General features: G+C 32.5%; 51 protein-coding genes and 1 pseudogene (1 of these 52 running past the window's edge). 19 read left to right on the forward strand and 33 right to left on the reverse strand.

Going from position 1 to position 57,671, the window contains the following annotated elements:
• Together JNUCC25_RS28765 and JNUCC25_RS28770 are read left to right on the forward strand one after the other, a co-directional pair.
• Positions 1–426, forward strand: a complete 426-nt coding sequence (locus tag JNUCC25_RS28765) for a hypothetical protein (protein WP_180896779.1) — start codon at positions 1–3, stop codon at positions 424–426.
• Between the two features lie 72 nt (positions 427–498).
• Positions 499–768, forward strand: a complete 270-nt coding sequence (locus JNUCC25_RS28770; protein WP_454223579.1) for a hypothetical protein — start codon at positions 499–501, stop codon at positions 766–768.
• A 1,079-nt stretch (positions 769–1,847) separates the two neighbouring features.
• Here the strand turns inward: JNUCC25_RS28770 and JNUCC25_RS28775 are convergent.
• The 13 genes from JNUCC25_RS28775 to asnB all read right to left on the reverse strand — a co-directional run bounded on the left by JNUCC25_RS28775 (position 1,848) and on the right by asnB (position 15,669).
• On the reverse strand, positions 1,848–2,939 hold the full coding sequence (locus JNUCC25_RS28775; protein WP_454223580.1) for a quinone-dependent dihydroorotate dehydrogenase: 1,092 nt from the start codon (positions 2,937–2,939) through the stop codon (positions 1,848–1,850).
• Between the two features lie 66 nt (positions 2,940–3,005).
• Complete coding sequence (gene epsC, locus JNUCC25_RS28780; RefSeq protein WP_454223581.1) at positions 3,006–3,929, reverse strand: serine O-acetyltransferase EpsC; 924 nt, start codon at positions 3,927–3,929, stop codon at positions 3,006–3,008.
• A gap of 107 nt (positions 3,930–4,036) precedes the next feature.
• Positions 4,037–5,299, reverse strand: a complete 1,263-nt coding sequence (locus JNUCC25_RS28785) for an MFS transporter (protein WP_454223582.1) — start codon at positions 5,297–5,299, stop codon at positions 4,037–4,039.
• A gap of 24 nt (positions 5,300–5,323) precedes the next feature.
• Positions 5,324–5,467, reverse strand: a complete 144-nt coding sequence (locus JNUCC25_RS28790) for a BH0509 family protein (RefSeq protein WP_394530840.1) — start codon at positions 5,465–5,467, stop codon at positions 5,324–5,326.
• A gap of 30 nt (positions 5,468–5,497) precedes the next feature.
• Positions 5,498–6,451 (reverse strand): cysteine synthase A, encoded by a 954-nt coding sequence (gene cysK / locus JNUCC25_RS28795; RefSeq protein WP_454223583.1) that lies wholly within the window; start codon positions 6,449–6,451, stop codon positions 5,498–5,500.
• A gap of 25 nt (positions 6,452–6,476) precedes the next feature.
• Positions 6,477–7,724 carry an ATP-grasp domain-containing protein gene (locus JNUCC25_RS28800; RefSeq protein ID WP_454223584.1) on the reverse strand — a complete coding sequence of 416 codons (1,248 nt, stop codon included), beginning with the start codon at positions 7,722–7,724 and terminating at the stop codon, positions 6,477–6,479.
• A 70-nt stretch (positions 7,725–7,794) separates the two neighbouring features.
• A complete protein-coding gene (locus JNUCC25_RS28805; protein ID WP_454223585.1) occupies positions 7,795–8,340 on the reverse strand; it encodes an NADPH-dependent FMN reductase in 546 nt (181 codons plus the stop codon).
• A gap of 16 nt (positions 8,341–8,356) precedes the next feature.
• Positions 8,357–9,301: a pseudouridine-5'-phosphate glycosidase gene (locus JNUCC25_RS28810; protein WP_454223586.1), complete on the reverse strand. Its 945-nt coding sequence runs from the start codon at positions 9,299–9,301 to the stop codon at positions 8,357–8,359.
• Positions 9,302–9,322: 21 nt separating this feature from the next.
• Entirely contained in the window at positions 9,323–10,123 is an 801-nt protein-coding gene (locus tag JNUCC25_RS28815) for a cupin domain-containing protein (protein WP_454223587.1), read from the reverse strand.
• Between the two features lie 149 nt (positions 10,124–10,272).
• Positions 10,273–11,718 carry a dihydroorotase gene (locus JNUCC25_RS28820; RefSeq protein WP_454223602.1) on the reverse strand — a complete coding sequence of 482 codons (1,446 nt, stop codon included), beginning with the start codon at positions 11,716–11,718 and terminating at the stop codon, positions 10,273–10,275.
• A gap of 2 nt (positions 11,719–11,720) precedes the next feature.
• A complete protein-coding gene (locus JNUCC25_RS28825) occupies positions 11,721–12,851 on the reverse strand; it encodes an acyl-CoA dehydrogenase family protein (RefSeq protein ID WP_454223588.1) in 1,131 nt (376 codons plus the stop codon).
• Entirely contained in the window at positions 12,812–13,855 is a 1,044-nt protein-coding gene (locus JNUCC25_RS28830) for a PrpF domain-containing protein (RefSeq protein ID WP_454223589.1), read from the reverse strand. The genes JNUCC25_RS28825 and JNUCC25_RS28830 overlap by 40 nt, the downstream gene beginning before the upstream one ends.
• Positions 13,855–15,669: an asparagine synthase (glutamine-hydrolyzing) gene (gene asnB / locus JNUCC25_RS28835; protein WP_454223590.1), complete on the reverse strand. Its 1,815-nt coding sequence runs from the start codon at positions 15,667–15,669 to the stop codon at positions 13,855–13,857. The genes JNUCC25_RS28830 and asnB overlap by 1 nt, the downstream gene beginning before the upstream one ends.
• A gap of 216 nt (positions 15,670–15,885) precedes the next feature.
• Between asnB and JNUCC25_RS28840 the strand changes: the two genes are divergently transcribed.
• A complete protein-coding gene (locus JNUCC25_RS28840; protein ID WP_454223591.1) occupies positions 15,886–17,127 on the forward strand; it encodes a helix-turn-helix domain-containing protein in 1,242 nt (413 codons plus the stop codon).
• A 678-nt stretch (positions 17,128–17,805) separates the two neighbouring features.
• On the opposite strand, the gene JNUCC25_RS28845 is transcribed toward JNUCC25_RS28840, so the two are convergent.
• The gene (locus tag JNUCC25_RS28845; RefSeq protein WP_454223592.1) at positions 17,806–17,982 is read right to left on the reverse strand and encodes a hypothetical protein; all 177 of its coding nucleotides are present in this window, start codon (positions 17,980–17,982) and stop codon (positions 17,806–17,808) included.
• Between the two features lie 1,026 nt (positions 17,983–19,008).
• On the opposite strand from JNUCC25_RS28845, the gene JNUCC25_RS28850 reads away from it, so the two are divergent.
• Positions 19,009–19,425, forward strand: coding sequence for a MarR family winged helix-turn-helix transcriptional regulator (locus JNUCC25_RS28850; protein ID WP_454223593.1), 417 nt, complete (start codon positions 19,009–19,011; stop codon positions 19,423–19,425).
• Between the two features lie 338 nt (positions 19,426–19,763).
• On the opposite strand, the gene JNUCC25_RS28855 is transcribed toward JNUCC25_RS28850, so the two are convergent.
• From JNUCC25_RS28855 to JNUCC25_RS28875, 5 genes are all read right to left on the reverse strand, one after another.
• Positions 19,764–20,684 (reverse strand): proline dehydrogenase family protein, encoded by a 921-nt coding sequence (locus JNUCC25_RS28855; protein WP_454223594.1) that lies wholly within the window; start codon positions 20,682–20,684, stop codon positions 19,764–19,766.
• A 54-nt stretch (positions 20,685–20,738) separates the two neighbouring features.
• Positions 20,739–21,968: an ATP-grasp domain-containing protein gene (locus tag JNUCC25_RS28860; RefSeq protein ID WP_454223595.1), complete on the reverse strand. Its 1,230-nt coding sequence runs from the start codon at positions 21,966–21,968 to the stop codon at positions 20,739–20,741.
• A 38-nt stretch (positions 21,969–22,006) separates the two neighbouring features.
• Positions 22,007–23,077 carry a threonine aldolase family protein gene (locus JNUCC25_RS28865; protein ID WP_454223596.1) on the reverse strand — a complete coding sequence of 357 codons (1,071 nt, stop codon included), beginning with the start codon at positions 23,075–23,077 and terminating at the stop codon, positions 22,007–22,009.
• 110 nt (positions 23,078–23,187) lie between these two features.
• Complete coding sequence (locus JNUCC25_RS28870; protein WP_454223597.1) at positions 23,188–24,429, reverse strand: MFS transporter; 1,242 nt, start codon at positions 24,427–24,429, stop codon at positions 23,188–23,190.
• Between the two features lie 1,002 nt (positions 24,430–25,431).
• Entirely contained in the window at positions 25,432–25,620 is a 189-nt protein-coding gene (locus JNUCC25_RS28875) for a hypothetical protein (protein ID WP_454223598.1), read from the reverse strand.
• A 1,609-nt stretch (positions 25,621–27,229) separates the two neighbouring features.
• Between JNUCC25_RS28875 and JNUCC25_RS28880 the strand changes: the two genes are divergently transcribed.
• The 5 genes from JNUCC25_RS28880 to JNUCC25_RS28900 all read left to right on the forward strand — a co-directional run bounded on the left by JNUCC25_RS28880 (position 27,230) and on the right by JNUCC25_RS28900 (position 31,695).
• A complete protein-coding gene (locus JNUCC25_RS28880; protein ID WP_454223599.1) occupies positions 27,230–28,516 on the forward strand; it encodes a replication protein in 1,287 nt (428 codons plus the stop codon).
• Between the two features lie 107 nt (positions 28,517–28,623).
• Complete coding sequence (locus tag JNUCC25_RS28885) at positions 28,624–29,370, forward strand: plasmid stabilization protein (protein ID WP_454223600.1); 747 nt, start codon at positions 28,624–28,626, stop codon at positions 29,368–29,370.
• 1,153 nt (positions 29,371–30,523) lie between these two features.
• Positions 30,524–30,892, forward strand: a complete 369-nt coding sequence (locus JNUCC25_RS28890) for a winged helix-turn-helix domain-containing protein (protein WP_454223601.1) — start codon at positions 30,524–30,526, stop codon at positions 30,890–30,892.
• Between the two features lie 28 nt (positions 30,893–30,920).
• Positions 30,921–31,130, forward strand: a complete 210-nt coding sequence (locus tag JNUCC25_RS28895) for a hypothetical protein (RefSeq protein ID WP_454223556.1) — start codon at positions 30,921–30,923, stop codon at positions 31,128–31,130.
• A gap of 343 nt (positions 31,131–31,473) precedes the next feature.
• Entirely contained in the window at positions 31,474–31,695 is a 222-nt protein-coding gene (locus JNUCC25_RS28900; RefSeq protein ID WP_057243309.1) for a helix-turn-helix domain-containing protein, read from the forward strand.
• 25 nt (positions 31,696–31,720) lie between these two features.
• On the opposite strand, the gene JNUCC25_RS28905 is transcribed toward JNUCC25_RS28900, so the two are convergent.
• The 8 genes from JNUCC25_RS28905 to JNUCC25_RS28940 all read right to left on the reverse strand — a co-directional run bounded on the left by JNUCC25_RS28905 (position 31,721) and on the right by JNUCC25_RS28940 (position 39,120).
• On the reverse strand, positions 31,721–33,274 hold the full coding sequence (locus tag JNUCC25_RS28905) for a hypothetical protein (protein WP_454223557.1): 1,554 nt from the start codon (positions 33,272–33,274) through the stop codon (positions 31,721–31,723).
• 239 nt (positions 33,275–33,513) lie between these two features.
• Positions 33,514–34,209 (reverse strand): hypothetical protein, encoded by a 696-nt coding sequence (locus JNUCC25_RS28910; protein WP_454223558.1) that lies wholly within the window; start codon positions 34,207–34,209, stop codon positions 33,514–33,516.
• On the reverse strand, positions 34,206–35,003 hold the full coding sequence (locus tag JNUCC25_RS28915; protein WP_454223559.1) for an FtsK/SpoIIIE domain-containing protein: 798 nt from the start codon (positions 35,001–35,003) through the stop codon (positions 34,206–34,208). The genes JNUCC25_RS28910 and JNUCC25_RS28915 overlap by 4 nt, the downstream gene beginning before the upstream one ends.
• A complete protein-coding gene (locus JNUCC25_RS28920; RefSeq protein ID WP_454223560.1) occupies positions 34,906–35,340 on the reverse strand; it encodes a hypothetical protein in 435 nt (144 codons plus the stop codon). Before JNUCC25_RS28920 ends, JNUCC25_RS28915 begins: the two co-directional genes overlap by 98 nt.
• Before the next feature lie 12 nt (positions 35,341–35,352).
• A complete protein-coding gene (locus tag JNUCC25_RS28925; RefSeq protein WP_454223561.1) occupies positions 35,353–35,652 on the reverse strand; it encodes a hypothetical protein in 300 nt (99 codons plus the stop codon).
• 370 nt (positions 35,653–36,022) lie between these two features.
• Positions 36,023–36,649 carry a cell wall hydrolase gene (locus JNUCC25_RS28930; protein WP_454223562.1) on the reverse strand — a complete coding sequence of 209 codons (627 nt, stop codon included), beginning with the start codon at positions 36,647–36,649 and terminating at the stop codon, positions 36,023–36,025.
• A gap of 611 nt (positions 36,650–37,260) precedes the next feature.
• Positions 37,261–37,758, reverse strand: coding sequence for a hypothetical protein (locus JNUCC25_RS28935; RefSeq protein ID WP_454223563.1), 498 nt, complete (start codon positions 37,756–37,758; stop codon positions 37,261–37,263).
• Between the two features lie 156 nt (positions 37,759–37,914).
• A complete protein-coding gene (locus JNUCC25_RS28940) occupies positions 37,915–39,120 on the reverse strand; it encodes a hypothetical protein (RefSeq protein WP_454223564.1) in 1,206 nt (401 codons plus the stop codon).
• 460 nt (positions 39,121–39,580) lie between these two features.
• On the opposite strand from JNUCC25_RS28940, the gene JNUCC25_RS28945 reads away from it, so the two are divergent.
• From JNUCC25_RS28945 to JNUCC25_RS28955, 3 genes are read left to right on the forward strand one after another with little or no spacing between them, the layout of a single operon-like run.
• Positions 39,581–41,590: a family 10 glycosylhydrolase gene (locus JNUCC25_RS28945; RefSeq protein ID WP_454223565.1), complete on the forward strand. Its 2,010-nt coding sequence runs from the start codon at positions 39,581–39,583 to the stop codon at positions 41,588–41,590.
• A gap of 15 nt (positions 41,591–41,605) precedes the next feature.
• A complete protein-coding gene (locus JNUCC25_RS28950) occupies positions 41,606–47,239 on the forward strand; it encodes a DNRLRE domain-containing protein (protein ID WP_454223566.1) in 5,634 nt (1,877 codons plus the stop codon).
• 48 nt (positions 47,240–47,287) lie between these two features.
• Positions 47,288–47,947 carry a hypothetical protein gene (locus JNUCC25_RS28955; protein ID WP_454223567.1) on the forward strand — a complete coding sequence of 220 codons (660 nt, stop codon included), beginning with the start codon at positions 47,288–47,290 and terminating at the stop codon, positions 47,945–47,947.
• Positions 47,948–48,769: 822 nt separating this feature from the next.
• On the opposite strand, the gene JNUCC25_RS28960 is transcribed toward JNUCC25_RS28955, so the two are convergent.
• The gene (locus JNUCC25_RS28960) at positions 48,770–50,101 is read right to left on the reverse strand and encodes a DUF4179 domain-containing protein (RefSeq protein ID WP_454223568.1); all 1,332 of its coding nucleotides are present in this window, start codon (positions 50,099–50,101) and stop codon (positions 48,770–48,772) included.
• The gene (locus tag JNUCC25_RS28965; protein ID WP_454223603.1) at positions 50,091–50,618 is read right to left on the reverse strand and encodes an RNA polymerase sigma factor; all 528 of its coding nucleotides are present in this window, start codon (positions 50,616–50,618) and stop codon (positions 50,091–50,093) included. Before JNUCC25_RS28965 ends, JNUCC25_RS28960 begins: the two co-directional genes overlap by 11 nt.
• Positions 50,619–50,870: 252 nt before the next feature.
• Here JNUCC25_RS28965 and JNUCC25_RS28970 point away from each other — a divergent pair, with 252 nt between their 5' ends.
• On the forward strand, positions 50,871–51,332 hold the full coding sequence (locus JNUCC25_RS28970) for an AraC family transcriptional regulator (protein WP_454223569.1): 462 nt from the start codon (positions 50,871–50,873) through the stop codon (positions 51,330–51,332).
• A 116-nt stretch (positions 51,333–51,448) separates the two neighbouring features.
• Here JNUCC25_RS28970 and JNUCC25_RS28975 read toward each other — a convergent pair whose 3' ends face one another.
• Entirely contained in the window at positions 51,449–51,799 is a 351-nt protein-coding gene (locus JNUCC25_RS28975) for a DUF2178 domain-containing protein (RefSeq protein WP_454223570.1), read from the reverse strand.
• Position 51,800: 1 nt separating this feature from the next.
• Entirely contained in the window at positions 51,801–52,028 is a 228-nt protein-coding gene (locus JNUCC25_RS28980; RefSeq protein ID WP_035336035.1) for a helix-turn-helix transcriptional regulator, read from the reverse strand.
• 328 nt (positions 52,029–52,356) lie between these two features.
• Between JNUCC25_RS28980 and JNUCC25_RS28985 the strand changes: the two genes are divergently transcribed.
• A complete protein-coding gene (locus JNUCC25_RS28985; RefSeq protein ID WP_228307849.1) occupies positions 52,357–52,563 on the forward strand; it encodes a helix-turn-helix transcriptional regulator in 207 nt (68 codons plus the stop codon).
• The gene (locus JNUCC25_RS28990; protein WP_454223571.1) at positions 52,563–52,964 is read left to right on the forward strand and encodes a hypothetical protein; all 402 of its coding nucleotides are present in this window, start codon (positions 52,563–52,565) and stop codon (positions 52,962–52,964) included. Before JNUCC25_RS28985 ends, JNUCC25_RS28990 begins: the two co-directional genes overlap by 1 nt.
• Positions 52,965–53,071: 107 nt before the next feature.
• Here the strand turns inward: JNUCC25_RS28990 and JNUCC25_RS28995 are convergent, their stop codons facing one another.
• Positions 53,072–53,263 carry a hypothetical protein gene (locus JNUCC25_RS28995; protein ID WP_057240453.1) on the reverse strand — a complete coding sequence of 64 codons (192 nt, stop codon included), beginning with the start codon at positions 53,261–53,263 and terminating at the stop codon, positions 53,072–53,074.
• Positions 53,264–53,443: 180 nt separating this feature from the next.
• On the opposite strand from JNUCC25_RS28995, the gene JNUCC25_RS29000 reads away from it, so the two are divergent.
• The 4 genes and pseudogenes from JNUCC25_RS29000 to JNUCC25_RS29015 form a co-directional block, all read left to right on the forward strand.
• Entirely contained in the window at positions 53,444–53,674 is a 231-nt protein-coding gene (locus JNUCC25_RS29000) for a hypothetical protein (RefSeq protein ID WP_454223572.1), read from the forward strand.
• 78 nt (positions 53,675–53,752) lie between these two features.
• Complete coding sequence (locus tag JNUCC25_RS29005; protein WP_454223573.1) at positions 53,753–55,072, forward strand: hemolysin family protein; 1,320 nt, start codon at positions 53,753–53,755, stop codon at positions 55,070–55,072.
• A 1,148-nt stretch (positions 55,073–56,220) separates the two neighbouring features.
• Entirely contained in the window at positions 56,221–57,045 is an 825-nt protein-coding gene (locus JNUCC25_RS29010; protein WP_454223574.1) for an MBL fold metallo-hydrolase, read from the forward strand.
• Positions 57,046–57,072: 27 nt separating this feature from the next.
• A pseudogene (locus tag JNUCC25_RS29015) lies at positions 57,073–57,273 on the forward strand (hypothetical protein); the annotation flags it as partial.
• A 381-nt stretch (positions 57,274–57,654) separates the two neighbouring features.
• Here the strand turns inward: JNUCC25_RS29015 and JNUCC25_RS29020 are convergent.
• A protein-coding gene (locus JNUCC25_RS29020; RefSeq protein ID WP_454223575.1) for a hypothetical protein crosses the window boundary here: on the reverse strand, positions 57,655–57,671 show its 3' end. 277 nt of this gene lie beyond the right edge of the window; the window shows 17 of its 294 coding nt (coding positions 278–294); its start codon lies off the right edge, out of view; the stop codon is at positions 57,655–57,657.

Genomic DNA, 57,671 nt, shown 5'->3' on the forward strand with positions numbered 1-57,671 from the left:
ATGAAATATAAATCTATCATCTTACTGTTCTTATGTACTGTATTTCTTCTAGTATCATGTCAACAAAAGCAAGAGAATATTAAAGATATTTCTGTCAAAAAGATTTCTTCTTTCAATACAGAAGATTGGAAAATAAATATCGTACCTAAGAAAGATCACAATAAATGGGTATACGATGTGAAAGCCACGTACTTAAAAAACAAGAGCATTGATGTAACAATAAAACCATACTCAGATAATTCTAAGTATGGATACAAAGGTTATTTAAAAGAACCTATAGTTATCCCTGGAAATTATGAATCTAAAGAGTCTGTTTATTCTAAGGAAAACAACAAGGTAAAAATAAAGTTAGAATGGACTGAAGAGAAAGAGAATGAATTGAAACAAGCAGAGGCTGAATATGAACTGGTACCGAGAACGAAGTAAAGATATTTTATGTAAATTGACAGATAAATAAATCTTATCCTTGACCATATATCTAATTCTTGGAGGAACAAATTGAAAAAACGTTTTAGTCTATACTCATTATGTTTATCAATACTTGGAATCTTTATTGGATTAGGGCAATATTTCACATCCACATATAGCTCAAATATTCTTTATGTAGGAGTAGTTATTTATCTTGTAGGCTTTACATGTGGAGTAATAGCTTTTGGAAAAAATGAAAAAGGTCTAATGAAATATTTTAGTTTGGCCTCTTTTGTTGTAATTCCACTACTTATCATGTTGAGTATGCTGCTTTTTGCAATAAACTTTGGTGAAAATTAAAAAACAGACATAGAAGCCTGTATCTTAAAAAAGATTTACATAAAAAAGAAACCTTTGCCGATACAGGCAAAGGTTTTTCAAGTTTATTGGAATAGGGGGAATACTTTATTAGTCTGGCCAGATTTATAGATTCATATACCCATATCTTCAAAAATAAATCTCATAACCCGATATACTTTAACTAAATAAATTATCTAATTATTATAATCTGTTATGTAAATAATAAAGTATTTCATATATTATTAATGTTTTACTATTTACTCCAAGTGACGACAAATACGCTGTTTTTCCACAAGATGTGTAATAGTTAACACTATTTTTAAATAAATAAATTAATCATTACTTTTATACGTTGCTTTAATGTTATTTTATATAACCGGAGTATTAATTTTGGTGTTTGGATTACATTCAATTAAATAATATATCTTATACATATAAATTGATAACTATTTATTCGGTTTTATTTAAGGCGAATCATAATTGTTTGCTTTTCGCTATGTTTTAACATTGAATAAGAATACATTAAAGCACTCTTTTTTATAATTTCTAGGCACCTGAAAAGATATTCCTTTTGTTATTTTAAACCTCATCCTTTAGTCGTAAGAATCTATTAAAAAGTTACTCTTACAGTTGGATAACAATTTCATGTTAATAAAATACAATAAAGGTAACAAACATAAGTTGTTTGAACGGATAAAATAACTAAAGGAGTGTTGAAAATGTCTGAGAAAAAACATGATTTTAAACATTACTGGAACGAAATTATTAAAGCATTAATTGCAACAAAATAAAAAAGTTTAACTTAACACAATGAGCATTTTAGAAAAAAAGAGAGAACACTAAAATATCGTATTCTCTCTTTTTTATTGATGCGCTTCTTCACTGTAGGCACCATACCAATCATATGGTTAAATTTCCATTAAAGTTTTAACAGTCTGTTTTCAGCAGTATAAATACTAGCTTTAACACGCGACTCCCAATAAAATAAACGCTCTTGGCATACGCCACAAGGAGTTAACACTTTAAAATTCGAATTTTCCAAACACAGGTACTATGAGTAACTTATATTTTATTAGCAGTTATTCTTGATGTGCTGAACCGATTACTTCTTCTACTGAATTGAACCCTCTTTGATCCATAATTTTAATCAGCTCATTATTAATATGTTTAGCGATAGAAGGTCCACGATAAATCATTCCAGTATAGACTTGAACAAGATTAGCACCAGCTGCTAATTTCTCAAAAGCATCCATACCTGTAAATATCCCCCCACTACCAATTATAGGTATTTTACCTTGTGTTTGTTTATAAACTTTATAAATTAGTTCAGTTGATTTTTGAACTAATGGCCTCCCACTTAATCCTCCTTCTTCTTTTTTATAAACCGAATGTAATCCCTCCCTTTCTATTGTTGTATTACTAACAATTAAACCTTCTATACCGGCCGATAACGCCGTTTCGACAACTTGTTCAATTTGGTTGGGTGTTAAATCTGGCGCTACTTTTAAGATAATGGGTCTATAAAGTTTTAATTCTTTTAGCAGATTATTTCTTTTATTAATAATCTGGGTCAATAGAGCATATAAATTTGTAATATGCTGTAAATCCCTTAAATTCTTAGTATTTGGAGAGCTGATATTGATAACAAAATAATCGCCATGTTTATATAATACTTCTAGTCCTTTTATGTAATCTAAAGCTGCTTCCGCATTAGGTGTAATCTTATTTTTCCCCAGATTAATACCTATTGGGAGAGGCGTTTTAGCTGTTGTAACAAAATTTTTTTCAACCTCATAAACCCCTTTACTATTAAATCCCATACGATTAATAAGACCATTATCCTCTTTAAGACGATAAAGTCGAGGCTTAGGGTTTCCTTCTTGAGGCAAAGGAGTTACTGATCCTACCTCAATTGTTCCAAATCCTAAGGCATATAGACCAGAATATACTTCACCATTCTTATCAAAACCAGCAGCTAACCCTACGGGGTTATCAAAATCCACTCCCCAATATGAGGATTTTAATCGAGGGTTTTTAACATTCATTTTTTTATAGTATTGATTTATTAGAAACGGGTTTGTTTGTAACAACTTTAAAGCACTAATACTTAAGTTATGAGCTTTTTCTGGATCTACACTAAATAGCATAGGTCTCAGAGTAGAATAGACCATGATATAATCTCTCTTTCAACTTTTTTATGAAATTTCTTTAATAATTTGTATTTAACCTCTATAGATTTAAAGAAAAGAAGCTTCCTCTTTAATCATTGCTGAATTTTTAGTATTGTAAACTTTTGAATGTGGAGGTACGGAATGCGTCAGCCATACGTTTCCTCCTATCACTGAATTTTTACCTATAGTAGTATCTCCTCCTAAAATGGTTGCTCCTGCATAGACTACTACATCATCTTCAATGTTAGGATGACGCTTAACATTTTTTATTAAGGTTCCTTCTTCATCAGCTGAAAAACTTTTTGCTCCTAATGTTACTCCTTGATATAATTTAACTCTATTACCTATAATACAAGTTTCACCTATCACAACCCCAGTCCCATGATCAATAAAAAAAGACTCACCTATTTTTGCTCCTGGATGAATATCGATTCCTGTAGACTGATGAGCATACTCAGACATAACCCTTGGAATTATTGGCACATCCATTTTATACAACTCATGTGCAATTCTATGTATACTTGTAGCTTCAAGCGAAGGATAACTCAGAAAAATTTCTTCAAATGTAGTTGCTGCCGGATCACCTTTATATGCGGCTTCAATGTCTTTTTGAAGCACTTGGCAAATATGAGGTAGTTTTTTCATTAATTCTATTACTATTTTATTTGCTCGTTGTTCCTTATACATGTAACTGTTTTTCTCATCATCCAACTCTGATTCTCCACTTATCTTTAGAATTAAATTATTTAATTCTAAAGCACACATATTCAAATTGCTAATGGTAGATGTTTTAAATTTTTCAGCTTCTAATTTATCTTTGTTTTGAACATTAAAAAATAATGCACAACGTAAATTATATAAGATATTGTGAATAGACTTTTTACCTTCTTCTCCAATCGTTTCTTTAACATACATACTACTTTTGTTCATAGAATTAAGTGAATTTACAATGATAGATGTTTCATTATTTAACCACTGAATTAAGTTCATGTACTTTTCTAGCACTCCCTATGTGAAATTATTCAACTTAAAATAACCATTAGATAAAACAACAGGACTGATAGGATTTTACACACCTACAGCCCTGTTGTTTTAAGTCATGTAGACATAGAATTACTATCCATATCTTTAAAAATTGTATTTTTAGAATAAATAAGGAAAATTTTTCTCCCTTTGATAAAAGTTATTATACCTGCAACAATTAAAACTATAGATAAACTAATATAAATATAGGGTAAAGTCGTAGAACTCATAATAAGACTAAATATGCTTAACATAATAACCCTTATTAAAGTAAAAAACGATTGAAGTAAGGTATTAATTCTTCCTATCAGATTTTTCGGAACTGTTTTCATCAATAGGGTGTTTCTTATAATCCTTACTCCAGCATTAGCTATACCTACAACCCCCATGCATAACCAAAATAAATATTTATCATTAATTAGAACGAGCCCTAAAAAAACTAAACCAAAGGCTAACATATATAGAGTTATAGTTTTAATTTCTCCCCATTTTTTAATAAGTATATAAGAGAACATCCCGACAATTACAGCCCCTACAGAATAAGAAAGCTCAGAAATTGCAAAAACTGATGGTGTATTATCGTATTTATGCGCTACGTATATAGGTGTTAAATAATTGCTTAATACTACTACCGCATAAGGAACTAGTGTCATTATAAATAAAATCATAAGCATATGATTCTTTTCTGAAAATCCCCATGCAACTTTTAAATCGGTAATCATTCGTGGCTTTTTTTCTTGAGACTTATTGTTATGGTCGATAGTTGACTGATACCGATAAAGAATTAACGAAAGAACTGCTAGTACATATAGTGCAATGTCTAAAAACATTAGTCCTTTAATTCCTAAAGGACTAAGTATCATGGCAGCTAAAGCCCCTGACAACATAGAAGCTGCCTGCCCTTCAATTTCTATTAAACTGTTAACCTTTTGATAAGAAGAACTTTTAAAAGTTTCCTGTACTAAGGCATTTACTAGAGGATAATGTAATGTAAAATAAATAGTACTTATTAAATAAACAAAAAACAAAATAATGAGATTAAAAGTAAAAATTAAACTTACTAAAGTTAAAATAGATAATAAAGCAATCATAATGGCTTGAATGCATATAAAAAATTTCTTTCTTGAATACCTGTCAATTAAAACCCCTATATTAGGGGAGACCAAGAAAGTAATGATAGAAGTTACGAGCATCATCCATCCTAGACTGCCTCCACTCTCTGGATCGATTTGAACTAAATACCAGGAAACTCCAATCATAATGAGACCTGAACCTAAAGATGCAAACAAATTATTAAGAATGATAAGTATAAGGTTTTTATCTTTCAAAAAGTTCATAATAGATCAAGTCTCCTATCTGATTCATTCAAAATTTTCCTTAGCATGATAAATAAAGGTATAAATATTTTCTAACTCTTGGTCATTCATATACATATAAGAATCTTCATTAATATTTTTAAATTTGGATAAATACACGATAATATTTTCTCGTTCTTGACTATTCATAATCTTTTTATTTCCTTTCGATAATTTAAATTATAAATCATTCCATAACTCCGAACTAAGATATCTTTCTCCAGTATCAGGTAGCAATGCAACTACTTTTTTCGGATTGTTCTCAGTTTCAACTTTTTCTGCAACCTTCAAAGCAGCATAAACCGCAGCTCCTGAGGAAATACCTACAAATAGCCCTTCTTTCTTTGGCAATTCTCGAGCTATTTCCATTGCATCTTCGTCTCTGACCGTAATAATTTCATCAATTAAACTTAAATCAGTCGTTTCAGCTATAAAACCTCCATTGAGCCCTTGAATCTTGTGAGTACCAGGTTCTCCTCCAGACAAAATGCAAGAGTTTTTTGGTTCTACAGCTACAACCTTGATAGACGGTTTTTTCTCTTTTAAATATTTAGCAATACCTGATAAGGTTCCGCCAGTTCCTACTCCACAAACAAAGACATCGATATCTCCATTTGTATCCTCCCATATCTCTCGACCAGTAGTATTCCAATGAATATCTGGATTAGCTAAATTATTAAATTGCATAGGAGCCCAAGAATTAGGGATTTCTTTTAACAACTCTTCAGTCTTCTCAGCAGCTCCTAAAATTCCCTCTGAGCCAGGAGTTAAAACAACTTTTGCCCCGAAGGCTTTTAAGATCTTTCTTCTTTCTATACTCATACTGTCAGGCATTACAATTATGCAAGAATATCCCTTTAAATTAGCTGCTAATGCTAAACCGATTCCTGTATTTCCTGATGTAGGTTCAATGATAGTGCTCATTCCTGGAATCAATAATCCTTTAGTTTCTGCATCTTCTATCATCGCTAATCCAACTCTATCTTTTACACTGGATCCAGGGTTAAACATCTCTAATTTCACAGCAATTTCTGACTTAACATGACTATTTAATTTATTTAAGTACACCATAGGTGTATTTCCAATTAAATCGAGTGCACTCTGTGCAATTTTTTTATCTGTGGTAGTTTTCAATTAGATTTTCCTCCATTCATATGTCCTATCTCTCTAATATAATTGATACTTGTTGTACCCCCACTTCGGCAACTCTTGCAGCTTCATATGAAGTTTTACCAGTCGCTAAAACGTACCCTAGGCGATCTCCATTTTTTTCTAATTTTTTGATTATCTTCCCCTTTTGAATATCTATTGAGTAATCTTGTATGTTAGGTAATTCACTTATAATCTCACTTCCAGAGAAATCCTTTACTGTTCCTGGATAATAAGTTAAAAACCTTATAGCTGCACCTTGTTTAGGGACTAAAGCGCTTATTTGAGCTTCCTCACCTAACCCCATACGTACTAATTCTTTTAAAGAAGAAAAACCAAGACTGTGTTCTACAAGATCTGGAATTTTATCTCCTGCTGGACGAGCATTAATTTCAATTAATTTTGGGCCATCTTTTGTTACTTTTAACTCTACATGGGCAATACCAAAGTCAAATCCTATTGCTTCTAATGCTTCAATAGCAACTTCATGACATTTATTAACCGTTTCTTGTGGTAGACAAGATGGAAAAATATGTCCTAATTCTACAAAATGATTATTTCCTGATAATAATTTATCTGTCACACCTAGAACGTATGTATGATTATTACAAGTAATTGTTTCAACACTTACTTCGTGACCAATCAAATATTCTTCAATTAATACTTCTTTAGAACGTCTTTGACCCCTAGTATTTTGTTGTTTGTTTTTAATGTTTTCAATATGAGTAAATACTTCTTCTTTATTTAAACATCTAATAACATCTGTACTACTTGTTTCATCTGCTGGCTTTACTACACATGGGAAAGAAATTTCATTAATAATTTGAGGTATTTCTTCCAAATCATTTATCGCCCAAAACTTAGGCGCAGGTACACCTTTTTTAGCAGAAACTCTCCTAGTTTCAGCTTTATTTCGAGCAATACTAGCAGCTTCTGGGTTTAATCCAGGAAAATTATATCTTTTTGCAATTTCTGCTGCTACAGGAACGTCGTATTCACCCATTGTCATAAAAGCTTCAAAATAGTTACTTTCAAGTTCTTCTTTTAAAGCCTCAACCACATCTTCTACAGTATTAGTTTCACAATATACATAATTGTCTACATAATCGTTGAAGTATTTTTCAGCTCCTGGTACAGCCAGATATCTATCTAAATCCCTTGTAATAAACGTAACGTGTAAGTTTAGTTCTTTAGCAATTTTCAAGGCTTGAAATCCTGACCCGGATAAATTACTTTCTAGAAATGCGATTCTCCTCATCTCATGTTCTCCTCACTAAAAATAAATTCTTTTTAAATCACGTACCATTACTTACATTAAAGCTTTGAAATTATTGAATTAGCAACTTTTCTTCTTTTAACAGATTAGACACACTAATAACTCTATGAGCTAAATCAATAGCTTTTTGAAGACTTCCTTTATTTACACATTCTAGATTTTCATTAAAATCACTATTGTCGAAGATAATTTGTTCTGTCAAAACTAGTCCATATAGCCCCCGTAAGAATGTTCTCATACCATTTAAACAATTAATGCCACCCTTACCTCCGCCAGCCGTAGCCATGATAGCAATTGGCTTATTCCCAATGTGTTCACTTGTAACAAAATCAAATGCATTTTTTAAAACTCCTGAAAAACTATTATGATATTCTGGTGAGGCGATAATAAGTCCGTCTGCTTCAATAATTTTCTGAACAAATGGTTCTGCTAACGCTCTATTTTCTAAAGAACCATCAAAGAATGGAAGAGGTATTTCTCTAAAATCAATTAAGTCAATTTCACATACTGTCTTATCTAAATTTTTAATTATTTGCTTTAACAATCCCCGTGTATACGAACCTTCTCGAATACTTCCACAAACTAGAACTAGTCTCATAATGTTTCTCCTGTATTTAACTTTTTATTTTTTGTTCTTTTTTTAATAAATTAAAATGTCGTGCAATGATCGATCCGGTAACTGCGCTCTTATTCATAGCCTCAATCTCTATATTTAAACTAACTCCATTAGTCATTTTTCTAATTTTAGTTATTGCATACGCATCTACTTTTCTTCCCTTTATTGACTTCTTTCTAGTATCAGCCAACGAAGATTGAATAATTGAATCAATAAAATCATTTCCTAAAAGCGTCTTATCATTTAGAGAGGTGCATATGATCATACTTCCCGGTACTTTTAAAGTATTCCATTGATTATTCATAATGGCAGCTATTTTATAGGGATCAGATATTGAGTAATCCACTTGATTCTTCTCATTTTGTGTATATAGTGAAGATATAAATGTGGTCTTATATCCAATTATTGGAACGCTGTTAGTTTCAAGATATTCTAATGTTAAATCTATATCTGTAAGAAGCTTTGTACCCGAAACAACCACAGCAACTTCATTCTGTGCCAATGCTTGGATATCTTCTGAAATGTCCATTGTAATTTGTGCTTCATGATTAACTCCATTAATTCCATTGGTGATACACACTTGAATTCCAGCTAAGTTTGCAATTGTTATTGTAGAGGCTACTGTCAATCCACCAGTTTCTTTCTTTGAAATACTAAAAGGTAAATCTTTTTTGTTAATACTCATCTTTCTCTTAGATATAGCAACCTTTTTAATTTGTTCACTATCTAAACCTACTTTAATTCTGCCAGCAACTAGTGCAATAGTTGCTGGCACACTACCATTTTGACGTATAATATTTTCTACATTTTCTAAAATTTCTATATTTTTAGGATAAGGTGTATTATCAAGAATAAAAGCTGATTCAATTGCTACAATTGGTTGATGATTTTCTCTAGCTGTATGTACCTCCTCTGAATAATCTAGAATGGTATTTAATTTCATTTGTTCAACTCCTATATTTAATTATTTAACCTCTGGTGACAAATTTGCCCACAAATAAAAATTCGGGTCAAATGGGACAGGTCCACCACATGTCACAAATCTTTTAGCCTCTGGTCCTGTGTAAGGATTTCTTGTACCGTGGAAAATTTTCTCACGAGAATATAGAATATCTCCAGCCTCAAAATCAATCCACTCACCATCAAGATGTACTTGCCCTTTTCCTTCAACACCTATAAATAACTCCTCTGCATGTGGATGTTGATGGACCCCAAAGTTTTGTCCAGGTTCTTGAATACCACAATGCAAACTTAAATGAGCACAACCTGTGCCAGGCCAAAATAGAAAATTCATATTAGCAGGACGTTCATTTACTTGAGTGGGATCATTTCCTTTGAAACCCTCAAAAACTGTTTCATTATTAAATAGATTATTAATTAAACGAGGCTGCGTGGATAATTTGGCTTGATCTGGCAATTTACTTTGCCAAATATACAACCGAACCTCTTCTCCTTTATTGGCTTCTACAGAGTAATTAGTTCCAGTAGGAGAATATAGCGTTGCAAATTGAGAGACTTCAACACAATTATTATCTACTGTAGCCGTTCCATTTCCTCTATGTACTACAACTACTACTTCATGACTAAAGCCTATTTGGCAACTCTCCCAAATTTCACCCTCAGGTATATCCACTACAATTCCGGTAATATTTTCAGATTCTTCTCCTGCTGAAACCGGTTTGGCCATTTTACAGCCTCTTACTTCCTCCCATTTAAAATCTTTTACCTTTAAAACTGCACCCTTATGAAAAGTATTAGTATTCAATTTCTTCCACCTCGTAATTTGATATTTAGTTTCTATATATCTAATTGTATTCGTTTAATTACAATTTAAAAATTGTAAGCTAGGTTTACTCTCTATTTACCTGTGTAAATAATGAATAATTTTAAATTCCCATCCAATATAACAGGAATTTAAAGAATATTGGTTCTTCGGAAAGCTTTCATTTTATTTAACTGTTGAAAAGGACTAGACATAAGTTCATTGAATTTGGACGGATCAAACTCTTTAAATGTTAATAATTTACCATCTGCTTCTCCAAATTCTCCATTTAGATATACTACTTTCCCTCTTCTTATAGTCATGAATGGTCTACCCTTGAGTATTTCTCCTTCGTATGCAGACCATTGGCAAAGAGAATAAATATCCTCTTTTTTCACTACCCATTCATCTTCAGGATCAATAATTGTAAAATCCGCATCTAACCCTTCCTCTATCCGTCCCTTTCTATTACTTATTTTAAACAGTTTAGAAGGGCCTTCAGCCATGACACTAACAACTTTAGAAAGAATTTCTTCAAAAGTTAAATCCGGATAATTTTTCATTAACCCTGTAATAAGTACAGGTAATATTTCTTGTACACCAGGTAAACCAGGAGGAGCTTCGTAAAAATCTCTTTTTTTCTCTTTGTTTGAATGCGGTGCATGATCACTCCCCACAGAAATCATCGTGCCATTAATAAGCGATTTCCATAATTTAAGCTGGTCTTTCTCACATCTAATTGCAGGACTAAGTTTAACTCTTGATCCAAGTTCAACGTCTTTCATTGCATCAAACCATAATTGATGAGGGGTAGTTTCAAAAGTAATAGGATATCCTGCCTTTGCTGCTACCTCTAATAACTCCACTTCTTCAGCTGATGACACATGTAAAACATGCACCTGAGTTCCATATTGTTTGACTAATTCTATCGCTTTACCAATTGCTATAATTCCCGCAGACCTAGACAAATGTCGCTCGTACTCTATTAAGTTAGTTGGTGCATTGTTGTACTGTCTAAATAGGTTTAAAGTATCTTCATCTTCAGCGTGTAAAGTTAAAATTATATTTTTTTCGGCAGCAATTCTAAAAATTTCTTCTAATTCTGTTTTATCTTTTATAACATTTTTGGCGGTATGGTGACCGGTGAGAAAAACTTTAACACTTGCTATCATATTTGAATTTAATAAATTTAAATAATAAGACTTTCCTGGTTCCACACCGAAATGAAAGCCATAATCCACCAAAGATGTCCCTTTAATTAGATTGTTTTTTTCATTAATAAGATCTACTTTACTTAAATAAGGATTAGTATTGGGCATATCTAATACCGTCGTGACCCCACCTGCAACTGCAGCTCGACTTGCTGTTTTCCAAGTTTCCTTATAGGTTAAACCCGGTGTACGAAAATGCACATGTGAATCAATAAGTCCTGGTAAAATATAATTATCGTTAGCATCAATAATTTTTTTTGCATTAAATAACATATCTTTACAGTTAGTAATTATAGCTATTTTCCCGTTTTTCACCCCAATATGGCCCTTAAAGACTTGATCTTTATAAACTAGACGGCCGTTGATAATGGATAAATCATATTGCATTTTCACTGTATCAACTCTTTCCCAATGATTTCTTTAGCTAAATCATTTACTGGTCCCATAAGGGCTACTGCGCGAGCATCTCTATAAAAGCGTTCTACTTTATTGCCTCGCATAAAACCACCTCCACCTACAATTTGTTGACATTCTCTACACACCATCTCGCTTATCTCTGATGCAAAAATCTTGCTCTGATAAGAAATGGCAGATTGATTTTTTCTAGTTCCTGTAGCAGAAATTTCAACTAATGACCTTGCTGCTTCGATATGCATATTCAATTGAGAAAGCTTAAGCTGAATTGATGACTTTTCCTCTAATTTTCTTGTACGAATATGGTTAAGCGCTAAATCGTATGCTGCTTGACAAATACCTACAGATACAGATCCAAGTGACAGTCCTGATCTTCGAATGTTAGAAATAATTTTAGGTGCAGCGCCAAGAGGACCTAAAACACAAGAATTTGACACAACGCAATCCTCTAAGTCAATAAAACCAGTAGAAGATCCCCTCATTCCTGATAAATTCAACTTAGAATTTGCTTTTATTCCAGCCTCTTGCGTTTCAAGTAAAAAGAAAGATTGCCCTGAGTTTCCATATTCACCTTCAGCTTCTACTAACGATGTTTGTACTAAAACTAAATATAAGTCTGCTAGTCCAGCACCTGTAGTAAATGTTTTGGATCCACTAATGCTCCATTTATCTTCATTTAATTTAGTGGCAATAGTGGAAAGTTTTTGCTTATTTGCTCCAGCTCCCTTTTCAGACCATGCAGAAGCTGCAATCCATTGTCCCCTAGCCAGTAAAGGTAGATATTTATTTTGTTGTTTTGTTGAGCCCCATTCCATAATTCTAGATATAACTGACATATGCTGAAATGCTATAATAGCTATAGATGGGTCAACACTTGCTATTTGTTCAATTAGATTTGAAGCGAACGATACATCTCTTTCCATACCACCATACTTTCTGGGAACTAAACATCCTAATAGCCCAGAATCTTTTAACGCCTGTATAGATTGTAGTTGTGTTTCACCGAGTTCATCTGCTGTTGTTACATTATCATTTAAAACGGATAATAATTTACTAATTCTAAAAACTAGGCTAGAATCATTTTCTGTTTTTGTGAGTGTTTCCATAAAACTTCCTCCTCAGTCCCAATATTAATTGGACAAATTAATTGCACTTTTTTATCTGAAATACTGCTATATAAAAGGTAATCTTCTAAGTCTTCACCTGTAGTAGCGCTATTAACCCCTGTATTCCCATTTTTAGTTCTAATTTTCAAACAATTATAACCATCTAATTTCTTCGCTATTTTAGACACAATAGTTCCTTTAATGGAGGCGGCTACGCCTAAACAAGCTGCCCCGGTCAGTGCTAGGGTTGGATGCCAAGAGGGAACCGAAATAGCTCGTATCGAAATACTTTCTTGATCAAAACAATCAAGCAGAGCTATTTTTGGAAAAATGCTATCTTGGCTCCATCCTAACAGCTTTATAGCTTCCTTACGTATTTCTTGTAATTTTAAAAATAATTCCTCTTCTGCTTGAAATAGATCAAATTCATTATTTATGTTTAACGCACTGGACTCAACAAATACATAAGGGTTTCCTGCAGCAATAATTGACACTTCTACCTTTCCAAAAGATGTTTTTAACATATCACTTACTTGACCTGTAGGTAGCGTCGCCCCCAGCTTAAGAGGTGGATTACTAATAAAGTGCGCTGTACATTCAATATCATCACGACTTGCCTGATCTACTTCACATACTAAACTATCATTTACATTTTCAATATATACCCTAACCCTTAATCCAGGAGTGGCTTTAGGAATCCACCCCCAGTGCATAGCTACTTTAATAGAAGCCAATATAGAATGACCGCAACTACCTTTGTAATCAAACGTGCATGGTTCTCCAGGTATTTGTTGAAAAAACATATAGTTTAGATCATACATTGGGTGATTTGAAGGCCAAATAATTGCATATTTAGTAATTTGTAAATCTTGATTCTCAATGTGATTTTTGTGAACGTTACTTAGGAAAAACAAAGCATCCTCAGGTTCTCCTGTAAATTCAGTTCCATCGACAACTACAGTAGGGGAAACACTTCCTTCTGCTTTAGCAATATGAACTAGCATTATTTAATTACCTCTTTAAGTAACGTTGATTTGTTTCCAACTGAAACGTTAAACTTATCTACCCATAATTGAAAAATCATAATAGACCATAAAGCTAACGCTGTTTCATCACTTGGATTTGTAGATTGACGGAATAAAAGTTTTTCTATCATAAGGGAATTGAAGACATTTTGACTATCGATTGTCTCTGATTGTAAAACTTCCTTAACAAAATTAAATAAAGGCAATCCAGGGCGCATCATATCATTAATAGGTAAAGTAAAAGGCTGCTTTTTTCGGAACAGAACAGAATTTGGTAACTTCTTATTTGCTGCTTGATATAGAACTCTTTTTACCTTTTCATCTTTAATTCTGAGATCATCAGTTAATTGAGAAGCAAAACTTCCTATTTTTGGCTGACAGAAAGGAACCCTAACTTCTACGGAATGGGCCATACTAAGGTGATCTACTCTTCGTAAATGATAAGAAGGTAAACGGTATTGCCTTTCAAAATCTAAAATAGTATCCAAACGATTTAATGTTGAGTTTTCTAGTTTATTTGCTATAGCGTCTGATACTTTACCATTTTCATTTAGAAATGCTCGGTAATCGTCACTATAAATATCCCATCTGGTGGTTTCATTGATGGCCCCTAAAGAATTCACATAAGGTTTTATCCAATCCCCAACAGCAGATAATGCATTAACATAACGACCGTATCCACCAAACATTTCGTCTGCACCATCCCCTGAAAGAGCAACTTTGAAACCTGCTTTGTTAACTGCCTCAAAGAGCGCATAGCTACTCAAAGTAATAGGGTCCGCATTAGGTTGCCCTAAATGTTTTACCACCTCTGGAAGAAGGTTTTGAAATTCTTTAGGATCAAGTTTGATCTCATGATGTACACTATTACAAAAATCTGCCACTTCTCTAGCATAAATTTTTTCATCAAATGGCCAATCGCCAGTATAAGATATATTAAAAGAATGAATTCCAGATTTATGTTCATTCGCCAACGCTGTTACAAGACTGGAATCTAACCCTCCACTATTAATGGTAGCTACAGGAACGTCAGCATCTAAAAGTTGCTTTATCTCTTCTGATAAATAACCTTTTAATTTTTTACTTGCTTCACTAATATCTTTTGTTGGATCATCAGATAAAACAAATGTTTTATAATTATTTATCTTAGGTACATCATTTAAAACTACTCTCATTAGAGAAGAAGGAGGTAATGTATAAATATCTTCAAACATTGTATGTTCACCGAATATCGACTTTGTTGTTAAGTAAGAATCAATACCTTGTAGCCAAAGTTTTTTTGGTACTACATTGAATTCTAGTAAAGACGGTAACTCTGACGAGAAGAACAATGTTTTACTTTCATTATTCCAATAGTAATATAGAGATTTAATTCCTAATGGATCTGTAACAAGTGTTAACTTGGTATGGTGTCTAGTATCGATAACAGCAATAGCAAACATGCCATCTAAATATCTTACAAAGTCTTCTCCATATTCTAGATACAATGCAGGAATAATCGATCCATCACACTCATCATCAAAGCTATACCCCCTTTCTTTCAACATGTTTCTAAGCGCTTTGTGATTATAAATCTCTCCATTATATACTACCCGTATATGTTCACCAATTTTATAAGGCTGCTTCCCCCCTTCCAAATCAACGATAGCTAAACGATTATTTCCAATGGCCCAGGTGTCGCCTTGTTCTATAGTCTGACTATCAGGTCCTCCCTGTATTTGTAACATTGAAACATTACTTAATACTTTCTCATTTATTCTCTCATTGCCTAAAAAACCGAAAATTCTACACATAGGTTTACTTCTCTCCTATTCCATATTTTTAAAAAAGAAAAATATTTACCTTTTCATTGTAGAATTGAATTAAAAATTAAAATAGACGTAAAGTATGTTAAGTATTTTATTATCCCCTGTAAAAAACATATTAAATGAAAGTCAAAAGGTAACTTACTCTCCCTCATTGTGTTAAAATAAGGATAAGCATATTACTAAATAATGGAGGAACAATCAGTGATTGGAAAAAAAATTAAAGAGGTCCGAACCGATCTCGGACTATCACAAAGACAGCTAGCTGGGAATGAAATAACCAGAGCATACATCAGTATTATTGAAAAAGGTCACGCTGTCCCTTCCGAAAAAACTTTAAAAATTATTGCTCAAAGGCTGGAAAAGCCTATAGAGTATTTCTTAGGGGAAACTCAAGAAGAAAGCTTAGAAATATGTGATGCTATACTAGAGAGAGCTAAACTAAAAATATCAAATAATGATCTAGATGCTTCCCTTAAAATTATTAATAAAGTTTTTGCAATGACTCAGGATAAACAATTATTAGGAGATGCATACATACTATTAATGCAAGTTAATACAGAATTAGAATGTTTTGAAGCTGTTCTAGAAAAAGGAGAAGAGGCTCTACCAATATTGCTTGAATTAAAAGATAGGGAATACTTGGTCAAATTCTACTTGTACATGGGGAAAGCAGCATTCCGAACAGAAAGCTTTTCTACAGCAAAAAAGTACTACAAATTTGCTATTAAATATAGTAATCAATTAAAAAAACTTCAATTAGAAAGAATTCAAGCTTTAACTTATTTAGGAACAACTAATTTACGTCTAGGTGTTTGTTTAGAAGCTATAGAAGCATATCGTACAGCCGCTGAAGAGGCATCTTTAACAGACGATTTTTCACTAAGAGCAGATGTATATCTAGGCTTGGGAAAAGCATATTTTTTAAATGATATGAAAGAAATGGGCATAGATTGGACTAAACAAGCAATTGAAAACTATCATGAAATTAATTCAGAACAAGAAGTTTTAGCATTGCATAATTTAGCTATCATGGAAGCAGATATGGGGAATAAAGAAGAAGTTTTCACTCTTTTAAGTTCTTGTCTTGATAAATATAAACAAAAGTCACAATACCGACAACAAGCACTAGTCTTAGAAGAACTGTCTGTTCTTTATTTAGAAAAAGGTAAAATAAAACAAGCACGAGAAAACTGCAGCCTAGGAATCAAACTCCTTGAAGAAGAGGAGAATGGTATTTTAAGAGCACGTCTTTATAGGTTAATGGGAGTAATTCTTCATTGTGAAGATCAATCTGAACAATCTTATTATTTTTTTAGAATGAGTTATGATTTGTTAATTCGATTGAAGTCTACTGACGAAGCATCAATTAGTTTAACTTTATTGAAAGCTAATAATGAGCAGGATATTAAAACTATTTTCTTTAAAAATTATAAACACTATTAAAAACTTTTCCTTAATTTGATTTTGGGAGACTGACCCCATTTTTAGGGATAGAGTTTAAACCACCTTTTAAACAACTAGTTTCAGATATTATATCGATAACTGGTTGTTTATTTTGGTCATCAACTAGTTGTTCCTCTCGTTTTATGTTCATTATTCTCGCTGTTTCCCTCTACTTCTTTCAATTTTAACTTCCATCATTAAAATTTCTGATACACATTCTTTTTAAAATATTAACCTGTTGTCTTAAATAGCTATCTTCTAATTGAAGTCTAATAGTTTAGTTTTCAAAACAGAGTTTTTTTCTGAATGAAAATCCCTTTTACACTGGCTGTTCGAGCCGATTAACCTCTTCCTTTTTTATATAATTTCATCATATGTATGGTTATGAATTTTCAAGTGTAATAACACTTCTTTGAAGTTCTACCGGCTAATCTCATTTCAATTACCTTTCTTTTTATTTCTACTGAAAAACCTATTTCTTTGCCACGTAAAAACACCTTCAAGCGATGGTTAGGTACTCCCTACCTAGTTTTCAACTTAAAGGTGTTTTTATGTTTCGCAATATTAAGGATTATTTTCCTAACAGTGCGTTTTTTATTTCATTATGTAAAATTACTCCCCTACTTGACCATTGACCATCACATATTTCAAACTTGGATCGAATTGTTTAAATCTCTCTTATGGATTAGGATCATTTAATGCTACTTTGTCCATTACAATAATTGGATTAGGGTCATTCAATGCTACTTTATCCGTTCCAATAATTGAATTTAAATTGTTTAAGCCCCATACTCCACCTATGATTGCCACCCCTAATCCTACTTTAATAATTAAACTTTTACCTGATAATTTCATTCAAACCATCCCCTTTGTTTATCTTTAATTAAATTATCCAACATTTCACACAAATGAATAATCCGTTAAGTTTTATTTACCTCATGTAAATAAAATTAATTTTGATTGTGGTATTACTTAAGGTTTAAAAACAGGTATATTAAAGGTTTTCAGACTTTAGTCGTAGATATAAATTATAAAATTACTTTTGTAGATGGATCATAATTAAATGGATTTTTTATACAGTAAAGGAAACGAATAAGAAATGCGTTAATAGTAAAATAAAGTTAAAGGAACCTTTAGAATAAAAAAATAATAACTACACGAAGACTTTAAATAATAAAAAACAGGATTTTAAATACTATTGGAATCAGATAATTAAATCATTAATTATAACTAAGTAAGAAAGCAAAAACCTTTGAGGCTTCTTTCTTCTTCAATAAAAGGATTAAAACGCATTTTAAACAACCATTTTTCCGTATTATATCGGTAACTGGTTGTTTATTCTGTTTAAATTCACTCATCCGACATTTTTACAGTAATCATCATATATATTGATTTGTAGAAAAAGCGTATTTCAGACTCCGGTAACTCATGACAATAATATTGAAATAAGAACTTTATTTATTCTCTACTGGTCGGTTAACTTTTACCTTTATAAAAAGCTTATGTTCGGGAGTATACATCCCGTTTTTAACTTAAAAGTATTTTATTTGTCTTACTTTAAAACCCCACCTATGGTTAATATAAGAGTATCTACAGATATTTTTGCTAACAATTCATCAAAACAAAAAAAGTTTCTTTGTAATACATTAAGGTACTCATCTTTTAAGGCCGCCCTCAAAATTTGCTATTCAATTAATTTAAGTGCAGTTCATCGTAATCCATCTAACGAACGAATTCATTCGAAATACAAACTGAATATTACCTATATTTCGAATTTTTCGTAAAATATATTGTTACTTCATAATATCAATTGTTGTTTGTTTCACATTTTTTTGATATTATATCGTTTAGTACGATAAAAAAATCAGAAAGGAAAAAATTATGAACATAAATGATATTAACGAAGCATGGACAGATTTATATTATTACTTGCACTACCATCATGAAGATTCCTTAACCCACCAGAATATTAGATGCATGCAAACTGTTAAAAAAAATGATAAAGTGACTGTACAATACCTTTCAGAAGTACTGAATATCCGACATCATACAACTTCTGAACATGTTAAGAGGCTTATACAAAAAGGGTTTTTACAAAAAAGACGTTCTTCTCAAGATAAAAGGGTTGTCTACGTAACATTAACACCTCGCGGAGAAGAGGTACTTAAGAGAAATACAGAGTTAGATGAAGCAAAATTACAGACTTTCTTGAACACCCTTAGTCCTGAAAAACAGAAACAGATTTTTGAATTGTTTTCTCTATTAAGGAAAGAAGTTAAAAATACATTTTCACCTTAAATCTATTCTAGTTACTAGTAAATTCTTTAATTTATATACAAGGAAGGAGTGTCCTATATATAGTAGTTAACAGTTACTTAAAACAAGGGTTTACAATGAATACTTTAAAGAAGAGATAGTGCATACCTAGGTCAAGTTAAATACTTCATCATCTATAGTAAGTAATTTAAAATTTGATGATATTAAGAGGATTTAAAGCCACATCAATAAAATGATAAAGTATGGATACTTAAATATAATAAAACTTACAAAAACAACCCGATCTAATATCTAGACGCAGATTAGAAACAGGTTGTTTTGTTCTTAGATCAATTTAACTTTCAAAATATAATAGCATTTTACTTAAAAAGCATTCCTTTCAAAACAAAAGCGACATTGGCTGGTCGTTCAGCCAAACGCCTCATAAAATAACCATACCAATCGTCACCATAAGGTACATACACCCTTACTTTATAACCTTCTTTTACTAGTTTTACTTGATATTCTTTTCTCATCCCATATAGCATTTGAAACTCAAATTGATCAGTGGGGATACCATGTTTTTTGACTAAATGCTTAGTATAGTCAATAATACGCTCATCATGAGAAGCTATAGCTGTATAACTTCCATTTAAGAGATGCATTTTAATAATTCTTTTATAGTTCTTATCTACATCTTCTTTATTAGGAAAGGCGACATTAGCACTTTCTTTATAAGCTCCTTTTACCAATCTTAACGAAACACCCTTCAACTTTTTTATATCACTAGTGGATCTATATAGATAAGCCTGTATAACTGTGCCAATATTATCATATTTTGTTCTCAATTTACCTAATAAATTAATAGTCTTTTCACAATTTTTGTAGTCTTCCATATCTATCCTTACAAAAATATTATATTTTTTTGCAACTTCTAAAATACGTATCATGTTACTTTCACATAAATCAAGGTCCATATTCAAGCCAATTTGTGTTAATTTAAGTGATAAATTACTATCTACTTTCATAACATTAATAGCTTCCAAAGTGTTAATACAAGATTCAGTTGCTTCAATAGCTTCTTGCTCATTTGAAACAAATTCTCCTAAATGATCTAGTGTACAAACTAAACCCTTTTCATTTAAACTTTTCACCTTATTAACAGCTTCTATTATTGTTTCACCAGCAATAAACTTTTTAGCCCCTAGACTTAATCCCCATCTCTTGGCTATCGTATTTAAGCTATTATTTCGGGAAATAAAAAGAAAAAATTTTTTCATGGGTGCATCTAAGATCGTCATCTTTTAGTACCTTCCTATACATCGCATCATTATTTATTTTGAATATTTCGATATTTATATTTGAACTTCATACTGAAGTAAATCTACAGCAATCTTTGCTGAAGTAGCAGCCTCTATAGCAGAAATCCCCTCGCTTATTACATATCCTAGTCTATGATAGCTACTAGAAACCTTTTCTACCTTAAATGGAAAATTAATTGTATGAATTTTAACTACGCCAGAAATATTTTTTGCCTCCTCAATATTATCTACATCGACATAATTACCTAATTGTTCAGGCATACAAAACTGTATAGCTGCAAATTTAGATTTTGTGAATTCCAATTTCGAATTTTTTCCTATAGCTTGATTTAAAACAGCTTCAACCATATTTATACCTGTAGCCATTTCAACTAAATCTGGAATACAGTCACCAGCTAGCCTTGGATTAATTTCAACTAAATATGATTCATTATTCTTAATAATAAATTCAATATGTGCTGCACCATACTGTAAATTAAATGTAGACAATAATTGAATACAAGATTCTTCCAAATTTACTATTGGTCTAAGATTATTTGATGTTACATGGCCACTTTCCACTGCGTGATTACCATAAATATCTTTTTTTGTAACAGAAATAAGTTTCCATCCCTCTGAGGTATATAACATTTCTGCAGAGTACTCTGATCCTTTTATATACTCTTCTATAAGCCATCTTTTTTCCAAACTATATCCACGTTCATTTTTATCCCTAGTTCTTTCCTCTTGTAAAGCTACTTCCAATTCATCTCGATTATTACAGATAGATACGCCATTACTACCACTATCATCAACTGGCTTTAAAACACAAGGGAAATTAATAGGTAAATTCCCAACATCTGTACTAATGTCTACTATAAGAAAATTAGGCTGCTTAAATAAGGACTTTCCAGATTCTCTATCAAAGTGTTCTCTCATTAAATGCTTATATCGTACTAATTTTAAAGCTTCTAAATTTGGGGCTTTAAGGTTTAAATTTTCAGCAATTTGTGCGGCAGGAATTAAATGATAATCGTCGAATGCTAATATACCATCAAATACGTAATCAAGATTGTTAATTTTTAACATCATCTTTTCGATATTATATGTATCTATAGTTAAAATTTCATCTGCAATATCTAAAGGGTTGTTTACCTTTATTGAATTATATTGTGTAATATCGCTAGTCCAGAAGTGTACTTTATAGCCTTTCTCTTTTGCTATACCCATTGCTTTTGCACCTGTTCCCGTTGTATTTGTCTCAATAAAAAGTATATGTTTCATCTTTTTTCTTCCTCTCTTAAATTCTTTATTAATTATATTTAGGCATACATTAGATTGTTAGTTTCTTTATTAGCCACCTTTTTGACAACATCTTTAATAATCTTAGCAGCCACAATTATATCTAATTCACTAATATGTTGATGTACAACTACACGAACTATGTGTGGGAGCCATGAAAAAACTAATAAACCCTGTTCTTTACAAATGTCTGCAAATCTTTGCGAATCAATGCCCAATTCACTTATATCGATAAATAATATATTTGTTTCAACTTCACTCTCATTGATATTTATTCCGTCGCTATCATTTAAGCTATTGGCTAATAACTTTGTTAATCTATGATCCTCTTGTAATCTCTGTAAGTTATTCTCTAAAGCAAATTGGGCTGCTCTTGCATACATTCCTATCTGGTGTAATCCACCACCAAATTGTTTACGATACTTTTTAGCTGTATTGATAATTTCACCATTACCCATCAACATAGATCCAAACGGAGCTCCCAGTCCTTTTGCAAAGCATACAGAAAAAGTATCCACATTTTGTGCATATAAATCTAAAGGAATACCAGTTGCCACATGGGCATTAAATAACCTTGCACCATCCATATGTAAATTTAAATTATTATCTTTAGTAAAATCTCTTAGCTCTTTAATTGTATCTAATGGGAAAACCTTACCCTGATAATAATTAATAGTATTTTCTATACTTACTAGTTGAGGCCGTGCATATAAGTAACCACGCGGCTTTGCATTAATTAACTCTTCAACAATCTCGGCTCTTAACAAACCATCTCCTGTTTTAGTTGTATTAGGTACTACCCTATTTAACATTACAGTAGAAGCACTTTCATAAAATGAAATATGATAATTAACTTCAGTAATAATTTCATTACCTTCATCTACTTGACTTTTTATGGCTAATTGATTTGACATAGTACCACTTGGAACAAATAATGCACCTTCAACTTGAAATAATTCTTTACAGTATTCTTCAAGCATATTTACACTCTCATCTTCACCATAGCAATCATCACCAACTTGAGCATCATACATAACTTTTTTCATCATCTCTGACGGTGTAGTTAGAGTATCACTTCTTAAATCTATCATTTAATTCACTCTCCATAGTTGTTATTTTTCTTACCTTCATAATATTCAGACAAAAATGTATTTTGTAATACAAATAAGTTATATTACAAAATGATTTATTTAAGAAATTGTTATTTACTTACTACTATTATTTTTTTTTGTTTCTTAAAAAATAACAAGCTAAATATTGTTAGTAGTATAGGTATTAATAAGGTTATACCTATTATGTAATAAGCTTGTCGTATACTATATTCACCGATATATCCAATAGTTATCGATGTTGCTATACCAAGTATTAAACCTAACATGGAAATTAATGTCATAACCCTGCCTACAAACATACTCTCTACATACTTATAGACAAGAGATTTGGATAGTACCTTTACGTTCCCTATAAAAAAGCCTATCACTATATATAGAAAAAAGGCATTTAAGTAATGGGTAGACATACTAAATAAAACAGTTATTCCTCCAAGCATAAAAAAGGATAATATTAGATAATATGCATCTCCTTTTCTCGTGGCTATCCACAAGCAAAAAGCCACAGAAATAAAACTTCCTACTCCAGCTGCACTATCTATAAGTCCAAGCGTAAATTCATTTCCTTTTAATATATTAGAATTAAATGGAGCAATTAAAATATTAATTGCGCTGAAGAAAGGAGTTGCAACACAAGCAACGATACCGATACATAGCAGTCCTTTATTTTGACTAAAATATTTCCACCCTACTTTTATTTCATTAAAATAAGCTTTGTAACTTTCTTCTCCTTTAGAAATGTGATTTTCTTCAGAGTATACTCGTAATAGTTTAAGGTATAACAATGCTCCAATTAAATATACAAAACTAGTCAACAATAGAGTCATATTAATCCCAAAATATTTGAGTAATAGTCCAGCTAGAATTGCTGAACTTAAAAGACCTACTTGCCAAGCGGCTTGTGTAAGAGATGCACCTTGGATATACTCATCTTTTCCTAACATTACTTTAATCATACTTTCAGCTGTAGGGCTTAATATGTACCATGCAATATAACTTAAGAAAATAGATGTATAAACAACAAATAAAGATGATATACCTAAGTAACTAAAAATAGGCACCATTCCAATGAATAATAGTCTAGCTACGTTACAGCTTAATGCAATCTTCGCTTTATTGAACCGGTCAATAAAAACTCCTATTATTGGTGATAAAAATATAGAAGGTAGCATTGTCAATATAAGCATATATCCAATTGACATAACGGATCCTGTATTTTTAGAAACAATTACAATAATAGCAAGGCTAAATATTCCTTCTCCAAACATAGTTACAAGTGAAGCAATAAAAAAAGATAAAAATGTTTTGTTTTTTAAAATAGATAAGTTACTCATTTCCCCCTCCTTACTAATAATACATCTTACAAAGCGATATATATGGGATAAAAAAAAGAAATTAATCCCAAAAAACATCTTTACATACGATATAATATCGTAATGGTTGCTCTCTGTCAAAGGGAATTTATTTATTTTTCATACAATTTATTTTATTTAGAAATAATGAGAGCCCTTATTATTTCATTCCAATAATACCAAAAATCTTTTTTAACAATTTTGGGTTTATTTTTTTCCTGAAACATATTTTTTCCTCCTATACATTGTAAAATATCGTATTATACGATATTTTAACAAAAAGTATTACAGTAATCAAGAGTATTAATAGTTATACTTAAACTTTATTAAATAGCTTTTCAATGTCTGTATTATACATTTTTGTGTATTCCTAGCCTACATATTTCTCCTATTGCTAGATCCCGTATCATTTCTAACTTTACCTCGTAGAAATAAGAAAGTTTACTATAGTATTTGTTAATGATGTCAAATCATGATTCGCTGCTTTACTTTCTGCTTCGACCCTCCTTCTACCTTCCTAGTTTGAAAAAAGAAGACTCCTTAGCCTTCAATTCTCCTTCAAACTTTTTCTTTTTTTAACGTTCCATTTCTTGTGTTGTATTTCTTTTTTTGTAGAATATACTCCATTATTCCGTGCAAAAAATTACGTAAATCCATCTTATAATTTCTATTTTTTTAACGACAATTGGATCAATATTTCGTAAGGACAGATCCATGATATTCGTTTCTCTCCTGTAAAGTGTAGTTCCCTACTCCAAAAAAGAGAAGAGCATAAGGGTTTTTTGCTATCACAGGGTGTGATAGGCTAGGCAAAGCCTAGCAAAACCGTGATATCACGGAAACCCTCAAAGTGGCGACTCTCTGGCGACTCAAAAACGGTATCCGGCGACTCTCTGGCGACACATTGGCGAGTCAGTGGCGACACCTCTTGTTTCATTTCATGGCTAAATCTTGTTTCATCTCATTCAAATTTTGGAGTTTCTCTTATAAACTTTTTCGTTCATCTTCATAGAGCTGAATGTTTTCATCACTGGATTGAATCGCAACTTTTTTTATTGCGATTCTTGATTCTGTATTAGCTTTTCTGTAGTTTTTCATTTTCTTTTTCACAAGATTTTCTTCTAACTCATATGAACCTGATGTAAAAATCAAAAAGATAAATATTGATGGCATGTGAACTTGCATTCTTATAAAACAATCATCGTTTATAGAATAAAAATTGATTCATAAATGATAAAAAAGCACGCGTAAATCACCTGTATTGCAAGCAAAAATAAATGGCCTTTTTGATCATGAATGTGCGAAAAAAACACTTAAAATGAGGTGACCCTTGAGGGTACATTTATCAACTATGAAGGGTCGGTGAAGGGGTTCCTGACACAAATGTTGCAATCACTGAAGGTGCGGTGAAGGGACTGCCCTTTAATTTGAGGGTGCGCTGAGGGGGTTCTTGTAGACATTTCCTTGTACCCAAGGTTTTGTTAGGCTCTGCCTAACCCCACACAGCCTGTGGGGGCAAAAACCCCTTATGCTCTTCTCTCTATTTTTAAAAGAGCACCACTATTTTGAGAAGTTTGAATAAAATATTGAACTTAAAATAAGAAATGCTGATGCTATTATTGTAAAAAAATTTGATGAGTAGATAAAGAAACATGATCAATCATGACAGCAGTTTTCAAAAAAACTAGTTCACACATTAGCTATTTTCAGTCAACAATCTGGTTGGAAGGAACATCTTAAAAACTTAATTGAAGCTCACATTAAGGCGATAAAATGTTGTGCGACTTCACTGAGAAACTTAAATGATACGGTAAAAAAATTAATCGGAGAATATAGAGATGATGACTAAAAACGCCAAATGATTTCACTCAATGAGGATATCTACCGATCCATTCAGGACAACCCATAATTGAGCACGAAATGAGATATCTTGGTGAAGCTATATCTGCCATTTGTATCAGATTCAGTTATGAGTGAAAGAAAAAATAGAATGCAACAACCATTACAGGAACTGTCTCCATTGAATTGAAAAACAATTTAAAAAAGAACTTAAAAAGTTACAACTTGGCGTTAACAATACCCATAAGCATGTACAAATTGCCAAAGATATAGGAAAATTACTCCCCTTACAATTCAACAAAAAAGTAGCTTCTACATGAAGTAGAAGTTGCTCTTATCATATTTTCAACATGCTGCATAGGGTGATCTTTTCTCACCCTCTTCACGAAAAAGGACTACAAAAAATCACCCTACCCAGAATAGATAATTACCGTTATCATTGAAAGTATACTGATTACCCAATCTTTAATGTTATTAAAAATGTAGAATTATAACATACTTTAGAATGCTTGAGGAGGGGAAACTTTTTTCCCCTCCCCTACTCTAAAAAACTCATATATGATAAAGGTGATTCCTACAGTAATATAGGGTCACTCGTAGCTAAATATACTTGTTTTGATATATTTTGCTAATTTTTATTGAATTATGAGACGACTTAACGCTATAATATAACTAACAAAAACGTGCGGATAGAAAAAAGACTTCAACTGTTTAAGTAGTGCGATCACACTCTTAAACCGTTCCTCCTAGTTACGGTAGGAAAAACACTTGTCGAAGTCTCTTGTTAATAGAGTTAGTTTTGTTTAATTTAAAACTTATGGTTTTATTTTATATGAAATTGACATCTATTTCAAGGGCTTAGTTCATCAAAATCACGGCATTGTTTTCCTTTCTTCAGGGAGACAGTGTCTTTTTTGTGTTCCTTAAAGGAGAAGATGAACAAATGACAAAGCTCTTTACCTGCTATTTACAAGATGTAAATACCTTCAACGGACGATTCACATGGTTATGGAAAGAAAAACCGACCCTTCGTAAAAAGAAAGAAGCGTTTTTAGAAACACTTCGTACATACTTTAAACAACAACAAGTAGCCTTACATAAAGTATTCCCTAAAAAACGGATGGAAATGTTAGATTACGTGATTTATAACCTTGTTGCTACAGGCATTCAAGCAATCCAATCAAAAACACTTATGCAAAAATTTGATGTATCCCAAAGTACCGTTTCTCGTTTTGTGAAATCATTAAAGGCAACACCGTTTATGATCGTGGCCCGTTATATCAAAGAAGATACGACAGGTGCTCATCCTGATAGCTATGTGTTTATCCTTAAAAGCCATACGAATTTTGATCAAATTTGTGAGGAGATCTTTTTTGACCATGACACAACAGACATCCAAACGCTTCAGCAAGAAGAAATGACAAGTCCTGTGACAACTCCTGTGACAAGTCCAGAACGTGCTGAAAACGTTGATACACCAAGCTTTGAGGACGAAAAAACATCGTCCCCCTTTATTAACCTTGATTTACCTAAAAATCATTTAAGTAATCATTTAATATCTGCTTCTCAGTCATTTGCGTATATCGTAGGTGTGCCTAAAAAAGTAAATAATGTGTACGCAAGTAAATATGGTCATCAACTAAAAGACTTTTATGCGCGTATTCAAAATGCAGCTAAAGCAGTAAAACGAGATACAGAGATTGAGATTGTGAAAGAACAAGTTCATGAAGTCGCTTATACAACCATTGTTGGCTTAGATAAATATGTCCATGAGGCGAATCATAAGGGTACTCCCCTATCACTAGATGAGATGTGTCGTCTTGTTTATCAAATTGCTTACAATCAATTTACGAATCTACTAAAAGGGAATGCTGAAGAACCATCATCTGAGTCAGACATACATACTAAAGCTGAAACAGCAGCATTATTTACGCCTAAACATATCATCCGTAAGGAAATGGTTCCTGCTTGGTTAAAAGCTGAACAGGAGCAAAAAGAGTCTACACAAGAAACAGCTATTTCTCTGGATCAACAGCTTGAAATGATTCAAGTAAAGCAAGATTTAGGGCAAGAACTAACGCCAGAAGAAGAAAACGTACTCCAAGAGCACAGTTCTACGTACAGTTCGTTCGAAATGGCGCAGCTGAAACAAGATCTAGGACAAGCCTTAACACCAGAAGAACAAGCTTTATTGCACCAACAGGACCAGTTAAAAGGTTCAGTTTCCTAATCAAAAAGTGAAGAAATCCCTTAGAAGCCGATGTTTAGTAAGAGTATTATTATTTAGAACATAGTTCTAAATAATTAATATATAAATCTATGTAGGAGGAGATCACGATGCCACATAAAATGACAATAACAGGATCTGCGACAGGACCATTACGAGAATATGACCGTTACGTTGCCTTTGATATGCGAGAAAAAGGTTCCCCTTCTGCGCCTAAAGGGTTAAAGAAGAGTACGTTTATTTCGTATACCGTGTTTGTTGCCAAGAAAGCCTTTAATAAAACCGGACTGACAAAAAAGAGTATTATGCATGAAAAAATCTTAATTCAAGGGGAACCAACGTTAGATATTCCCATTGACGAGTGCCCTGGGGAAATTGGTATCATCTGCTTCCAGATTACCGTTCTCCCGAATAAAAACCATAAAGAAGCCAGTGAGTCAAAAGATAAGAAAGAGGCCCAACAAGAGGTTTCTAAGGCTCAACAAGAGGTTGCAGCTACCAAGCAGGATGAAAAACAAGAGCCCGTAGCAAAAGAAGCGAAAACTGTACAGCCAGAAGCGAAAAAAACACCTGTACAAGAGCAAAAGGCTGCGCCACAAAAGAAGCAGCAACCTATTCAGCCCAAAGGGACAAAGGATGTCGTGAGTTTTGAGGACATTATCGTTCCTGAAGCCTTCTTAAAGACACGCCCTAACCCTGTGAAAACAGAAGAAGTCATTGAATTTGTGAAGCGTACAGGACACCTTGACAAGCCGTTAACGATTGAGAAAGACTCTAAGGTCTTAAAAGATGGCTATCGTCGTTATATTGTGGCCAAAACTGTGAAGATGGATAAAGTACCAGTTGTATATGCGTAAGAGAAATAATTTGCTTCTTTACCGTTTATGACTACGTAGCAGTGTCTATATGTGTTGCTGCATCCAAGGCAGAAGAAACACTATCAATATTGAAAAATTTATAAACTGACAGAATGAGTAACTTGTGCTGTTAGGGGTCCCAACAACAAAACGCGGAAAATATACGATAATACATTTTTCGGAATAAAAAAAGCCGATTTCTTTAGCGTATAAAAAATCGGCTTTTTTTATATTGAACCTTATAGGATATCAAGTACATATTTTATTATCATGTCTCCATATACATCGATATAATTTAGTAACTCTTCCATGTAATCCCTCCTTTTGGTTTATAATTCCATTCTACAATATCATAGTTTTTCAATTTTAGGAGGGCATTTTTTGTTTAGCTTTTTTTGTGTCGCTTTAATTCACAAAAAATATAGATGATGTTAAATGCTCTATTGAGTTGAACCTACATTGAACTAAAAATGGTCACTAGTTGAACTTAAGGTAATCTAATGATAGATTCTCTTAATCTTTTAAACTCATGTGGAAGAATGATAGAATTAAGTTTATCTTTAATTGAACTTAAAGGATAAGATTATTGTATTTTTTTATAAAACGCACGATCTGATATATCAGATGGAATTATCTGATATGTTATAAATAGATGAAGTATCTGATACAATCTGATACATAGCGTGCGGATTTATTACAGAGCTGTTTTTGGTGTGTTTAAATAAATAAATGCGTTGAAATCATCCGATACATAAAGGATAGACTATCTGATACCTGTAAAAAATAAGAAAAATTGATTCCTTTTAAATAAGGTTAAAAAATTATCGATTATTGAAGGATATCAGATGCGTGTCAGATAATTTTATGAAACGCACGATCTGATATATCAGATGAAAGTATCTGGTGCGTTATAAGTGGATGAAGCATCTGGTGAGATCTGATACATAGCGTGCGGATTGATTGCAGAGCTGTTTTTAATGTGTTTAAATATACAAATGCGTTGAAATTATCTGATACATAAACGACACACTATCTGATACCTGTAAAAAATAAGAAGATATGACTCCTATTAAATAAAGGTTAAAAAATTATCGATTATTGAAGGGTATCAGATGCGCGTCAGATAATATTAAAGGAGAGAGAGGTGGTTTTTATGGACAATGCCTTTGAAGTTGAGATAGGTAAGAGTAAATATAAGAAACCCTCAGAGGTAGCGAAAATATTTGATATGCCAGAAAGTACGTTAAGAAAATACTCAAGGGTATTAGAGGAAGCTGGTTATGTTTTCAGAAAAGGCGAGAAAAGAATGCGCCTATATAGTCCTGCGGATGAATTAGTTCTGTACAAGATGCTTAAGAGGATTAAAGAAGAGGATGAGGGTTTAGCGAAGGCGGCTGCATTTGCAATAGATGGTCAAGACTCAAAGGTAACTGATACGGATCTGATACATGGTGTATCAGAAGAAGTTGCGGCAACGGTTCAAGAAGAATCCTTTACAACCTTTTCTCGAACAGGTTATTAACAAACTGACATATATCCAAGAGAATACAGTGAGCAAACAGGAATTTAATGAGCTAGTAAAACTAACACAAAAAGCATTGGATGAGAATGTAGAATTAAGACGCCAAAACAAAGAAAAAGAAGACCAACTAGACTTTATGTCTGAAAAATTTGATCGTGTTATAAATCTCGTAGAACGTAATGAACGTGAAAAGGACACAAAGAAAAAAGGTTTTATGTCACGTTGGTTTAGTAGTTAAGTAAACATCTAACTGGTTCATGTTTTTTATCGTTGTAAAGAAGAAGATCCTGTTTGAAAACAGGATCTTCTTCTTTTTATATAAAATGTTTAAAAGCATAGTATATTCATAACAAAGACCGCCCATTATGTATTAGTGTATAAGGCGGTCTTAACTGTATTCATGCTATATGATTATGACAAAAATATCGACATTATTCTAATTCTTACATGAGCGATATTTATATACTGTTTGTTTTATAGTTTATTATATGCTGTAAATTAAATTTTTTGCTTTTTTTTTCCCACAAAAACGAATAGTTTTTTTGAATGTGTCAATCCTTTATAAAAAGGAGTGTGTTCATATGCCTAAGATAACTAAAAAGAGTAAATTAGGAAAATACTTAATTGAAAAGGGCTATACTCAAACGGAAACAGTTAAAGTAACTAATTTAGATAGAAGTACAGTTCATAAGATTTATAACGATTCCAATTATACGCCATCAGGTTCTACGATCAAAAAAGTTATGAAACTCCTAAAGAAACTTGATCCTAAGGTTAAAATAGAGGACTTTTTTAATTTTTAAAAAGGCACAACCATTGTGCCTTTACTTAATCTTGAAAGTCTTCCTCATCTTCAAATTCAAAGCCTTCTTCAATTTCTTCTATTCTCAATTCTAAGTATCCTTCAATTTCATTAAGAACATCTGAAAAATCTCTGATTATTGGAACTTCTGATAATATATTCTTCTTGTAAAATTCCATATAAGAGTTTTTTTGTCTTTCCTTTGTTATCCTTTTAGGAATTAAATACCTTGTAATGCTGTTCTCTAAATCAGCTAACAAATCATCTGAGTACAATATTAAATGATAATTTTGAAACCAGTATTTCTCATCAACTTGTTCTTTTAATTTATCAATTTCCTCTGTTTCGAAATATCTATCTTTTAGGTAATATGAAATTAATATCTGATTGTTCGTAGCGATTACATTACTTTTATTTTCTACCAAAATATCCGTAAACCCAAATGTCTTTATTGCATAATAAAAATATAATTGTTCTTCATTAAATGCAGTTTTAAGTGATTCTCTATATCTAACATGGAAAAATTTATGTAACTTGGCGTTATTAAAACTACCCATATTACTAAATTTATCAACTGTATATAGCAAAGTCTCAGGAGATAAAGTAAGAAGAAAACATAATTGGTGATAGTCATAATCCTTAACTTGATATTTTTCAAGTTTTAACTCTCTAAAGTATCTTGTTTTAAAAAAATTATTTATAAAGACTTTCTTAAGCTTATCATCATTTAACTTTGACACTCTAAAAACAAGTTGATTAATAAAATAAAGCTTGTTATTATCCCTTTCTTTATCAAATTTCTCTTTAGAATGGGCAATTAACTTCTTCCAGTACCTCTCAACTAAGTTGTAGTTATTAAAAGATTCATATGTCCAAACCTCTTTTTTGTTATCATTCCTTTCTAATTCATATTCTTCTAGGACTTTATCAAAAATCCTTATTACTTCACCTGTATCATTCTTATTACAGAAAAAGTAAAAGTCATCAGAGAAATAGGAAAACTCACATTCAATTCCTGACTTTCTAATTTCTTCTTCAATATCATTACTGATGTTCTTCAAGTTTCTTTCTGCAAAATATAATGACAAGTAATTACCCAGTATTAGTCCGTTTGTTTTTCCTGCATTCATATTTGTTAAAAACTGTTCGTTATGTTCATCAAAATCTATTAAATGCGTATATATCCTTCCGTAATACTCCTTTATATCCAATTTAAGTAGTTGGTCATACACGCATAGCCTGTTAAAGTCTTCTTCTAGTTGTCTATCGTATTCCCCTGATACAAAGTCCCCAGTTTCAAGATTTGTAGATAGGCGTTTATGTACACGATCTAAGTTTTGAACATTATCAAAGTTGGATAGATCCTTAAAATGCTTATACGCGACTAGAAAGTTTAATATATTAGGCATTTTTAAGGTGCGATACTTATCTTCTTGCTTTTTAACCCTAAAATTAAATGGATCAACCCAAGCTAAATCTCTGATATCATACGCAGATAAATCTTTTGGTATTTCAAGGGTATCAATATCAAGAAAATGCTTAACCGCATTTTTAAAATTATATAAATTATTAAGTTTCATCTTCTCCTCCTACCAGTATAAAGCGTTACTTCTACTAAACCTTTATATAATATCATTTTACTGGTATTAAGGTCTTTTACATAGCATTTTCCATCTGAAAATAAGGTTGTCCATCATATTCAATTAAAATCTGTGGTTTTTCCACTAAACAGCTGCCTTCTCACATTAAAGAACCGGAATTATAATAATTCCGGTTAATCTCGTTTATAAAAATTAGAACTTTATTTTACAGTCTTAATCTAAGTTAGGTTGATTTTAATCTCACCAGAAAAGGACTGCGTCTTTGATTTTGTTTCTCTTTGGTTTTTATTATGACTTTTATATTTCTCCATAAGTTCATGAATACTTGATACCTGTATAATGCGGATATGCTCTGAAGACACCGCATAGCGAACAGGTGTAATCAAAATAACGGAAGGGAAGATGGCTGATCGGTCCTCTGGCTGCCAATGTAATGCTTTCCATTCATCCGAAAAGAAAAACTCCTCATAGAGATTGATCTTGGCTTGCATTTTCTGTTCTGAATACTGATTTCTCTGAATTTCAATCCAAAAGGGAGAGCCTTTAAAAATACAAAAGAGATCCGGTTCAATTCCTCCTTTTCGTCCGGTGGGCTTATCTTCGACAATGACCTGTTTAGGTGTGCTATACGTACACATTTGTTTATAGACATCCAAGATCGAAAGGAAATGTAATATTTTTTGAGAGTTCTTTTTAATTTTGGCATCCACAGGTAAATAGACGGTAGGAGAATACTGCTGTGTGCGTTCAATGAGTCCTAATCGATACAAACGTACCATCACACTATTGCATGCATTTATAGGCGATTTAAGCTGTTTAAAGAATAGGTCAACTAAAGAGTCTCGATCCACGGCTCTAAATTGATTAATAAACGCTATGATGTCTTTATCACGCTGAGATAACCGGAAACTCATCGCTGCTCCTCCTTCTCTAATAACCCAAAGATGGACTGTGATACCACTTCTAGTTCTGGTTCAGGATCTTTCACGAGCGTTTTATAAGGTGAAAGTATTTCCTTACAAGCTCCTTCATCTAAGAAATAGGCTTGAAACTCTTTGACCTCATCAATTTTAATTTTCATGCGTCCCCTGGCTGCGGCATCGATTTCTTCTGCTCCAAGTACACCTGCCACCTTTGCATTCGTGGCATCGGCTTGCCTTCCAGAGATCCGAACTCGTAAGTTTGCTTTTAATGCTGAATTCAACAAATCGGCATCGGGACGCTGCATCGCAATAATCGTGTGCACACCTAGCGCACGACCTTGACTTGCGAACTGTTGAATCATCTCTACGAGATCCGTTTCTCTCTTTATGATGGACATTTCATCGATGACTACCACGATGCGAGGCAGCTTAAAGGGGAGCCTGCTGATATGTGTCACGCCATGCTCTAAAAGTAAATCACCTCGTCGATACATTTCAGCTCGTAACAATGCAAAAGGTTTTCTCATATCCTTAGCCTCAAAGCAAAGCGCATCCACATGGTCAATCCCATGAAATAAGCCCAAATCGGCTCGTTTAAGGTCCACTAAGACTAAGCGTAAGTCTTCGGGAGAAGTATACTTCACCCATGTGGTCAGAATCACGCGCATTAAGCTGCTTTTTCCCGCCTTAATTTCGCCAGAAATCAATAAGGTTTCTAACTCCGCAAAGTCCCATGAGACAGGGTTTCCATAGATATCTTGACCAATGCAGACTGGGAGCTCCATTTTTTTTTATATGATTATGGATGGCTCCATAGTTGTATTCAAGCATCTTAGGCAGGTTTTTGTGATGGACCGTGATACTGAAATTCTTCAGACTGCCGTATATTTCGATGTTGCTGCCTAATACTTGCCGTAATGCCCACCTTTTTTTCGTTAAAAGCTCAGGGTCGATCCCATTCAGTAAGGAAAAGGCGTACCGAGTGTACGTATGATGATGATCAATCTGATGAATTTTCGGAAACAGATAGGATGTACGGTCTCCTCGTTTAACCGTCCGGTAAATCTCTGCCGTACGAAACGCTTTAATCAACTGGCCACGTAATTTCAATTTTTCAAACATCCACATTCCTCCTCAAAACATAAAAGTCACAAAAAAGTAAATCAAGGCGCTATAGAAGGTAACTGGCAAGATAAAGCGCATGACCTTAGCGAACTGATCAACAAGATCGATGACACCCCATCGCTCTAATATTCGTTCGATGATCGCAATTCCTAAGACAATGCCTCCTATAGTAAGAATGGTGGGGTCAAGCATGGCTAGTGGACTAAATGGAACAAAAGAATAAGCCTTGAAGGGACGAGGTCTCGTAAGAGATAGTTTGTGAGGTGGAGAGAAGATTTTCCGAAAGGTAAATCCTTTTGTTTTTCTCATGTGCTACCTTCTTTCATTCGTTTAATTTTTTTGCCTTTCAAATACTAATTATTTCAGCTCGACGCATCCGGTCGCCCCCTTCGCCTCTTCGGCTCAGCTCCCTTACAGATTCCACAAAGGGCTTCACTAGGTGTATAAAACTTGTATTAACGCGGTAAAGATACTGAACTAGCTACTGATTAGGTAACGAAGTAATAATTCTTTAGATACTATGTAGCTACTGCAGTAAGCTTGCCTGTCCAATCGAAAAATAACAAAGACCCCTTACCGAAGTAGGTAAGGGGTAGCTAATTATGTAAGAAGGATTGGGTTTCATATGGTGGAAATTATCCTAAAGATGTTGTTGCATTTGTATGTTTACTATCTAAAACTAATAAGCAAAAACGTGACTACCAATTCTCTTGTATGCTTTACGTGTAAATATCCACTTATTTGTTGCAGTTGTAGGATTATAATAGTAGACTGCTCCATCAGTAGGATCCCAGCCTTTAAACGCATCTATTGTTGCTCGATACGCAGATTGGTTTGGTGTCAAAGAGTATTGTCCATCATTTACGGCTGTGAACGCATTTTTTTGACTAATAACATTAGATACACTCTGTGGAAAGCCTGGACTTTTAGCTCGATTTAGAACGACAGCTGCTACAGCTACTTGTCCCTCATAGATTTCTCCTCGTGCCTCTCCGTAAACTACATGAGCCATTTTTTCTACATTATTTATTTGTGTATACGTACCCGGTCCGACAACTCCATCTTGCATAAGACCCGTATCGCGTTGGAAATTCTTAACGGCTTCTTGAGTTAACAGACCGTACTGTCCTGTTGGTTGTACGTGCAGATATCCCATATTGACTAGTTGCTGTTGCAATGAAGTTATTTCTTGTTTATGACTAGTTGTTTGTAATGAAACAGAAGCATATGTAGGAGACTGAGTATATAAGGTACCTGCTAGGAAAATACCAAAAGTTCCTACTGTTAGTTTTTTTAGAAAGTGCATGTAATTTCTCCTTTATCTAAATATTTATGAAAAACCAGCCTTCATCCCATAAGATATAAATATTTGTACTACTTTATATAGTACTGTTTATATTTTAGAGGCAGATAAATCCAGAATGAAAGCTAGAAGTATATGTACTAACCTAAATCGAAAAAGCTAAATTTAGTTTTTTATAGAATTAAATCCAATATTAGGAACATGTTGATTAATTTTAACGCTAATATGGGATTCGACCAGTGTTAAAAGTCCTAGTTAGTAAACCATACGAAAGACAGTCCGTTGTTTTAAAAAGCTAAATTACATCCAAAACAAAAAAAGGAACAGTATATATTTATACCGTTCCTTTTCACAAAGGAAAAAATGAATTTTTCGCTTTGTATACCAGGAATATTATAACACAACTATAAGTACCGTTTCTATCTAAAATATACAAAAAGATGATTCTTATATCTTATTTTTTTTACGTTTTTGAGTTTCCTTCGTTAAGCCTAATATTACTAGCCTTACCTTTTTACATCATTGGTATATATTATTTTAAACTCAGCAACAGATTTTAATTGTGAAAAAACTTCTTTGTATAGGAGATTCCCTATTTTACTTAATACTTATTGTCACAAATCATTAAAAATACGGGTATAATTGTCAAGGTCGGCTTTTAAATTAGAATATATTGTACTAATTCGGTTGTTATATTCATTTAATAACTCCCTGGTGTATAAAACACCTTCCATTGCATCCATGAAGAGATCCGAATTAATAATATCTAAAGCACTTATAGTATAAGTTTTAAATTCATCATGAGTATCGCATTTTATTAGACTTTGCTCTTGAATATCATATATATAAACAAATTGCTTTTCTTTTGTTAAGCCTAAAATTGGACCCTTTGTAGACTTTAGATCACCCAATGCTGGATGAATAAAATAATAATTATGTTTTCGTAACCATTCCAGTTCAGGTTGCAACTTTTTTATTGTTTTAATCAGAAGCTGTTGTTGTTCTGCTTTTAATTTCTCTATTTCCTTTTGAGTTTCGTTATAAAAAAACCTTAATCCTTCGTATTCTTGAATAATTCCTTTAGATCCAAGAATTCTTTCTGTTTTATTCATACGTTTACCTCTGCCTCATTTTCTAGAATTATTAGACATATAGACTTCAGTGCTTTCATCACCTATATGACGACGATAGAACCCATAATTATAAAGGCAGAAGCTAGAACAGTTGTGCTTAAGTAACGTTTCCAACTATTTTTTCCTTCTTGTACATCAAGATAATTTTTCATGCAAGGCTACTCCTTCATGATCATCATGGGAAACATGAGTTTCTTTAGCTTTTCTACGTGTAAATGTCATATACATACCTACAACACCAACAACTATCAGAATTCCCATTAGAATTTCTGTAACGGTTTGTTTTTGCTTTTTCTGCCCTAATACATAATATTTTTCATACATCTGAATAGCAGATTTATTATGTTTGAGCTTAGATGGAATGTTCATCGTATTGCCTAATTTCCAACCTTCTTCATATGCGTCTTTTCTCAACTGATTCGCCACTTTATTAGATTGAAATCCTTCTTTATAAGATTCTATTAACCTTGTATTGGTACGGTACGCAGAAGGACTATGGTAAGTTGTATATGTAAAGGCTGCGTTAAAACCTTCTTGTTCTACATCTTTATGGCGTTGTTTATTACCTTCGGTGTATCCTTTTTCATAAGATGCTGCTAACTCAGAGGATAAATCTGTAGGAACAGATAGATCTTTTAAAGCATATCCTTGTTTATATCCTTCTTGCTCAAATTGCTTATTCTCTTTTTTCATTTGCTCTTGGTGACCATTTTGAAATCCTTCTTCATATGCTTTTCTTGTAATTTCATCTGCATTATAAAGAACTGGAATATTCAAAGTTTCTTGTTCTCTTCCTTGTATTTGTCCATCTTTTTTAGCTTTGACGGACAAGTTCATAATATCAATACCTTTGGTATAGCCAATTGAAAATCCTTCGTTCCACTCCTTTGACTTTGCAGGGGTTTGAGGAGGAGAATAGGCAACCGTAGCATTTTTATAATCTTCTAGCCCTTGTTTATATCCTTCTTGTTCCCCTGAACTCTTTTCTTTTGCATTCAAGGTTAGAGCCTCTTCTTGTTTCTTTCTTCTTCCGTTTTCATACCCTATTGTGTAACCTAACGTGAGCCATTCTGTTTCCTCAGAAGTATGATTAGAAAATTGATTATCGCTAAGGTTCTGATAGCGCTTTTCGTTGTATCCATCTTCTTCACCTAATTGAACTCCTTGTTCATAAAGGCGATTAAAAATAACTTTTAAATCTTCTGATGAAAGAGTAGAAGTACCCTCTAGAGTACTTATCTCACTTTCAGCAGTTACGACCTGACTATTTTGGGGAGAAACAAATTGAAAAATAAATGCAAAAAATCCAACAATTCCCCCAAAAAATATTTTTTTCCTCATTTTTCTCACCTTTTTATTTCCTTTTTTAGACGTTCTTATCCCAATGATTATAGGATTTAATGGTGATTTTATTACCATTTTTAAATCCATTCTTTTCGTTGAGCATATACATAGTACTACAAAAACATGTTGAAGTGTTAAAAATATTACATTATCATTACAAAATGGGTGAATTTTGTTGGAGTATGTAATATAAGGAAATGCATAGTGGGCTAAAAAAGGAGTGGTTTATAAGAAACGAAATATCTAATTTTGAAGATTTTTGAGAATTTAAGAATCACGAATGTTTCTCAAGGTCTAATTTAAAAGAGAAATTCTATCTTATTATTTGCATTTAAAAAGTTTAATCAGCGATTTGCTACGAAAGAAATTATAAAAAATCCCCTTTGATATTTCTTAATTGTGGAAGCAACCTTCAACACTATTACCTAAGCAAAAAATGAAATAAGAGGGTAACGATATGAGCCTACGAATTTCTACGTTTAATTCTTTATTGTGTTATCTCTTTTTATGTCTAATTTTTATTTTAGTATCTAACCCTTTAGAAGCAAAAGCAGATATAACAACTAAAACTGAAACGTGGACGAGCACTGATCAAGATTTAGAAGATTCATTTATTAGTAGCCAGTACCCATCTGATAATTATTCTTCTAGTAAATATTTAGTTAATGGCAAGCATGAAAATTTTGGTGCTACACGCTCATTTCTAAAGTTTAAACTGCCTAACCTTCCTGAAGGCGCAATTGTAACTTCAGCAAAGCTTAGTCTTTACCAGTATTACAACACGACAACTCAGGCTGTGGTAGATATCAGACCAGTGACAGGAACTTGGAATGCTTCTTCACTTAATTGGGGCAATAAGCCTACAGTAGGAAGCAGTGTATCAAATGCAACAGTGCAAAAGCCGTCTTGGTATGAATTTTATATGACAAATCAAGTTAAAAACTGGTATAACGGTACTGCTAATAATGGGATTAGTGTTCAATTTCGTGATGAGACTCAAGCAACTAAAATCTTTTATTCAAATGACTACACATCAGCAGATTTAAAACCTAAGTTGACTATTACATATTCTGTTCCTAATGACTCTAAAAGAGAATATCGGGCACTTTGGGTAGATATGTTTCACGACGGTGCAAAAACATCTGATCAGGTAGACCAACTAATAAAAGATGCGCAAAAAGGCAATATCAATACTATTTTTCTTCAAGTGAGACGACGTGGAGATGCTTTTTACAGTAAATCTTTAGAGCCAAAGACTGAAGATTCTACCTTACAAAGCAACTATGACCCATTGGAAGATTTAATTCAAAAGGCTCATGCAGCTCATCCTAGAATCCAAGTACATGCATGGTTTGCTATGACCCCAATATGGAATAAATCAACACCACCTAAGGATCCAAAACATATATTTAATGCACACGGTATGAGTCAACCTAGTGAAGAGAACTGGCTAAGTAAGACCTATACAGGAAGTTATCAAAATGGCTCTGAATACGTAATAGATCCTGGACATCCTGAAGCTGTGAATTTTACAAGAGATGTCATCACGAATGTAGTAAAAAACTATGACGTAGATGGCGTTCAAATGGATCTTATAAGGTATATGGGGCAAGAGTGGGGTTATAACGATGTAAGTGTTCAACGTTTTAATAAAGCGTATGGAAAATCAGGTTTACCTCAACCAAATGATGCTTTATGGAAACAATGGCGCCGGGAACAAGTTAATAACATGGTTCGAAAAGTTTACGTATCTGTCCAAAGTATAAAACCTTCTGTCACTGTTTCTGCTGCAACCATTGCCTGGGGAAATGGCCCGAGGACAATGGACGAATGGAATAGTTCTTCAACAATGAATGATGCATTACAAGATTGGAGAAGTTGGCTAGAAGAAGGATCAATCGATTTGGCAGTACCTATGAATTATTTTAGAGAATATGACTCAACTCAAAAAACTTCTTATGAAAACTGGATTGAATGGGAGAAGAACAATCAAGGGAAAAGAATGACTTTATCCGGAGTAGGGAATTATCTAAATTCCATTGGGGATAGTATGGCTCAAATTCAAAAGGCAGAATCACCTTCTTTGTCTGGAAATATATTAGGTGGAACAAGTCTTTATAGTTATGCTGTTACCAATAAAGATGATATTGCGAATGATGAGTTTTACAATTCATTAAGCAAAATTTCTAGCTACAGTTCAAATTCACCATTTTCAAACTATGCTTCTCCACCAGACTTACAATGGAAGCTTTCTCCCACTACGGGTCATCTTTATGGTAGTTTACCTAATTCAGACCATCAATTAATAGAAATTAATGGGTCCAGGACCTATCAGGTATATACCGATGGAAGTGGAGATTTTGAGGTAACAAACTTAAATCCAGGAACTTATAACATTGAAGTAAATTCAAAATTATATCCAGTTTCAATCAAAGCAGGAGAAGTAACAAAAATTTTACTAGATTAAGTGGAGGTTTTATTATTGCTTATCAAAAGTAGTATAAAAGGAAAACTATTTAAATCTATAGTGTGGTCGATAGTTTTCACTTTGTTTATTACCGTTCTTCCTATCTTAAATGTACACGCAGAAACAAAGAAAGAAAATGAAGAACCAATTAAAAATACACAAGAATTAGAAGAACTACCTCAATTAAGGACTGAAAACTCAAAGACTTACCTAGATAATGAAAAGAACCAATATATATATGAGGAATATACGGAACCAATTCATTATAAACAGGGAAATGAATGGGAAGATATTAATAATACAATTGTTAATGGAAAATCAGAATCCGACGATCAAGACCTTTCTTTAGAAAACAAATCAAATCGATTTAAAGTAAAGTTCTCAAAAAAGAGTAAAGATAACCGAACTCTTAGAATTAAGTTAAAGGATCAACAACTTTCATTTGGGATTGTTGGTGCTAACAAGGTTCAAGGGGTAGCAAAAGACAACAGTATGACTTATCCTGGAGTTTTTCAAGATACAGATTTAAATTTCCAAGTGGATAATAATGCTGTTAAAGAAGCACTTATCCTTAACAAGAATACCGAGAAAAATAAATTCACATATGAGTTTAAATTAAAGAATCTAGTAGCAAAAAAAGATAAAGAAGGCAATATTGTTTTTGAAAATAAAAAAGGTAAAACATTTTATATTCTCTCAAAGCCTTTCATGTATGATTCTGCAGAGGCTATTTCTCATGATGTTTCAATGGAACTTCGTGAAGAAAAAGGTAAAACATATGTAGATGTAATAGCCAATGAAAAGTGGCTGAACTCTTCAGAACGTAAATATCCTGTTGTTATTGACCCAACTGTTGATGTACAAGATGGAAATACAGCTGATACATTTATTTCATCTACGTATCCTAATAGTAATTATTATACAGATCCTTCTCTAATTACAGGTAAACAAGTTTATTATGGAACAACACGTTCATTAGTTAAATTTAATTTAAAAAACTTGTTAAGTGGGGCTAAGATAACATCAGCCAAAGTTACAGTAAGTTCACATTCAAATACAAGTGGTTTTGAGAAACAAGCAAATGTTAGTGTGTATCCAATTACGAAGTCTTGGAACTCTAATAGTGTCAACTGGAGTAACCAACCAACTACTGATGCTGTAATATCCAATCAAAACGTTTCTACAGATGGAGATTACACTTTTTACACTACTAATCTCGTAAAGGATTGGTATAGTGGTAAAAAAGCCAACTATGGTATTATGTTAAAAAATACAGATGAAACATCAGATCGTAAAATGTTCCGTTCAAGTGACTATTCTGCGGATACATCTAAAAAACCAAAGCTAACAGTTGCTTATACAATTGATCCAATTGGAGTAGAAAGCTACTGGACAACATCTAATTCAAATGTAAACACCTACAATGGGAACTTTTTCACCCAAGAAACGGATATTAATATTGAGGGACATGGTTTACCGTTAACAGTAAACAGAACATATAATAGTCGCTCTACTTCAAGTGGGATTTTTGGGTATGGATGGAGTTCAAACTTAGATCAAAACCTTACCTTTAATACAGATGATCTGATTTTATATCGGGACGAAGATGGAACAGAACATTATTTTACTAAAAACTCGTCTGGTGGATATGATTCACCCGGAGGTGTTTACCTGGAGTTAGAAAAAAATTCAGATGGTACCTTTATGCTTACAGATAGTGACAACTCTTCTATTACCTTTGATACAACAGGAAAAATGATTGCTGAAACAGACTCAAATAGCAATAAGACTACTTACACATATAGTGGTGGACGATTAATCACAGTTGTAAACTCTTCTGGTAGAGAGTTAGACATTGATTATGGGACCAATGGAAAAATAAATTCTATTTCAGATCCATCAAACAGAAAATATAAATACTCTTATGACACTAACGGAAACTTAACGGAATTTTCTAAATTCGATAAATTAGGTAGTAACGTATTTACTATCTCATATGGATATAACAGTAGTCATCAAATGACCTCTTTTACAGATGAAAGAGGCAAAAAAATGGCAATGACTTACGACACAGACAATCGACTTGTAAAGCAAGAGATGCCTGTTACAGTTCAGGGATCCATGGTAAATGATTATTTTACGCTATCTTATAATGGATCTACTAGTGTAACGACAGTAACTGATTCAAAAGGTGTAAAAACCGATTATACTCATAATGCATATGGAAATGTAATTAAGTCTGTTGAAGATGTAGGAGGATTTAATTATACAAAAACATATAATTATGATGACCAAAATAATTTAATTCAAGAAAAAGATGAAAACGCAAATAAAAATGGCAATAATGCAACATATGATTATACGTATGATAATAAAGGGAATGTTTTGACATTTTCTAACCCTCTTAATGAGAAAGAAACTTATTCATATGATGAAAATAATAATCCAATTGAGTATCAGGATGCAAAAGGAAATGTATCATTGGAAGAATATGATGACCAAGATAACAATACTGCTTCTATTGATGCAGCAACTAAATCCTCAGCTGCTAAATATGACAACAAGGGAAATCTGATAGAAGATACAACTTCAGTGAGTATCGGCGACAATCTTCTCTTTAATGGAAGTTTTGAACAGGACTCAAATAATGACAATTGGCCTGATGGATGGAAGAAAATAGGTTCAGGTACTTTTACTTATGATAGTAATGGAGCATCTGTTCAAAATGCTAATTTAGGATCAAAACAGTTAAAAATTTCCAACCCATCAACGGCTGTAGCTGTAGAAAGTGATTCTGTTTCATATAACCCTCAGAAAAAATATGTTGTCAGTGGTTATATGAAAACAACAAACGCAAAGTCTAATGCAAAGTTAACAATTACTGGTGGAGATTCTACGGGGAAGATGACAGGAACCGTGAGTAGTCCGGTACTCTCAGGAACAAGTAACGTTGAACGCATTCACTTTGTTATTAATCCAGGAGATCTACCAGCTACTACAACCCGTATGACCTTGAAAGCATATGTCAATCAAGGTGCTGGGGATTTCTATTTTGATGGACTTCAAATTGAAGAAGAATATTATGGAGCTTTTAATTTAATTGATAATGGTAATTTTGAAATTGATTCGAATAATGATGGAGTACCCGATAATTGGTATTTCCCAGGTACTTTGACGTCAGCTGATGGTATTGATAAAACAACAGCTTATTCAGGCAACCAATCTATTAAATTGACAGGTAAACGTGGAGTAGATAAATTTGTTCGCCAAGAATTAAATGTTAAAGGTAAATCAGGGCAAGAAGTTACAGTATCTGGTTACTCAAAAGTTGATTCACCAACTAAATCTGCTGGTGTATATCAAATGGACGTAGCTATTAATTACACAGATGGTACAACCCAGTGGGTAAATGGAGATTTTGATAATAGTAAATCACATGATTGGCAACATAATTCTTTACGCTTTGCTACTACAAAAGATTTTAAATCATTAACTGTCTATTACCAGTATAAAGACCAAACCGGTACAGCATGGTTTGACGCTGCAAAAGCCCAACTTGGTTCTATTCGTACAAAATATAGTTACGATGTGGGCGGTAATAATGTTATAAATCAAACTGATGCTACTGGAAATACAGTTTGGAAATCTTATGACGAGGTCGGTAACGTAACAGGGCAAACAATTGGAAACGATACTCGCGCATATAAATATGATGCAAATGATCAACTTACAGAAGTTACGGATGAAAATGGAAAAACAACTACTTACGAATATGATAAGGGAGGCAATCATACAGCGACTATTGATGCAAATGGAAACAAGACATCTTCTATGTATGATGAGAGAAGTAATATTACATCACTAAAAGATGCGCTAGGTCAAAGTATTACTTATGATTATGATATCTTAGGAAATCTAATTAAAACTCAATCTCCAAATGGAAGTGTAGTTGAAAATGCTTATGATAATGTAAACCGTAAGACGGCCACTTCTTATAATGGAGTAAAACGCTATGAATATACGTATGATGCAAATGGAAATCTTACAAGTGAAAAAGATATCTTATCTGGAGTAACGACCAACTACGTATATGATGCGGATGATAAATTAAAGGAAAAAACAGATTCAACAGGTAGAAAATATACCTACAATTATGATACAAATGGAAATCTGATTACTAGTATATTTTTATCAGGAACTATTTCAAATACAACTAGCCGTGTAGTAGATAAAAACAATCAATTAACACGTATTACTAGTGGGAATACGGATACTTCCTTTACATTTACAGAAGAGGATCGATTAGCAAGCCAAAAAAATAAAAATGGAACTTCTACCCTTTATGATTATGATGGAGCTGGTCAACTTTTACATTTGTTAACAACAAATGCAAGTGGTTCATCAATTGAATCGTATGACTATACTTATGACGACAAAGGAAATCAGTTGACAGAAGAAACACCTAATGGAACAACTCAATTCACATATGACAAAAGTGGCCAGTTGATTAAAGAGATTCAGCCAAATGGAGATACTTATAACTATACCTATGATGCAGTGGGAAATCGCCTTACGAGAAAGGTAACAAAGGGCTCAAATGTTCAAACTGATACGTATTCATATAATGCAGCGAATCAGCTTACAAAAGTTAATGGAACAGCCATTGAAAATGATAAAAGTGGAAACTTAATAAATGATGGTAAAAGGCAGTATATTTATGATGCTGAAGATCGTCTTATTGAAGTTAAAGATGGAAATGTTTCAATTGCTAAGTACAATTATAATTCAGCTGGCCTTCGAGTTAGCAAAACCATTGGTTCAACAACTATTTATTATGCCTATGATCAGGACAATAATGTTATATCCGAAACAGATAATTCAAATAACGTCCTAGCTTATTATGTATACGATGAAAACAATCATCCTTTGACAATGACAAAGAACGGGAAAACATATACTTTTCATTCGAACGCTCGTGGGGATATTACTTCAGTTACGGATGAAAGTGGAGCAGTAGTTGCTTCGTTTACCTACGACTCTTGGGGCAACACTACAAAAGAATCGGGTACATTTGCATCTGAAGTTCCTTTTCGATATGCTGGTTATCGTTATGATTCAGAAACAAATTTTTATTATTTACAGCATCGTTACTATAATCCTCAAACTGGGAGATTTTTAACTCTTGATCCTTTGCTAGGAGATAAAAGTAATCCTATTTCTCAGAATGGATATGTATACGCTGATAATAATCCTATTATGATGACTGATCCTGATGGAGAAAGCGCTAGATTTCGTTATGCTTTAAAGAAGGGAATTGAATCTGTGCTTGCTGGGTATATAGGTTGGCAAAATGCTTATTCACTTGTGGAAAAAATAATGGGGGCAGTAGGTGGGGGTCTTACCCTAGCTAATTTTGCTCAAAAACATTATCAAAAATCCCTAATACCTGGACGTCACCAAATTTACAAAACTGGTTCTTCCAAAGCTTTAATTAAAAGTGCAAAAAGACAAGCCATTAAAGCACTGGCTAGAAAAGGAGTTTCACTGGCCTTAGGAGGAGTTGCGGCCTCAATACCAGATATAATTGCGTTTGGTACGGGTTTTGCAAAAGGCTGGAATAGTTATAACAAGAAAAAGAAAAAGAAATAATTATTAAGAAATTGCGATTGTGATTATTTTGAAAGGGGGGGAGACTAAATGTTATTGATTTTAATGATTCTGCTATTCTTATATCTTCCTGTGGTGCTTTTTAAAGAAGTTAAGAAATATAATTTAATTGTATACTCCATTCTCTGTAGCATACCTTTGATAGTTTGTTACCCAATATATTTTGTAATGAGTTTCTACAAAATGGAAATCGGGGAATGTTATTCTTTGCTTATACTATTAACGGCAATATATTATTTTTTAATTAACTCTTTTGTAGGAAAAAAATTAAATAGTCAAGAGTTTAATAAGCTTTCTTTAAGTAATTATAAAAGAGTCGTTGACGTAGAAGAAGTATATAAAGAACAAGCTAAGATTATGGAAAATGTATACAATGAAAAGCTTGAAAAAATAAATATTAAGATTGAGCTTGGGCGAAGAATTGGAATGAAGGAGTTTAGTTTGTATAATTTAGAGCAATTAGAATCCATAATTCTAACAAAAGATTATTCTTCTTTGCTGCATATTATGCTTATATATGATGGAAAAGTTCTTGATTTTGAGAATATTATATTATGTAAAGTAGCGAAACATAGTTTCAAAAGATCCATTTATGTTACAAAGATATTAGAACCACAAAGTATTCAAAAGGAGATTGACAAAATCGTTAATAGACTAAAGCTTAATAATAAATCAATAGCTGGCCTATAGACCTAAATTGTTTTAATAAAAGAATCAAATCCGAAAAGCACCCCAAATATTTACAGATTATAATATTTGGAGTGCTTTTTCTTTTGTTATGATTAAAACCATTATGTATCTATTCCCATCCAGCATATCTTCATATTGTGTTACTAATTAAAAAAACTTGCCTTTTTCACAATTACTTTTTTCATCGCCTGCACATCTGTAATTCCTTCTCGTTTCAAGCTTCAATTCTCTTCGTTAGCCACTTGCGAATCTGATCACACTCTTCTTAAGCAATCCACGAAAGAATTTACACAGATAAATCTGCAATAAATATTTCAAGATTATTTTTATGCTGAGTTGTATCTAACAACAGGATGTCTAAAACTAACATGTGGACTTCACTCTTTTTTATGGTGGCATTGCCTTCCTGAAAAATTTTTTCCTTATTACAACCGACAAAGCTCTAACAAATAATATTTAACAATTGATACTGTTGACGACTTTGGCTTTGATTTCGGCTGCTTATACGTATATGTCTTAATATCTTAATGTCATATTTTTCATTTTTATACCACTTTTGTTTTTTTTTATTCTTCTTATTCTACCAAAAGTGTTCGTAAAAGTGTAAGTATTTAATAGGACGCTCGTAATTTGTTTTAAAACTTAAACGAACGGTAAAAATGATTGATTTCTTATATGAAAGAAAAGTTTGTAAACGTATACTTTTACGGACTGTGTGTGCTGTAATCTTAATAAATTGATATTAAGGTAGCCCTTAAAATAATTAAGAACAAAAAAGCTAAGTTTCTTATTCATAGGATTAAGAAACTTAGCTTTATTTTTTTATCTAGATACTTTTATAACTGTACCATTTACATTGATTGCTTTGATTTTTGATAAATCCAAAGGAGAAGAAGATAGAAATTTAGTTTTAACGCTTTTATTATCACTAAAGTTTTGTAACGAATCGAGTGATTGACTGCTGCCATTATTCATTTTAACACTCACTTTTATGTTATCAGTGTCTTTAAAATGCCCTTTTCCGTATAGCGTTACACCTAGTGATGAAAGAGTCATTTTAGTTGCTTTCCAACTGCCGAAGTCCTCATTAAGGCTCAGACTCTTTTCATTTTCTACAGAATGCAGCTTAAATGTAGTGCTCCAATCACCTTTTGTAAAATTACCGTTAGATACAAGGTCTCCCATCAATTTTAACTTACTAAAATCTTCATTATTTGCATTAAAAATATACTCCACATAGTTATTTCCGTAAACAGTTTTTCCTGATTTATCTACTCCATAAGAGATGTTAGAAGAAGCATTTATCTTCTTTCCCGAAGGATCAACTAAATAAAAATCTCCATGGCTATCTATATCTTCGTCGGACCACTTTGTTTGAACGTGAAGTTGACCATTCACAAATCCAATATTTGATACATGCATAAATTTTATTTTTGGCAGAGAAAGAATGGTTTCGTTAGGCTTTAAGATTTCTATACTTTCTCCCGTGTCGAGTTGGTCAGTAATTTCCCCACCTCCTCCCGATGTACTATCTGTGCTAAGAGAGATTGTATCTACATTTTTATTCTTTAGCTCCGACAGATCAGTATCTATCTTGATTCCCTCATACTTATGCTTTTGGCTAAGGAAAGAGCTTATTCGCAATTTGTTTTTTTTATTATTAAAGTTTGTGCCTCCATTTGCTTGAATTCGTAATGTGGCTGTATTTGTATCTTTATCGTAGTCAACAATTTGGCTATTAAACATATGCCCGTCAGTTAATGTGTAATCATAAAGATCCAGCGTTTTATCAAGGCGATTACCTGTTAAATCTTGCATCGTAACGTAAATAACAGCCATTTCGTCATCGTTCATGGCACCTATAACTTTCATTTTTATTCCTTTATCTTCACTAGTGGTTTCAATAGGTTGAAGAAACAAGGCAATGTCGGGACTAACAAGAGATAGTAAGTGGTTGAAGCTTGGAAATGTCGCTGCTCCTACACCTGCGGAACCTATAAGGAATAAAGCTGCGGCAGCCGGAAATACAATTGCTTTTTTAAACGTTCTTCTTGGTTGCTCTGATTTAGCCTTTTCTACACCGAGTTTGGCTCTCATATGTAATTCTTTTGGAATTTCAATTTGTTCAAGTTCTTGTTTTAGTTTATTCTTCATAAATACCAACGCCTTTCACTTGTTTACGAAGTTTAGCTAAAGCACGATATAAAATAGATTTGGCCGTGCCTAAAGGAATAGTCAACGTCTCAGCTATTTCCCTAAAAGAATAGCCTTCATAAAATCGTAAAATAACAACACTTTTTTCATCTTCATTTAATTCTTCCACTAATTGATGAAGGGATAATGTAAGGGGAATATCTTCAATATCTGAACCGATAATTTCCTCATGTTCTGGATGTAATTGAACGACCTTGCTATTCTTTCTTAGATGATTGATTGCACACCTAATGGTAATTTTGATTAACCATGTCTTAAAGTATTCGGGCTTTTTTAATGTATCTATGTTTTTAAAAGAACGGTATGCTACCTCTTGAACCACATCTAAAGCATCGTCCTTATTTTTGACATAGACATAAGCCATTCGATAAATATCTTGTTCATATGTCTGAAAAAGCTTCAAAAAAGCTTTATCGTTACCTTTTTGAGCTTTTTTAACGATCCTAATAATTGAAATTCATCCTTTCTACTTTTTCCTTTTATACCTTATTAGACAACGTTACTTGGTATTTGGCTTAAATTTTCTATAAAAAAGAAAAGTATAAACAATTAGTAGTTTCTTTTTCTTCCATATATTAATTAGTTTTATAGATGACACAATATTTATTGGTAAAATTTTAAAATATTTTAAAATTTTAGGTGATTATCTTTTTAAATCATGATAACTTTTTCATTGTAGTCAATATCGATAAAGAAGGAGTTAGATTAGATGAACATTAAAGTTGATCATTTACCAAATTACCGGATTGCGTATGTGAGACAAGTGGGTCCATATGGTCCTCACAATGTTAAAGTAATGGAAAAATTAAAGAGTTGGGCTAAAAAGAAAGGATTGTTTAATAAAGATTCAACAATCTTAAGTATTCCACGAGATAATCCTGAAGTAACATCTCCTGAAAACTGTCGCTATGATGCTGGTATTGTCATTTCTAATGGGTATCGAATTAACAATGAGGTTAGTGAAGATAGATTAATAGGCGGTCAGTACGCGATTTATCGAGTGAGGCATACTGCGGAGGAAATTCAAAAAGCTTGGGATCTAATCTTTGTTGAATTGTTAAACGAGGGTTACCTGGTTGATTCTAGGCCAATGTTTGAAAGATATTACGGTGAAGAAGATGACGTTGATTATTGTGATATTTGTATACCGATAATATTAAAACAGCAATAAGTGATAGTTTTTTGTCCAAAGAGTCTAAAAATCCAGTTTCCTTCAATTTTTAGACTCTTTTCCTACCCATAACACCCAGTATGTTAACTACCTCTGAATATGGCCTACAAAATTTTTTAGTTTAAGAAATCCTTCTTATATCGAACAGCAAGATATATACCTGCAGCAAGGAATGCGAGGGAATATTTAAATAAGAAGAAAATTTGCCACATATATTCTTTGGGGAAGATTAGGTCGCACAAGATGATTCCAATTAACATAACAAGGGCACTTTTTAAGCTTATTTGACTTGTTCTTTCATCAGACACACTCATACCCATCTTCTTTTGAAGTACGTATACCAATATCATTGCAATTATAAGCGATAAAAGTCCAATACCAATCAGCATATTCCAGTTACTATTTGATTGTTCTGTCCAGGTTTTTAAAGGGGTAAAAATAGCATTTTCTATTTTATCAGTTATCATTTCAGTCACGTCCTCCCACATAATTAAAAATATCGTTAACGTCTACGTCGAAGAAATTAGCTATTCGAAAAGCTAAAACGAGAGAAGGAGAATAATTATTTTTCTCCATTACATATATGGTTTGTTTGGACACCCCTACAGCGTCTGCCAATTCTTTTTGAGACATTCTTTTTAAAACTCGGTGCTCATACACTTTATTTTCAACGTAGTCACCATTTTTTTCTTTCAATGTAATCACCTTCCTTTTTTGACTACAAATAAATAATACAACAAACTTATATAAAGGTAAAGTAAACTTATACAAAAGATAAATATTATTATACAATTTATGATAATAAAAAGGGTTAGACTCTTAGCGAGGAGTCTATCCCTTTTTACATTTTTAATAAACAATATAAATTCTTTCTCACTGTCTATAGCATATTATGTTAACTAAATTTGTTTGCGATATACATAAAAAAGTAGATATTTTGTAAAAGATGTTTGACATAATGAAAATATTACCATATACTATAAATGTAAAATGTTTTTTACATTTTAGAGGTGGGTTGATAAGTATGGATAATCGAATCAAAGAAATAAGGAAATCTAAAAAGTTATCTCAAGAAGCGCTAGCTAATGCTTGCAGTGTATCGAGACAAACGATTAATGCGATTGAAAATAACAAGTACGATCCGAGCTTAGAGCTAGCATTTCAGTTAGCAGGAAATTTAAATGTTAGTGTAGACGAATTATTTTTATACAAAAACAGGGGGAATTTATAATGAGAAATGTAAAAAACAATTATGTATGGGCTGCTATTATTTTACTAAGCTGCGCTTTTGCATTATATACGATTTATATAACAGATTTTAAAGATGGAGTTAGATTAGGTGTAACGGGAGTTATAGCAATAGTTTTGGTTATCACTACTTTATGTCAACTTGCTACGTGGGGATTTGATCGAGAAATTCAAAAAGATGAAATGGGTAAGAAAATTGCTACGATGAGTGCTAAAAGAAGCTATCATATCTTAACTATAGGTCTTTTCATTCTTTGGATTTTAGATCGTATTATTTTCGTAAGAAAAAATGATTTTGGAAATATCTCTTTGTTTGCAGCTTTATGTCTGGCATTGGTTATCTTTCCAGTTGTTCAATTCTTTTCTGCCAGACGTTATAGATAATGTTTAAAAAGCCTAGAAACACTATGTTTCTAGGCTTTTTAGTTCTTATAGACAGTTTTATGCTAACTGTAAATATATGTAATGTAAATAAAAAAAGCCTTTAAACCTTAAGAGATATATTTAAGGCTTAAAGCAAAGTAAATAGTAAATGAAATAACTAAGTAACAACTGATAATTCCTATTCTTACAGGCTTAGAATATCCTTTTAGCCATCCCCATCTTTTATCGTCGTAATCGAAAATAAAATAGTCTGCAACGACTGACAAAATAATAATGATCCCTACTATTAGCAAACTCATTTTTTATCCTCCATTCTTACATCCATTAAATAATATAACAAAATTAACAATAAATAACAAAACCATATAAAATATATGCTATTTTAAATTCAATTACCAATATATAAATGAAATATATGAAAATATATGGAACTTTTATACATATGAATCGTATAAGTATAGATAGGGGAGGGGATTTAGATGTTTGGGTTATTTAGAAAAAAGAAAATTGTCATTGATTTTGAAGAAAGATACTACAACCTAACTGATTTAAAGAAAGCTGTCGTAAAACATTTTCAGAACAAAGGAACGACCTGTGAAGTTATTGATACTTATACCTTATTAGTTGATCATCAGAAATATACGTTATCTGAAAAGACGATAAGCATGGGTGGTGTTCCTTTACAACGAGTTATTTTAAAAGAAGCGTAGATAGCTAGATGTTTCTACATAATGTATTTGTCATTAAATCTATTGGAGGTGTACGTCTTACTTAGGTAAGACAACTAATTGGACATAATTAACTTGTTATTGGTAGCAGTATTAATTGGATTGACTGGTTTCTTTGTAGCCACAGAATTTGCGATTGTAAAAGTACGAAGCTCTAAGATTGATCAACTTGTAGCTGAAGGTAAAAAGGGTGCTGTCTCTGCTAAAAAAGTCATTACGCACTTAGACGAATATTTATCTGCTTGTCAACTAGGTATTACAGTAACAGCGATGGGATTAGGTGTGCTTGGTGAACCTACGGTAGAAAGATTGCTAAGTCCTGTTTTTATGAGATTCGATTTAAATGAGTCAATTACGCACCTTTTATCATTTGGTATTGCCTTTATTGTGATGACCTACCTTCATGTTGTGGTAGGTGAATTAGCACCTAAGACATTTTCAATACAGAAAGCAGAAGCTGTCACATTGTTATTTTCAGCGCCCATCATCTGGTTTTATAAAATCATGTATCCGTTTATCTGGATTTTAAATGGTTCTGCACGAATACTGGTTGGAATGTCTGGGTTAAAACCTGCTTCAGAGCACGAATTGGCCCATTCAGAAGAGGAACTTCGTCTCCTGCTGGCTGAGAGCTATAAGAGTGGTGCTATTAATCAAAGTGAGTTAAAGTACGTAAGCAATATTTTCGAATTTGATGAACGTCTGGCCAAAGAAATCATGATTCCACGAACTGAGATGATAACAATCTCTGAACATGACACGATTGGTGCATTTTTAGAAATGGCTGCATTGGAGCAGTATACTCGTTACCCAGTAACAACTGACGGAGATAAAGATCAAATCGTAGGGATGGTAAATATAAAAGAAATCTTAAGCGATGTTGCATTTGATGACACATTACGGGACCAACTCATTAGCCATTACGTTAAACCAGTGATACAAGTCATTGAATCGTACCCTATCAATAAGCTATTGAGAAAAATGCAAAAGGAACGTATCCACATAGCAATCTTACTTGATGAATATGGAGGGACAGCTGGTTTAGTAACCGTTGAAGATATTTTAGAAGAAATCGTAGGAGAAATCCATGATGAATTTGATTCTGATGAAGTTCTCGACAGGCAAAAAATTGGTGAACGTCACTATGTTTTTAATGGAAAAGTATTAGTAAGAGACGTAAACACACTAATGGGAACGAACATTGAAACTGATGAGGTCGATACGATAGGTGGATGGATCTTATCTCAGAAAATAAACGTTAAGTTAAATGAAGTCCTTGTGTATAATGATTTTGAGTTTACTGTGAGAAAACTTGATGGGCGAAATATTCAAATCATCGAGGTAGCAAATAAACAGCATTCTTTGAGCTTAGCTAAATAGGAAATAAAAAGACCTTTATAATGCATAAGGGTCTTTTTATTTCTAATAACATGTCTTATGTTAACTATAAAAGTATACCTTTACGGACTGTCTGTTTTTAAATAAAGCAGGTTTAATATTTAAGGCACATACTGGATATGGAGAAGCTTATTAAAGTAAAAGGAGATTGTTTTACATGTTTAGTAAGAAAAGAACCTATCGAATATTAATAGCTATTGTTGGAATTTCATTCGTCATCTATAACTACACATTAAAAGCTAGTGTAAGTAAAGCGACAGACTCTTATATTATTTTTCCTATTAGCATTACATTACTTTTGTTGTTTGCCTTTATATACATTAAATTAGATAAAAAAAATGAATAAATACTTTACTTTTTTATGCATTATCAGAGCATTTATCTTCACCATAAACCTTATGAAATCAAGAATGCATAAAAAGCTGCATAATAAAGAAACGTTACCCTCATGGAAACCCCTCTACGCCAAGGGGTTTCTTTTCCCATGTGTTCCGGAAAGAGTCATTATGTTAACTACCTTTGTATATCGTATACAATGTAAAACAGAAAAAAACTCCTGGCGCTAAATCAGGAGTTTTTTTCAAAAATTATTATCGATGGGATGATGTTAATCATCATGAGTAGTTTGCTCAATATCTAAAAAATTAATCATTTACATAAAAAGAGAAAAAACTATTTATTACATATATACAAACTAGTCATCATATATTTTCAAAGGATTTTTCCTTAGAAGATGATGGGAGGTATTTAGATGTGCGAACATGATTTTATATTTAAAACGGTGTACGATTTAAACATCAATAAAATTTAACTTTCCAAACAAAAAAGCTATTAGAATCATAATTCTAATAGCTTTTTTGTTCCTGTAATGATGATTATGTTAACTAAAGATGTATACACACGCATGTAGCCAAACTTCATATTAATCCTCTCCTCTACCGAATATTGTTACAAATATTATTGTTGTTATAGCTACTATGCAAGTTTACTAAGTTAAAAGCATATCATTAATCACCCTAACAAAAACGCACATTTTTGTTAAGGCAGTTATAAAAAAGTCTACTTTATAAAAATTAGCAATTATTTATGGTGTCATTTGAATTAAAAATAAAGAAAGGGAGTGTAAACATATGCCAAATTATATTTGTACTACATGCGGTGTCCAATATCCTCAAAGACAAGAAGCTCCAGTAGATTGTCTGATTTGTAATGAGGAGAGACAATACGTAAATCCTTTAGGACAATCATGGACAACATTAGAAGCTATGCAACAAGGTAACTCTTTTAAAAATGAAATTCTTCAGGAAGAGGAAAATTTATATAGTATTATAACAAATCCTGAATTTGCAATTGGTCAAACAGCTTTTCTCATCCAAAATCAAGGCTTTAATATGTTATGGGACTGTATTACATATTTAGATGAGAAAACTATCGAGAAAATTAATAATTTGGGTGGAATCCAAGCAATTGCTCTTTCTCATCCACATTATTACTCTACACAAGTTGAATGGGCAGAGACATTTAATGCCCCTATCTACATCCATGAGGATGATAAAGAGTGGATAGTACGACAAAGTGATAAAATTAAATTTTGGTCAGGCGAATCCCTTGAATTAACAAATGGTATAACCCTATACCGACTGGGCGGTCATTTTAAAGGAGGAGCTGTCTTACATTGGAAAAATGGAGACAATAATAAAGGAATTTTATTTACTGGTGATATTATGCAAGTAGCTGCCGACCGTCAGTGGGTAAGCTTTATGTATAGTTACCCAAATTTCATTCCACTTCCAGCAAGCAAAGTAAGAGAGATGGCAGATAAAGTTAAAGATTTATCGTTTAACCGTATTTATAATGCATTTAATAGAGTAGTAATGGAAAATGCAGAACAAGCTGTTCAGAAATCAGCAGATCGGTATATCAAAGCAATAGAGGGGACACTGTTTAATACATGAGATATAAATGTTCTAGATTCTTTATCAGTAATTGGAGTTATTTACTTGATGATGATGAGTGTTTTCAGTAACGTTGCAACGCTAATTACCATTATTGCCGGTGTTTTATTCTTAAACGAGGCGTTTCATTTTTATCACTTAATTGGTGGAATTATGATTATCATTGGTGTAATTGGGACAAACTTCGCCGGTAGAAAAAGTAAAAAGGATTCAAAAGAAGACCTATAAAAGTTGCACAAGTAATGATTGAAGAGATAAGCATCAATCATTTCAGTGGCGGTGAGACGCTACTTAACAACAAGTAAATTAATGTAAAAAAGTAATCAAATTAGACTATAATTATTTGATTGCTTTTTTCTTTTTTTGTTATTAGTCAAATAAAACCGAAGATGTTGTTCTTTTATAAACCGTTCTTATACATAAAAAATTTTAAAATAAATATTGTAATTGATTCTACTCATGAAAAATATAACTTACTCATAATTCCTATAATTTAATAGGTAAATGATAAAGTACTTTATATATTATTAAAATTTTATTATTTACACTAAGTGACGACAAATGGATCATTTTTCTTCAAAATAAATAGTAGTTAAAGGGTTTTATCATTCAATTAATGATATAGA

Source organism: Priestia sp. JNUCC 25, from assembly GCF_053667915.1.

Coding starts and splice junctions, on each gene's coding strand:
- JNUCC25_RS28910 (WP_454223558.1), bottom strand. CDS start 34,209: ATGAGTTTCCGGTTATCTCAGCGTGATAAAGACATCATAGCGTTTATT.
- JNUCC25_RS28905 (WP_454223557.1), bottom strand. CDS start 33,274: ATGAAACTTAATAATTTATATAATTTTAAAAATGCGGTTAAGCATTTT.
- asnB (WP_454223590.1), bottom strand. CDS start 15,669: ATGTGTAGAATTTTCGGTTTTTTAGGCAATGAGAGAATAAATGAGAAA.
- JNUCC25_RS28990 (WP_454223571.1), top strand. CDS start 52,563: ATGAGAAATGTAAAAAACAATTATGTATGGGCTGCTATTATTTTACTA.
- JNUCC25_RS28995 (WP_057240453.1), bottom strand. CDS start 53,263: ATGAGTTTGCTAATAGTAGGGATCATTATTATTTTGTCAGTCGTTGCA.
- JNUCC25_RS28900 (WP_057243309.1), top strand. CDS start 31,474: ATGCCTAAGATAACTAAAAAGAGTAAATTAGGAAAATACTTAATTGAA.
- JNUCC25_RS28845 (WP_454223592.1), bottom strand. CDS start 17,982: ATGAAATTATCAGGTAAAAGTTTAATTATTAAAGTAGGATTAGGGGTG.
- JNUCC25_RS28820 (WP_454223602.1), bottom strand. CDS start 11,718: ATGCAATATGATTTATCCATTATCAACGGCCGTCTAGTTTATAAAGAT.
- JNUCC25_RS28825 (WP_454223588.1), bottom strand. CDS start 12,851: ATGGAAACACTCACAAAAACAGAAAATGATTCTAGCCTAGTTTTTAGA.
- JNUCC25_RS28930 (WP_454223562.1), bottom strand. CDS start 36,649: ATGCACTTTCTAAAAAAACTAACAGTAGGAACTTTTGGTATTTTCCTA.
- JNUCC25_RS29000 (WP_454223572.1), top strand. CDS start 53,444: ATGTTTGGGTTATTTAGAAAAAAGAAAATTGTCATTGATTTTGAAGAA.
- JNUCC25_RS28800 (WP_454223584.1), bottom strand. CDS start 7,724: ATGAGGAGAATCGCATTTCTAGAAAGTAATTTATCCGGGTCAGGATTT.
- JNUCC25_RS28870 (WP_454223597.1), bottom strand. CDS start 24,429: ATGAGTAACTTATCTATTTTAAAAAACAAAACATTTTTATCTTTTTTT.
- JNUCC25_RS28920 (WP_454223560.1), bottom strand. CDS start 35,340: ATGTTTGAAAAATTGAAATTACGTGGCCAGTTGATTAAAGCGTTTCGT.
- JNUCC25_RS28765 (WP_180896779.1), top strand. CDS start 1: ATGAAATATAAATCTATCATCTTACTGTTCTTATGTACTGTATTTCTT.
- JNUCC25_RS28975 (WP_454223570.1), bottom strand. CDS start 51,799: ATGATAACTGATAAAATAGAAAATGCTATTTTTACCCCTTTAAAAACC.
- JNUCC25_RS28850 (WP_454223593.1), top strand. CDS start 19,009: ATGAACATAAATGATATTAACGAAGCATGGACAGATTTATATTATTAC.
- JNUCC25_RS28775 (WP_454223580.1), bottom strand. CDS start 2,939: ATGGTCTATTCTACTCTGAGACCTATGCTATTTAGTGTAGATCCAGAA.
- JNUCC25_RS28880 (WP_454223599.1), top strand. CDS start 27,230: ATGACAAAGCTCTTTACCTGCTATTTACAAGATGTAAATACCTTCAAC.
- JNUCC25_RS28935 (WP_454223563.1), bottom strand. CDS start 37,758: ATGAATAAAACAGAAAGAATTCTTGGATCTAAAGGAATTATTCAAGAA.
- JNUCC25_RS29010 (WP_454223574.1), top strand. CDS start 56,221: ATGCCAAATTATATTTGTACTACATGCGGTGTCCAATATCCTCAAAGA.
- JNUCC25_RS28925 (WP_454223561.1), bottom strand. CDS start 35,652: ATGAGAAAAACAAAAGGATTTACCTTTCGGAAAATCTTCTCTCCACCT.
- JNUCC25_RS28885 (WP_454223600.1), top strand. CDS start 28,624: ATGCCACATAAAATGACAATAACAGGATCTGCGACAGGACCATTACGA.
- JNUCC25_RS28860 (WP_454223595.1), bottom strand. CDS start 21,968: ATGAAACATATACTTTTTATTGAGACAAATACAACGGGAACAGGTGCA.
- JNUCC25_RS28955 (WP_454223567.1), top strand. CDS start 47,288: ATGTTATTGATTTTAATGATTCTGCTATTCTTATATCTTCCTGTGGTG.
- JNUCC25_RS28830 (WP_454223589.1), bottom strand. CDS start 13,855: ATGCTAGTTCATATTGCTAAAGCAGAAGGAAGTGTTTCCCCTACTGTA.
- JNUCC25_RS28945 (WP_454223565.1), top strand. CDS start 39,581: ATGAGCCTACGAATTTCTACGTTTAATTCTTTATTGTGTTATCTCTTT.
- JNUCC25_RS28970 (WP_454223569.1), top strand. CDS start 50,871: ATGAACATTAAAGTTGATCATTTACCAAATTACCGGATTGCGTATGTG.
- JNUCC25_RS28875 (WP_454223598.1), bottom strand. CDS start 25,620: ATGCCATCAATATTTATCTTTTTGATTTTTACATCAGGTTCATATGAG.
- JNUCC25_RS28940 (WP_454223564.1), bottom strand. CDS start 39,120: ATGAGGAAAAAAATATTTTTTGGGGGAATTGTTGGATTTTTTGCATTT.
- JNUCC25_RS28785 (WP_454223582.1), bottom strand. CDS start 5,299: ATGAACTTTTTGAAAGATAAAAACCTTATACTTATCATTCTTAATAAT.
- JNUCC25_RS28810 (WP_454223586.1), bottom strand. CDS start 9,301: ATGAAATTAAATACCATTCTAGATTATTCAGAGGAGGTACATACAGCT.
- epsC (WP_454223581.1), bottom strand. CDS start 3,929: ATGAACTTAATTCAGTGGTTAAATAATGAAACATCTATCATTGTAAAT.
- JNUCC25_RS28865 (WP_454223596.1), bottom strand. CDS start 23,077: ATGATAGATTTAAGAAGTGATACTCTAACTACACCGTCAGAGATGATG.
- JNUCC25_RS28855 (WP_454223594.1), bottom strand. CDS start 20,684: ATGACGATCTTAGATGCACCCATGAAAAAATTTTTTCTTTTTATTTCC.
- JNUCC25_RS28915 (WP_454223559.1), bottom strand. CDS start 35,003: ATGGAGCTCCCAGTCTGCATTGGTCAAGATATCTATGGAAACCCTGTC.
- JNUCC25_RS28805 (WP_454223585.1), bottom strand. CDS start 8,340: ATGAGACTAGTTCTAGTTTGTGGAAGTATTCGAGAAGGTTCGTATACA.
- JNUCC25_RS28890 (WP_454223601.1), top strand. CDS start 30,524: ATGGACAATGCCTTTGAAGTTGAGATAGGTAAGAGTAAATATAAGAAA.
- JNUCC25_RS28985 (WP_228307849.1), top strand. CDS start 52,357: ATGGATAATCGAATCAAAGAAATAAGGAAATCTAAAAAGTTATCTCAA.
- JNUCC25_RS28790 (WP_394530840.1), bottom strand. CDS start 5,467: ATGAATAGTCAAGAACGAGAAAATATTATCGTGTATTTATCCAAATTT.
- JNUCC25_RS28960 (WP_454223568.1), bottom strand. CDS start 50,101: ATGAAGAATAAACTAAAACAAGAACTTGAACAAATTGAAATTCCAAAA.